This is a genomic window from Phytopseudomonas argentinensis, from assembly GCF_900113905.1.
GTDB lineage: Bacteria > Pseudomonadota > Gammaproteobacteria > Pseudomonadales > Pseudomonadaceae > Aquipseudomonas > Aquipseudomonas argentinensis.
This window is the reverse complement of record NZ_FORC01000007.1, coordinates 57,672-113,838: the sequence shown is the minus strand read 5'-3', so window position 1 is coordinate 113,838 and position 56,167 is coordinate 57,672. Positions and strand designations below refer to the sequence as shown.

Here is a 56,167-nt window from a genome sequence, read left to right as displayed (position 1 = left end):
ACTCGCTGGCCGTGGCGAAACCACTGTAGATGGCGCCGACCACCAGCACGAAGATCGCCAGCGGCGGTAGCAGGTCGGGAATGCTCGCCAGGCGTTCGGCCCAGGTGGCGTGTTGCCGGGTGCCGCCGAGCTTCGGCCAGATCATGCAGGTGACCACGATCATCGCCACAAACATCACGCACAGCAGCAGGCCGGGGATGGTCGCTGCCAGGTAGAGCTTGGGTACCGAGATGTTGGCGATCAGCGCGAACAGGATCATGTTGATCGACGGCGGAATCAGAATGCCCAGGGTGCCGCCCGCCGCGATCGAACCGAGGAACAGCGGCGCCGGATAGCCCTTGCGCACCTGCTCCGGCAGGGCGATGGTCGAGATGGTCGCCGCCGTGGCCACGCTGGAACCGCTGGTGGCGGAGAACAGCGCCGAGGCGCCGATATTGGAATTCATCAGGCCGCCCGGCAGCCACGACAGCCACTTGTCCGCCGCACTGTACATGCGCCCGGCCACGCCCGAGCAGACCAGCAGCTCGCCCATCAGCACATACAGCGGAATGGCCACCAGCAGGAACTCGGCGCCGGTGCTCCAGGCGATCTCGCCCATGGCGTTACTCAGCGGCAACGTCGAGAACAGCTCGGCCAGCGACATGCCCAGCAGGCCCACGCTGACTGCCGCGGCCACGCTGAGGCCGAGCAGGCCCAGCAATACGATCAGGGTGAATGCCAGCATCTCAGCGACCCTCCCGGGTGGTTGCACCACGGCTGGAGCGAGACTCTTCCTCAATCTCCTCCTCGACCGAGTTGATGCCGATCAGTGCGTTGGCTGCGGCCCAGCGTTGCTGACGCAGCTGCATCAGGCTGTTGTAGCCCAGTACCAGAATGGTCGAGGCGAAGAACAGGTAGCCGGCGAACCACAGCGACTGGGGAATCCACTGCGGCACCTGCAACGGCGTGGTGGAAATCGAACGATAGGCAATGGAATCCCACAGAACTCCGCCAACATGGAACAGCAGCGTGCCGACGAACAGCGCCATGCCGGCCAGGGCCAGCAGATCCAGGCCGACCCTGGGCTTGAGCGACAGGCGCGAGTAAAGGATATCCACACGCAAGTGGGAGCGCCTGAGCAGCGCGATGGGAAAGGCCCAGGCGCTGACAATGGCCAGCACGTAACCGGCGATCTCGTCGGCACCGCCCATGGAAAAGCCCAGCAGGCGGCGCAGCAGCAGGTCGATGCTGATCATCAGGGCCGAGCCCATCAGCGCGATGCCGCCCATCCAGGCGCTGGCCCGGGCGATGCGGTTGATGAGCCGGAGGCTCGGGGTGTCGTCAGGTTGCATGAGCAGGTTTCTCCGCGAACGGGTGGAGTTCAGCGCGGCAAGCGCCGCTTTGGGCGAGGCTTTCGCTGTGCCCAGAACCTGCTCACGATCCAGCGAGCTAGAGCCATACAAGGCAAAAACAAGTGAGGAAGCGGAGTTTACGAGCTGTAAATGAGCATTCCGAGCTTGTTTTTAACGCAGTAGGGCCGACGCGCAGCAGATCGTGAACAGGTTCTCAGGGATCTTTCAGGGCTACGCCAACCGCCTTGCCCGCCGTGGCATTCCACTTCTGCACGCAGTCGGCGCCACAACGTTCGCCCCAGTCATTGGCGATGCGCAGCACGACCTCGCGCAGCCTGGCGCGCTCGTCTTCGGTCGGCGCACTTGCCTGCATCGCGGCGGGGTGATGAATCTGGCAGTCGGAGACGCCGGTGTTGCAGGCCAGCGCATAGCGGTTCTCGCGAGCGGTTTCCGTCCACAGGGCGTCCTCCAGCACATGCGCCTGGGCCTGCAGCAGGCGCTGCATATCGGGGGAAAGCTGCTGCCAGCGTTGCAGGCCCATGGCGTAGAAGCCGATCGACCAGTCCACCGGCAGGTCGTAGACGTAGGCTGCCACGTCGTACCACTTGGCGGCATTGCCCGAACCCATGCCGGTTACCGCGCAGTCGATGACGCCGGTCTGCATGGCCGTGACCACCTCCGCGAAGGCCAGGGTGACCGGCGATGCGCCGAGGGCGCTGACCATGTCGGCCATGTTGCGACCGCGCACCCGCACCTTGCGGCCCTTGAGATCGTCCAGGCGATTCACGGCATCACGGCAGAAGAACACCTGGGCGGTATAGGGCACGGTGGCCAGCAGCTTGACGCCGTGGCGCTCGGCCATGCGTGCTTCGAGTACCGGTTTGTAGGCATCGGCGATCTGGCGTGAAGTGGCGATGTCGGCGGCCATGCCGGGCAGGTCGATACCCTCGAAGGCCGCATCGTCGCCGGCCACGAAGGCGAACACGCCCATGCCGATCTCGACGGCGCCCGCGCGTAGTAAGCGCACCATCTCCGGGCCCTTGAGACCACTTTCAGAGAGGCCCATCAGGCGAGCGGTGACAGATCCGCCCGAGTTGGCGGGCAGAGTTTCAGTCCAAAACGGGCGCTCGACGGCGCGAAAGGTATAGTTGTGGCTGCCGCCACCGACCACGTTGAAATGGACGGACGACGCATCGTCCGCAAGCGCGCTGGCGCCAATCGCGCAGCCCAGCGCAGCCAGGATCATCCTGGGTAGCGAATACAGTTTCATGGTAGTCCTGTTGTTTTTCTGGGGGAGCTACGGGGCAGAAACCTGATGAAATTTGCAGCGGGTCAGTATTGGAATTGTCATCGCGCCTGACCTTGCGCGGTGCGGGCGAGCTCAGCGTGCCCGGTCGATGGCCGCATTGATCAGCGGGCGTGAGCCCACCACGTCGGGAAACTTTTCGCCCTGGGCCAGGCGCGCCAGGGTGTGCTTCTCGTTCTCCTGGAACTCGATGGCGCGGCGCGCCAGTAGCAGTGCCTGGGCGACCGGCAGAATCACGATACCGTTCTCGTCGGCGATCACCGCATCACCGGGCCGAACGACGACCCCGCCGCACTGCACCGCGGTACAGAATTCGCCTTCCTCACCCTTCACCCGCGTGGTGATGGCGCTGGCGCCCCACGACCACACCGGCACGCCGTGCTGGCGCAGCTCGCCCAGGTCGGTGACGTAGCCGTCGATGATGATCCCGGCGATGCCCGCCTGCTTGGCGGCATAGGCCATGGCACCACCCATGGCCGCGGTCACGCTTTCGCCGCAACGGTCGACCACCAGAAAGTCGCCCGGCCTGGCGCAACCCATCGCGTAATGCAGGATGCCGCCGTCGGCGCCAGGCATCTTCACCGTCACCGCGGTGCCCACGGTGCGCACATTTTCGAAGTGCGCCCTGATTTGCGGGCTCAATATGCCGGTGGTGATGAAATGACCGATAGTGGCGGGCTCGGCGCGCAAAAGAACGGAAAGTTCTTCTGGATTAATCGCCTCGGGAAGTGCTTCGATAATATACATGCGCTGTTTAATTATTCGTTTTGGGCAAGAAGTGGGCCCGATCCTAACAAGCATGTTTTTGTGGCGATAATAAAAATCAGCGGACGTAAGAGGGGACGATTTTTATCATGCGAATTACCCTGATGCAGATCGAGGCCTTCTACTGGACTGCCCGATTGGGCGGTGTACACGCTGCATCTCGCCACCTTCACCTGACCCAACCGGCCATTTCCTCACGCATTCGCGAGATGGAGTCGCTGCTCAGCGTCAAGCTGTTCGACCGCAGCAAGCAGCGCATGACCCTCACCGCCGATGGCCATATCGCCCTGCGCCACGCCGAGCTAGCGCTCAACAACAGCGTGAAACTCGAGCAGTTCGCCGCCAAGCAGAAGCAGCACCGCCGGCTGCGCCTCGGCGCTGACGAATGCTCGGCGATGGTCGGGCTGACTGCGGTGATCGCCGAGATCAAGGCGCACTTTCCCGAGATCACCCTGGAGATCACCATCGACGTCGGCGCGGTGCTCAACCGCAAGCTAAACGACCACGAACTCGACCTGGCGCTGCTCACCAACCCGGCGACCCGCGAGGACGTCACCGATATCTTCATCGGCTGGATGACCTTTCAGTGGGTCGCCGCTCCGCAGCTGGCCATCGACGCCGACCCCTTCCTGCCCGAGCACGCCGCCGGCCATCCCATCGTCAGCCACTCGGCGCCTTCGACGCTGTACTCTGTGGTCGAGAACTGGCTCAAGGGCGGCAGCGCACCGTCGGAGGCCTTCCACTCCAGCAACTCGCTGAGCTTCATGGCCAAACTGGTCTCCGCCGGCCACGCCATCGGCATTCTGCCGGTACCGCTGATCCGCGAAATGCTCGCCCTCAACCTGCTGAAAACCCTGCCCTGCGACCCGCCCATCCCGCCAGCGCGCTTCTGCCTCTCCTACATGACGGAAATGCCCGACATGCAGATCGATGCCCTGGTGGCGATTACCCGGGAAACCCTGTTGCGGCAGAAGTTTCTGGTCGGGGCGGAGGTGATGGAAGGCGACTGACTGAGTGCCTGGAGCCTGGGTCAGTCGAAGACCGCCGCCGTGTCGATACGTCGCCAGATCGCTTCGGAAAAGCTATAGAGCGCGAAAGCGATCAGTCCTAAGCCAATCAACCCCAGCCAGAAGGCGCCAAAGGGCAATGACTGCAACGCATGCAGTGCGTCCTCGAGGCCTGGCGGCTTGGTCGGCTCGTAGCGTGCGCCACCACTGAAGAGCATGCCGGACACCACCAGGAACGAAACGCCTCGGGCAATTAAACCCACCTTCGAGATGGGCGTGACCCAGCGCATGACCTCATCCGAGGCAGAGAAGTACTTCTCGAACTTGGCTTTCCAGCCCTTGATGATGTGCGCGATGCCGACGCCCAGGGGCACCAGTGCGACCAGATAGACCAGGTAGTTGGAGTACTTCCAGCCCAGGATGCCGGAGAGGAAGTCGCCGTTGCCGCCCCCACCACCCGAAGAACTACCGAGCGAGCTACCCAGCAGGCCCAACGTGAACAGGGCCAGCAGGCTGTAGCTGATAGCCCCGCCAATCAGGCCTGCGCGCACGGCGAGTCCCTTGGCGTCGGAGCCGTGGCCTTCCGGGTCGGTGATCGCCTGAGTGACGCGCCAGGCCGCGTAGGCGACCAGCCCTGCGACCATGATCCACAGCAAGGTTGCGCCGAATGGTTGCTTCAGCAATTGCGAAATGGCGCCTTTGGTGCCGACCGTCTCTGCGCTGCCCCAGGCAGCCAGCAGCGCGAAGATACCAATGATCAGATACACCACGCCGCGGGCTGCGTAGCCAGTTCGAGCGAGCCAGACAATGCCTCGCGAGAGTTCGCCTTTGGCGTGAATGGCGGGGTTGTACATGGTGAGCATCCTGAGTGGCTGAAGTAGATAGCGATGCAGTTGACACCCAGCGATGGATCACGGTTTAGATTGATTGACCACAGGCTTTTAGGAGATGGCGCGCCTGGGCGCCAAGCGATTTGTCCCGAGCCTTGGTCATCACCAGCACTTGAACGCCGGCGTTGCACCGGCGTCATCCAACAAGGTGCCTATTCAGAAAGCCGCAAGTCGCGACATGGCTCAGAGGATTGCCCAGGTAGCAAGGTGAGGCTGTCCACGTCCCGTAAGGCCGCACTGGATGCCGTGGTGCAAGGCGGCCTATGCGTTGGGGCAGCGCCTCATCAAGGACTCAAGGTAAAAAACTGGCAAGCGCCAGAAACGACAAAGCCCGCACTAGGCGGGCTTTGGGTTTTGCTTCCGCGTCATCCCGGTGGGATGAGGGGAGCAGCGATATGGCGCACCAGGCGGGATTCGAACCCACGACCCCTGCCTTCGGAGGGCAGTACTCTATCCAGCTGAGCTACTGGTGCGTTGCGGGGCGCAATCATACGCATGTAGCTGGCGTGCGTCCATGCTGCTGGAGGGGCTCGTTTGGCAGCTGGGGAGGCGGGCGTCAGCTATAAAGAAGGGCCATGCGAATGCCGGTGATCGGTTGGCCTGTTAATTTTCTCGAACGGACTATTGCCCTTTGTTCGAGCTGATCTTAGGATCTGTTTGATATTTCAAACGATGGTATCGCCCAAGCTAACTAGCGGCGATACATTCGGCTCGAACGTCCAGGCAGCTGCTAGCCTGTCGCACCAACCCATGCCTGGGTTCGCCCAGCTTCTTTCGTCATCTCCTGGTGCCTTGGCGCCAGGATAGAGGAGACCGCCATGCAACTGAAAGACGCGCAACTGTTCCGCCAGCAGGCTTTCGTCAACGGCGCCTGGGCTGATGCCGATAGCGGCCAGACCATCAAGGTGACCAACCCGGCCACCGGTGAAGTGATCGGCACAGTGCCGAAGATGGGCGCCGCCGAAACCCGTCGTGCCATCGAAGCCGCCGACAAGGCGCTGCCGGCCTGGCGTGCACTGACCGCCAAGGAGCGTTCCGCCAAGCTGCGTCGCTGGTACGAGCTGATGCTCGAGAACCAGGAAGACCTGGCGCGCCTGATGACCATCGAGCAGGGCAAGCCGCTGGCCGAAGCCAAGGGCGAGATCGCCTACGCCGCCTCGTTCATCGAGTGGTTTGCCGAAGAAGCCAAGCGCGTGTATGGCGACACCATTCCGGGTCACCAGGCCGACAAGCGCCTGATCGTCATCAAGCAGCCGATCGGTGTGACCGCGGCCATCACCCCGTGGAACTTCCCGGCGGCGATGATCACCCGCAAGGCCGGCCCGGCGCTGGCTGCTGGGTGCACCATGGTGCTCAAGCCGGCTTCGCAGACGCCATACTCCGCCCTGGCCCTGGCCGAGCTGGCGACCCGTGCCGGCATCCCGGCTGGCGTGTTCAGCGTGGTGACCGGCAGCGCCGGTGAAGTGGGCGGCGAGCTGACCGGCAACCCGATCGTGCGCAAGCTGTCGTTCACCGGCTCCACCGAAATCGGCCGCCAGCTGATGGCCGAATGCGCCCAGGACATCAAGAAGGTGTCCCTGGAGCTGGGCGGTAACGCGCCCTTCATCGTGTTCGACGATGCCGACCTGGACAAGGCCATCGAAGGCGCGATCATCTCCAAGTACCGTAACAACGGTCAGACCTGCGTGTGCGCCAACCGCATCTACGTGCAGGACTGCGTCTACGATGCCTTCGCCGAGAAGCTCAAGGTCGCGGTCGAGAAGCTGAAGATCGGCAACGGCCTGGAAGACGGCACCACCACCGGCCCGCTGATCGACGAGAAGGCCGTGGCCAAGGTCAAGGAGCACATCGAGGACGCCGTTTCCAAAGGCGCCAAGATCCTCTCCGGTGGCAAGACCCACGCCCTGGGCGGCACCTTCTTCGAGCCGACCATTCTGGCCGACGTGCCGAAGAACGCGCTGGTCTCCAAGGACGAAACCTTCGGCCCGCTGGCGCCGCTGTTCCGTTTCAAGGACGAAGCCGAAGTGATCGCCATGGCCAACGATACCGAGTTCGGCCTGGCCTCCTACTTCTACGCCCGTGACCTCTCCCGCGTATTCCGCGTGGCCGAGGCCCTGGAATACGGTATGGTCGGCATCAACACCGGTCTGATCTCCAACGAAGTGGCGCCGTTCGGCGGCATCAAGGCCTCGGGCCTGGGCCGTGAAGGCTCCAAGTACGGCATCGAGGATTACTTGGAAATCAAGTACCTCTGCCTGAGCATTTAGGTAGTCGCTACTGCGCTTCGGTGATGCTGCGTTGGCGGGGCCGGAAAAAATGCTCATTGGCAACAGCCAACTCCGCTTTTTCCCGACCCCGCCGCCTTGCCTGACCTTCGCTCGCTACGCTCCGATAGTGCGTGAAAGCAAAAATAGTCCCTGTGATCGGGGCGAGTGTTGCAGTCGATCATCGTATGCTGCGACGGCGCTGACCCGGTCATTTCATCCTTGAACCACACCGACGATGAGCGGTGAATGAGGAAGCCATGAGCAAGACCAACGAATCCCTGCTGCAACGCCGCCAGGCCGCCGTACCGCGCGGTGTCGGCCAGATCCACCCGATCGTCGCCGAGCGCGCCGAGAACGCCACCGTGTGGGACGTCGAAGGCCGTGAGTACATCGACTTCGCCGGCGGCATCGCCGTACTGAACACCGGCCACCTGCACCCGAAAGTGGTTGCCGCCGTTCAGGAGCAGCTAACCAAGCTGACCCACACCTGCTTCCAGGTGCTGGCCTACGAGCCCTATATCGAGCTGTGCGAAGAAATCGCCAAGCGCGTACCGGGCGACTTCGGCAAGAAGACCCTGCTGGTCACCTCGGGCTCCGAAGCCGTCGAGAACGCCGTGAAGATCGCCCGTGCCGCTACCGGTCGTGCTGGCGTGATCGCCTTTACCGGCGCCTACCACGGCCGCACCATGATGACCCTGTCGCTGACCGGCAAGGTCGCGCCGTACTCCGCCGGTATGGGCCTGATGCCTGCTGGCGTGTACCGCGCCGTTGCGCCGTGCGAACTGCATGGCGTGAGCGAAGACGAATCCATCGCCAGCATCGAGCGCATCTTCAAGAACGATGCCCAGCCCCAGGACATCGCCGCGATCATCATCGAGCCGGTGCAGGGCGAAGGCGGTTTCTACGTCAACTCGCCAGCCTTCATGCAGCGCCTGCGCGCCCTGTGCGACCAGCACGGCATCCTGCTGATCGCCGACGAAGTGCAGACCGGCGCTGGCCGTACCGGCACCTTCTTCGCCACCGAGCAACTGGGCGTGGTACCGGACCTGACCACCTTCGCCAAATCCGTTGGCGGCGGCTTCCCGATCTCCGGCGTCAGCGGCAAGGCCGAGATCATGGACAAGATCGCCCCCGGCGGCCTGGGCGGCACCTATGCCGGCAGCCCGATCGCCTGCGCCGCGGCCCTGGCCGTGCTCAAGGTGTTCGACGAAGAGAAGCTGCTGGATCGCTCCAACGCCGTGGGCGAGAAGCTCAAAGCCGGCCTGCGTGACATCGCTGCCAAGCACAAGGTGATCGGTGACGTGCGCGGCCTGGGTTCGATGATCGCCATCGAGCTGTTCGAAGGCGGCGACCACAGCAAGCCGGCTGCCGAACTGACCGGCAAGATCGTCGCCAAGGCGCGCGAGAAGGGTCTGATCCTGCTGTCGTGCGGCACCTATTACAACGTGGTGCGCTTCCTGATGCCGGTTACCATCCCGGACGCCCAGCTGGAAAAAGGCATCGCCATCGTGGCCGAGTGCTTCGACGAACTGGCGTAAGCCATAGTCGTTGGAAAGGACCCGCTTCGGCGGGTCTTTTTTTGCCTGCGTTTTAAACCGCCGTACAGAGTCCGGGGGGTTAGGGCGCTGGGGAATAACCGCAGAAAAAATGTGTCGAAAACCCGCCCCGGGCGTCTCTTCACTTGCTCGAAACGGCCTGCTGCCGCCATGCTCCGACAACCCCGTCGGCGATGGGATCATTGCGCGGCCATTTCGGTCAAAGCTCGCGGTGCTCGCCCACAGGGGCAGCACGTCGCTCCCAGGTTCTCAAGGATATCGGTGTAGATGATTGACCACGATCTGTTGCTGGTAGGCGCAGGCCCGGCCCATCTCGGGGTTCTGCGGCGCTGGGCGCTGATCGAGCGGCCGGTGGGGCGCATTGCCCTGGTGGCAGGTGCCGAGCACACCTGGCACGCCGGCATGCTGCCCGGGTTGGTCGCCGGCCGCTATTCGCCCGAGGATTGCCAGATCGGCCTGAGTGCGTTGTGCCAGGCGGCCCAGGTCGAGCTGATCGTCGCCCCCGTTGCTGCGCTGGACGCCGCCACCCGCCAACTGACGTTGGCCGATGGCCGCGTGCTGCAGGGCAACTGGCTGTCGCTCAACGTCGGTGACCGGGTTGCCTGTCCGCCCCGCGAGGGTGAGGGGATGGACGTGCTGGCGGTGAAGCCGGTCGATCAGTTCATCAGCGGCTGGCAGGCCTGGCAGCGTGATCCGCAGCCGCTGGCCATTCTCGGCGGCGGCGTGGCGGGGGTGGAGATGGCTCTGGCGCTCGCCGACCAGGTGCCGCAGCTGGCGCTGTTCTGTGGTGAGCCGCTGCTGGCCGGTCACTGCGCCGGTTTACGCATGCGCGCCTGGGGCCACTTGCGCATGCGCCGCGTGCAGGTACGCGAGCACTGCCCGATCAGCCGTATCGACGGCAACTGCCTGATCAGCGGCGAGGCATCCGTATGGCACGGTAACCGCCTGCTGCTGGCCAGCGGTGCCCAGGCGCTGCCGTGGATCGCCGCCAGCGGGCTGAGCTGCGATGGCGATGGTTTCGTGCACACCGCGCCGACCTTGCAAAGTCATTCCCATCCGCAGGTTTTCGCCGTGGGTGACTGCGCCAGCCTGCCGGGTGTACGCAAGAGCGGTCTGTATTCGATGCGTCAGGTACCGGTGCTCGCTGCCAACCTGGCCGCGGCCTTGCGCGGCGGTGCGCTGCGTGACTGCAAGGCGCGCGGCCAGCTGCCCCTTTTGCTGGCCAGTGGCGATGGAGGTGCGCTGCTGGGTTGGCACCAGTGGAGCGCCGGCGGGCAGTTGTATGGGCGCTGCAAGGATTACTTCGACCGCTCGTTCGTCAAGCGCCACCGCCTCGAACGCTGATCGGCGTTTGCCCTCTGCGACCAAAGTGCCATAGCCTGACTCGCATGCGAGTGGTCAACTGATCCGCTTGGCCTTGCGGCTATAGATTTTGCCCGCACGGTCGATGAGCTAGGGATAGGCGCGGCACTCTGCCGAGCAGCCAGATGGCTGCCATCGCCACACCATAAGAACAACGAGGTGCGCCATGGATGCAGGGTTTACTCGTGATCGATTCGCTTTGGCCTTGCATGTGCTCGGCCTGCTCGCGCTGCTGGTGGTCTGGCAGCAGGTGCAGCTGCCTGGCTATGCCTTCGTCATCGCCTTGCTTGGATTGTCGCTGTGGCCGTGGCTCGGCCCGTGGCGCCGCCCGGCGGCGGTAGCGCCTGCGGCTGCCCCCGCCGCCTCGCTGGACCAGCTGAGCCAGCGCCTGTCGCAGCACACCTGCCACAACGCACTGTCCGCCGCCCAGGTGGCCTTCACCGTGCAGCAGCTGGCCGGCAGGTTGCAGTCGCAGCTGGCGGCGGTCGAGCAGATCAGCGAGGGCGCCCACGCCGTGACCCGCACCGAGCAGAGCAATGCCGAGCGCGCCGGGCAGACCCTTGGTGCCGCGCAAACCGTGCGTAGCAGAAGCGCCAGCGGCCAGGCCGAGTTGCAACAGGCCGTCGCCCGCATGCAGCAGCTCAGTGCCCAGGCGGCTGACAGCCGCGAGCTGATCGACGGTCTCGGCGCGCGTACCGAGCAGATCGAGCAGGTTACCCAGGTGATCCAGTCGATCGCCAGCCAGACCAACCTGCTGGCGCTCAATGCCGCCATCGAGGCCGCTCGCGCCGGTGAGCAGGGGCGTGGCTTCGCGGTGGTCGCCGACGAGGTGCGCAGCCTGGCCGGGCGTACTGCCACTGCTACCGACGAAGTCGGGCAGATGGTTGCCGATATTCGCCAGCAGAGCGCCGCGGTGGTCAGCCATATCCAGCGCCAGGCCGAGGAGCTGGAAGCGGCCGCCCGGCAGATCGAGTTCACCGGCGAGCAACTGCGTGGCATCGCCGACCTGGCCGCCGACGTGGATGCTCAGGTGGAGCAGATCAGCGCCGGTACGGCGAGCAACCACGAACACCTGGCCGAATTGCTGGTGGCCGTCGAGCAACTGCGTGGCGACGTGCGCAGTAGCGAAGACCAGACCCGCCAGCTGGGCAAGGCCGCCGAGCAACTGGTTGGCCAGGCGGAGAGCGTCAGCGAGCAGCTGGCCAGCGTCGGCCTCGACGACTATCACCAGCGCATCTACGACCTCGCGCTGGAAGGCGCAACGGCGATTGCCGCGCAATTCGAGGCCGACATCCAGGCCGGGCGCATCAGCCTGGCGGACCTGTTCGACCGCCAGTACCAGCCAATCCCGAACAGCTTCCCGGCCAAGTTCCGCACGCGCTTCGACAGCTACGCCGATGGCGTGCTGCCGGCCATCCAGGAGCCGCTGCTCAAGCGCCACGAAGGCCTGGTGTTTGCCATCGCCACCACGCCGGAAGGCTACGTGCCGACCCATAACCAGGCGTTCAACCATCCGCCCACCGGTGACCGCGCCGTGGACACCGTGAAGAGCCGCAGCAAGCGGATGTTCAACGACCGCACCGGCATCCGTTGCGGCAGCCACAAGCAGCGCGTGTTGCTGCAGACCTACATGCGCGATACCGGCGAGCTGATGCACGACCTGTCGGTGCCGATCCACGTGCAGGGCAAGCATTGGGGTGGCCTGCGGCTGGGTTACAAGCCTGAGCCGTGATCCCTATTGTTTAGCCGCGGGCTATCTGAAGATGCGCCAATAACGATTTAACCTGACTGTCGCGGCGTGCGAGCCTCGCTGGCATGTCTATTGCGCTCTGCAGCCTCGCCCATGCTCTTGCCCTGCCGGCCCTGCGCTCGCGGGGGCGGGCGCCCGAACCCACGGCGCTGCCGCAGATTCTTGCCTTCTGGGCGCTCTGGCATTGCCGCCATGCCCGCCCGCCGGATGCACTTCTCACCTGTTGATGCACGTGGCTGCCCTGCAGCCGTCTAGCCAATCCGGGTCGCCATAACGGCCGCCCGTGGCCTTGTGAGAAGCCGATACCATGCCATTCGCACCCCTGCAGGACGCCGAGGATTTCCTCGCGCGCCACCCCGATATCGAACTGATCGAGCTGTTCATCCTCGACGCCAACGGCGTGCCGCGCGGCAAGCTGCTGCACCGTGAGGAGCTGCTGGCGCTGTACCAGAGCGGCCGGCCGCTGCCGAGCACCCTGCTCGGCCTGTCCATTCAGGGCGAGGATGTCGAGGATACCGGACTGGTCTGGGAGGTTGGCGACATCGACTGCCGCGCCTACCCGCTGCCCGGCAGTCTGGTGCGTTTGCCCTGGCGACAGATTCCCACCGCAGCCGTGCAGGTGTCGATGCACCCCACCGAAGGCCTGCCGGCCACCCCGGCCGATCCGCGCCAGTTGCTGGTGCGGGTGATCGAGCAGCTCGAGGCGGACGGCTATCACCCGGTGATGGCCTGTGAGCTGGAGTTCTACCTGCTCGACCGGAAACGCGATGCCTACGGGCGCCCGCAGCCGGCCCTGGACGCCGATGGCAGTCGCCCGCGGCAGACCCAGGTGTATGGTCTGCGCGAGCTGGAGCAGATCGAACCGTTCCTCAAGGATCTCTACGCGGCCTGCAAGGCCCAGGGCATTCCGGTGCGCACGGCGATTTCCGAGTACGCCCCCGGCCAGGTGGAAATCACCCTGGAGCACGGCCCTGCGCTGGCGGCCATGGACCAGGCGGCGCGCTACAAGCGCCTGGTCAAGGGCGTGGCCCATGCCCACGGCATGCAGGCCTGCTTCATGGCCAAGCCCTTCGATCACCTGGCCGGCACTGGCATGCATATGCACGTGAGCCTGGCCGATGGGCAGGGCAGCAACCTGTTCGCCAGTGAAAACCCTGCAGGCACGCCATTGCTGCGCCAGGCAGTCGGCGGCATGCTCGCCAGCCTGCTCGATTCGCTGTTGCTGTTCTGCCCCAACGCCAACTCCTACCGGCGCTTTCAGGCCAACAGCTATGCACCGCTGGCGCCTACCTGGGGTGTGGACAACCGCACCGTCAGCCTGCGCGTGCCCGGAGGCCCGGCGGGCACCCGGCACGTCGAGCACCGCATCTGCGGTGCCGATGCCAACCCCTATCTCGCCGCGGCGGCGATGCTCGCTGGCATCCACCGGGGCATTCGCGAAGGCCTCGACCCCGGTGCGCCAATCGAGGGCAACGGCTATGCCCAGGCTACCGAGCCCCTGCCCACCCAATGGTCGGCAGCCATCCAGGCACTGGAGCATTCCGAGTGGGCCCGCGAGGCTTTCGGCGAGGCCTTTCTCAAGGTGTATCTGGCGATCAAGCACGCCGAACACCGCCAGTTCATGGGCGAGGTCGGCGAGCAGGACTGGCGCTGGTACCTGAGCAACGCCTGAGGGCCGCCATTTGAAAGGATCGCGGCTGAAGCCACTCCCACGGGTTCTGCATTCCATGTGGGAGCGGCTTCAGCCGCGATAACCGATTTCATCGGTGCGAACGCACGCTAAGGACATGCAATGAACGCAAGCAATCAACCCGTCAAACCCGCCGCCGTGCGCGCGCCGTCCTACTACGCGGCCTCGCTCAACTTCGAGAGCGACTACCCGACGCTGCAGGGCAGCGTGAGCGTGGACGTGGCCATCATCGGCGGTGGCTTCACCGGCATCGCCACGGCGGTGGAACTGGCCGAGCGCGGCCTCAAGGTCGCCGTGGTGGAAACCCACAAGGTCGGCTGGGGCGCCAGCGGGCGCAACGGTGGCCAGGTCACCGGCAGCCTGTCCGGCGACGAGGCCATGGGCAAGCAGATGCGCAACACCCTGGGCGAGGAGGTGGACGACTTCATCTGGCACCTGCGCTGGCGCGGCCATGAAATCATCAAGCGCCGCGTGGCCAGGTACGGCATCGCCTGCGACCTCAAGCACGGCCACCTGCATACGGCGATGAAAGCCAGCCATATGCACGAGCTCCAGGCGACCTACGACGAAGCGCTGCGCCGTGGCATGGGTGATGACGTGACGCTGCTCGACGCCGCCGGCGTGCGGGCGCAACTGGGCAGCGACCTGTACTGCGGGGCGCTGAAGAACACCCGCAACATGCACCTGCACCCGCTCAACCTGTGCCTCGGCGAGGCCAGGGCGGCCGAGCACCTGGGGGCGCTGATCTTCGAACATTCCGAGGTGCTGGAGATCGTCCACGGCCCGCGCCCGGCCGTGGTCACCACCGGCGGGCGCATCGAAGCCAAACAGGTGTTGCTGGCCGGCGACGTCTACCACAAGCTGGAGCGTCGCCAGCTCAAGGGCCTGATCTTCCCGGCCATGGGTGGCATCGTCACCACCGCGCCGCTGGGCGAGCTGGCCGGCGAGATCAACCCGCAGGACCTGGCGGTGTACGACTGCCGCTTCGTGCTCGACTATTACCGCCTCACCGGCGATGGCCGCCTGCTGTTCGGCGGCGGCGCCAACTACTCCGGGCGCGATTCACGGGATATCGCCGGCGAGCTGCGCCCCTGCATCGAGCGAACCTTCCCGCAACTCAAGGGCGTGCCGATCGACTACCAGTGGAGCTGCGCCATGGGCATCGTGATGAACCGCATCCCGCAGCTGGGCAAGCTGTCGGGCAACGTCTGGTATTGCCAGGGCTACTCCGGCCACGGCGTGGCCACCAGCCACATCATGGGCGAGATCATGGCCAAGGCGATCACCGGCGACCTGGAGCAGTTCGACACCTTTGCCGCCTGCAAGCACATCAAGGTGCCGCTGGGCGACCAGCTCGGCAACCCGATGCTGGCCGCCGGCATGTGGTACTACCAGATGCTGGAAAAACTGCGCTAGGCGATCTTGCCCGGACAACCGGCGATGTCCCAGGCGGGCCGTTACTGGGTAACCTCAGGGAACGCGCCTAGGCGTGGTCGTGCTGCGCGTCCGGTTCATCGCGGTCGTCGATGAACTCGGTGCGCGCCGAGCCGTCGGCATTGAGCTGGAACACCCGGCTGGGCTGGCCCCTGGCGTTGAACAGCACCTGGCCGAGGCCGGCGGAGTTCCACAGCCGTTCGCCCGATTTGCTGTGTTCGGGAATGTGCGGGAAGACCTGCATGCGGCGGCGTTTGGTCAGCCAGTTGAGGGGCGACCAGGGCGCGTACAGCCAGCGGTTGAGGCGGTCGAACACGTCCAGCAGGCGGCGTGGAAATTCGTTCTTCACGCCGCTGCTGGTGATCTGCCAGATGGTCGGGCCGCGCCGCCGGTGACGGACCTTGATCTCGTAGAAGAACGAGTAGTGGACGTCGCCGGAGAGCACCACGTAGTCACGTGGCGTGCGCGAGTGGCGGAAGATGTTCATCATCACGCTGGCAGCGCCGCGATGGGCCATCCAGTTCTCGGCATCGACCATCAGCGGGTGACCGGCCCAGCTGAACACGCGCTGCACCGCCTCGATCAGCTTGACCCCGAACATCGGCGCTGGCGATACGATGATGGCGCTGGGGTGATCGAGCAGGTTCTGCTGCAGTTCGCTGAGCGCCTCCCAGTCGAGCAGGCCCGAGGGGCGCTTGAGGTTGCGCTCGCTGCGCCAGCGGCGGGTGCGGGTGTCGAGTACCAGCAGCGCCGGGGTGCTGGGTAGCACGTAGTGCCAGTGCTGGAAACCGAGCAGTCTGTCGATCAGGCGATCCTGCGCCGGGCTTTCCAGGCCCGCTTCTGCGGCCCGTTCGCAGAGCGCGCGCGCTTCGGCCAGCGGCTCGGCGAAGGCATCGGGGTCGTTGCCCCAGCCCTGGCACAGCAGGTAGCCGATCAGCGCGTTGCCGATGATGCGTTTGGAGAAGGGGTGACCATAGGCGGTTTCTTCCCACTGCGCCGACAGGTTCCAGTCATCGGTGATGTCGTGGTCGTCGAAGATCATCAGGTTCGGCAGGTGTGCCAGTACCCGGGCCACGCCACCCAGGTTTTCGACGAAGTGGGCGATGCAGGCGCGCTCGCGGTCGTAGCGCTGCGTATCCTCGGCGCTCAGGGTGGGCGCCTGGTTGTCGAGCAGGCGCCACGGCGTGGGCGACCATACCAGCAGGTACATGGCCAGCACTTCGGCCAGGCTGACCAGGTGGTTGTCGGCATTGCTGCTGGTGAAGATGGGTTTTTCGGTACCGCCGAAGAAACGCTCGCGCAGGGTTTCGTTGCTCTTCAGCGCCGGCAGCAGGTCAGCACGATGGTAGTAGCTGGCCGGGTGCACGTAGAGATCCGCACTGTCTGCGACCACCGCGCCGTCGAGTTTCTCGTGATACAGGCCCAGGCGTTCGATCAGCTGGTGGATGGCGCACAGCATCGGGCCGGCGACGTCGTCGACGTACACCTGGTCGCCGCTGTGCATCAGCAGCGCCGGCCGCTCCTCGGGCGCATGGGCGGCGGCGAGCAGACGGTCGGCGCACAACAGACCATCGCTGGCCGAGTGATGGGGCTTGCGGCAGGAGCCGTGGAGCAGGTGGTCGATGCGCGCGCGCAGCACGAAGTTGGGGCAGCTCGCGCCAGCGTACAGCAGATGCGCGGCCCAGCTGGCGATGCCGTGCTGGTGGTCGATCAGCAGGTCGTAGTCGATCCGGGTGTCCTGGGGCAGCGGGGTGTCCAGATGCAGGTCGATCAGGTGGATGACCGCGTGCTCACCGACGGCAAGGCGCTGGCAGGCGTCGTCGTCCAGGGGGTAGTCGCGGGCGGCCTGCTCGCCCGGTGCCAGGCGCAGGGTCAGCTGCAGCGCGCGGCTGGCGACCAGCCATAACACCAGGCGGCCGGGTTCCAGTCGGCGCAGCAGCGGGCCGGCGAGTACGCTGGGTAGATCGGTAAGGTGAGCGGAGTCTGACAACGGCATCCCGGATCGCGTGCGACCGCTGGTTGCGCCAGCTGGCCTGTGGTTCAGAGAATCAATAGGGACATGGCGCCTGGCCATTGGTTCGCTCGTCACAAAAGCTTCATGTTTTAGCGGGCCGCCGTGCGCAGCGCCGCGAGGTCGAGAATCTCGATCTCGCCGTAGGTGAGCCTGACGATTCCCCGCGTCTGCAGATCCTTGAGTACGCCGTTGGCGGTCTGCCGGGAGATCGCCAGCATCGCCGCCAACTGCTCCTGGGACAGGTGGATGATGCGCCGCAGGCCCTGGGTTTCGCCATAGTCTTCGGCGATCAGCAGCAGGCGTCTGGCCAGGCGCTGCGCCGCAGGCAGCAGGCTGATCTCCTCCAGTGCGATAAAGGCCAGGCGCACCTTGTGGGCCATCAGCAGGGCAAGGTCGCGCCAGTAGGCGGGCTGTGCATCGAGCAGGTTCAGCAGGCCGGCCTGGGGGACGTGCAGCAGGCTGCTGGCGCCCTCGGCGAGGGCGTCGTGGGTGCGCGGCTGGCCATCGAACAGGGCGATCTCGCCAAACCAGTGGGGCGCCTCGACCAGCACCAGCAACGCCTCCTTGCCTTCGGCATCCACACTGCCGATGCGCATGGCGCCGCTGAGCACGGCGTACAGCCCGCTGGGCAGATCGCCGCGGCTGAACAGGCGTTGCCCAGCTTCCAGATGCAGCAACCGGCCCTGCGCCAGCAGCGACTGTTGCAGGGCTGGCGGCAACGCGGCGAACCATTGGCCTTGCAGCAAGGTGGCATGCAGATCGGTCATGGGTAGTCCAGTTTGTCGGCTAGCTGACAGTGCTGGTGAAGTGGCCGCGCCATTATGCGGCGACATGCACCCGAGAGGACAACAACAATGAAAACCCTGGTGGATCACCTTGCCCAGTACGCCGCCTATCACCGTGACCGGCGCAATATCATCAGCCACTTCATCGGCATCCCGATGATCGTGCTGGCGGTCACCGTGCTGCTGTCGCGCCCGGGCATCCCGCTTGCTGGCCTGTGGCTGTCTCCCGCGGCATTGGCGGCCTTGCTGAGCACGCTGTTCTATTTGCGTCTGGATGTTCGCTTCGGCCTGCTGATGGGGGGCTTGCTGGGGCTGTGCCTGTGGTTCAGCGCCGGGCTGGCGATGGGCAGCACGGCCCTGTGGCTGAGCACGGGACTGGGGCTGTTCGTGGTCGGTTGGATCATCCAGTTCATCGGCCATTTCTACGAAGGCCGCAAGCCGGCGTTCGTCGATGACCTCACGGGGCTGATCATCGGGCCGCTATTCGTGGCTGCCGAAGCGGCCTTTCTGCTCGGTCTGCGCCGGGAGGTCGAGGACGAAGTGGTGCAGCGCGCCGGGCCGACCTGCATTCGCCAGCGCAAGGTAATTTGAGGGGGCGGACAGTGAGCAGAGCTTTTGTGGGAGAGTCTTTAGCCTCGATTTTGCTTGGCTAGGGTAAAGAACTCGCGGCTAAAGCCCCTCCCAGGAAATCGCGAACTGCTGGCATCGCCACATTCCTGCCCCTAGAACCCACCACGCAATGCCAGGTCGGCGCCGAGCAGCAACAGGCCGATAAAGAACCAGCGCTTGAAGCGTTCCGGGCTGATCCGGCGGCGCAGCCATTGGCCGGCGGCCATGCCCAGCAGGGCTGGCAAGAGTGCCAGGGCGGATACGCCGAGCACCGCGGGCTGCAACAGCTCGCCGCTGTGGCCAAGGCTCAGGGCCAGCGCCAGGGTGGAGACGCTGAAGGAAATCCCCAGGGCCTGCACCAGGTCGTCCTTTTCCAGGCCGATGGCCTGCAGGTAGGGCACCGCGGGAATCACGAACACCCCGGTCACCGCGGTGATCGCCCCGGTGACGGCGCCGATGATCGGGCCCAGCCAGCTTTCCCGGGTCGCCCTTACCGTGAAGCGCACCGAGGCCAGCCCCAGCAGCGCATAGACAATCAGGGCCAGGCCCAGCCAGCGCGTGGCGTTGGGCAGCTGCGCACCCTGCAGGTACAGGCTGATCGTCAGGGTGCCGACCACGATGCCCAGCAACAGCGGCCACAGCCGGCGCAGCATCGGCAGCGGGCTGCGGCCATCGCAGAGCTGCCAGATATTGGTGACCATCGAGGGGATGATCAGCAGCGCCGCCGCCTGCATCGGCAGCATCACCAGGCCCAGCAGGCCGACCGCGATGGTCGGCAGGCCAAGGCCGACCACGCCCTTGACCATGCCGGCGAGCAGGAAGGTGGCGAGGATCAGGGGCAGGTGTTCGGTCATCGTGACAGTCCTTGTACATGGGCACAGCGGCTGTTGGCTGGCGGTTCGTGCATGCCATCGTCGCGCAGCCCTTGGGCAGCGCGCCGGCGATAGTTGGCGAGTATCTGCTGGCGGCCCGCCGCCTGAACCTGGCGGTGTTCGTCTACCTGCCAGCGTTCGGCGCAGGTAGAACCTGATTGCTGCTCGAGACGCGCCTTGAACCTGGCAGCGAGTGGCAGGTAAGCCGCTTGCCGGCTCGGCAGCAACTCGATTTGAAGAATCATGGCCAGCATGGGCGGTTCCTTGTGTAGCGCAGTGTGCTTCCAGCTGCCAGTATCGCCAGCAATCACACGCCATGTTTCGTCATGAGGTGAATTATGCAATACACGCCAGGCTTCAGCTCCATCGCCGCACTGTTCGCCGACCCGGGCCGGGCAGCCATGATATGGGCGCTGATGGATGGGAGCGCGCGGTCGGCTGGCGAGCTGGCATTGCTCGCCGGCCTGTCGGCTTCGTCGACCAGCGCGCACCTGAGCAAGCTGGTCGAGGGCGGGTTGCTGGTGCAGCAGCGCCATGGCCGTAATCGCTTCTACCGCCTGGCCGGCCCGGAAGTGGGGCAGCTGGTGGAGGCACTGGCCAGCGCCGCGCTGGCCACGCAGCCGCGAGCGCTGCGCAAGCTGCCGCTGTCACGCGGCACACCGCAGGCACTGCGCGAGGCGCGTACCTGCTATGACCACCTGGCTGGCGAGCTGGCGGTAGGTGTATTTGCGCGGATGACCGCGGCCGGCTGGCTGCAGCACGAGGGCACGACTGTCTTGATCAGCGATACGGGCCATGCGGGGCTGGCCGCGTTGGGCATCGATATGGCGGGCCTGGGGCAGCACAGGCGGCAGCTGGTGTGTGCCTGCCCGGACTGGAGCGAACGCAAACCGCATCTGGGCGGTGCGCTGGGGGCGGCGTTGTTGCAGTTATGCGAACAATCGGGCTGGGTGCGGCGCAGCAAGGATTCACGCGCGTTGCACGTGTCGCCGGCCGGCAGGAAGGCAATCGAGGCAATCCCAGGGAGCTGATGTCAGCGCCCTGGGACGAGACGATCAGCTCGCCGGGTTGACGACCGGCTTGCCGCCCTTGGGCTTGAAGTACAGGGTGGTGCCGCGGGCGAGGTTGTCGAGGCTGAGATGATCCTTGGCCACTTCGGCTTCGATCAGCTCGTCCTGACCGTCGACCTTCAGGGTGATGCGGGTGATGGCGCCAAGCAGGCGGATATCGCGTACTTCGCCGGCCTGATGGCCCTCCAGCGCCGCGGTGGACAGGCTCACTTCGTGGGGGCGGAACAGCACGTGGTGATCGTCGCCGACATACAGGCGGTTGGCGTCACCGAGGAAGTGGTAGACGAAGTCGCTGGCCGGCTTCTCGTACACCTCGGCCGGCGAGCCGATCTGCTCGACCACGCCCTTGTTCATCACCACGATGCGATCGGCCACTTCCATGGCTTCTTCCTGGTCGTGGGTGACGAACACGCTGGTCAGGTGCACTTCCTCGTGCAGGCGCGCCAGCCAGCGGCGCAGTTCCTTGCGCACCTTGGCATCCAGCGCCCCGAAGGGTTCGTCGAGCAACAGCACCTTGGGCTCGACCGCCAGGGCGCGGGCCAGGGCGATGCGCTGGCGCTGGCCACCGGAGAGCTGCTCCGGGTAGCGGTCGGCCAGCCAGTCGAGCTGCACCAGGTCGAGCAGGTCGTGAACCTTCTTCTTGATCACGTTCTCGTTGGGGCGCTCGCCCTTGGGCTTCATGCGCAGGCCGAAGGCGACGTTGTCGAACACCGTCATGTGGCGGAACAGGGCGTAGTGCTGAAACACGAAGCCGACCTTGCGATCGCGCACGTCGTGCTCGGAAACGTCTTCGCCGTGGAACACGATGTTGCCGCTGTCCGGGGTTTCCAGGCCGGCGATGATGCGCAGCAGGGTGGTCTTGCCGCAGCCGGACGGGCCGAGCAGGGCGACCAGCTCGCCGCTCTGGATGTTCAGGTTGATGTCGTTGAGCGCCTTGAACTGGCCAAAGTGCTTGTTGATGCCGCTGACTTCGATACTCATGGTGTCTACCTGTTTCTGTCTGGTCGGTTCGCGAGAGGGCGCGGCGCCGGTGAAAAGGGTTTAGTCGTCCTGGCCCTTGAGCTGTCGGCTCAGGCGCGCTTCGCTCCACTGGCGAAGCAGCAACACCACCAGGGCCATGACCAGCAACAGGATGGCCACGCTGAACGCGGCGACGATGTTGTATTCGTTGTAGAGAATCTCGATATGCAGCGGCAGCGTGTTGGTGTAACCGCGGATATGCCCGGAAACCACAGACACCGCTCCAAACTCGCCCATCGCCCGCGCGGTACACAGCACCACACCGTAGACCAGCGCCCATTTTACGTTAGGCAGCGTGACATGCCAGAACATCTGCCAGCCGTTGGCACCGAGCAGGCGCGCGGCCTCCTCTTCGGTGGTGCCCTGTTCTTCCATCAATGGAATCAGCTCGCGGGCCACGAAGGGAAAGGTCACGAAGATGGTCGCCAGCACGATACCCGGCACCGCGTAGATGATCTGCAGGTTGTGGTCCTGCAGGTACGGCGCCAGCTTGCTCTGGGCACCGAATAGCAGCACGTAGATCAGGCCGGCGACCACCGGCGACACCGAGAACGGCATGTCGATCAGGGTGACCAGGATGCTCTTGCCGCGGAACTCGAACTTGGTCACCGCCCAGGCGGCGGCCACACCGAACACCAGGTTGAGCGGCACCGAGATGGCCGTGGCCAGCAGGGTAAGCTTGAGCGCGGAAATGGCGTCCGGCTCGCGGATCGCCTCCCAGAAGAATGCCAGGCCGCGGCTCAGGCCCTGGGTCAGTACGATGTACAGCGGCAGCAGCAGGATCACCGCGAATACCGCCCAGGCCACGACGATCAGGGCGATGGCACCAGGGGAGCGGCTCGCCGGGCGGGCCGCGTTCTTGCCAAGGGTTGCAAGGCTCATGACGGGCTCCTCAGAGTTGTGGCTGGATGCGGCGCTGCAGGATGTTGATCAGCAGCAGCAGGACGAACGACACGATCAGCATGATCACGCCAATGGCAGTGGCCGCCGGGTAGTCGTACTGGTCCAGCTTGGAGACGATCAACAGCGGCAGGATCTCGGTCTTCAACGGAATGTTGCCGGCGATGAATACCACCGAGCCGTACTCGCCGACGCCACGGGCGAAGGCCAGGGCGAAGCCGGTCAGCCAGGCCGGCAGCAAGCTGGGTAGCAGTACATGGCGAAAAACCTGAAGCGGCTTGGCGCCCAGGCAGGCAGCGGCTTCTTCGACTTCCTTGGGAATGTCGGCGAGCACCGGCTGCAGGGTGCGCACCACGAAAGGCAGGGTCACGAACACCAGCGCCAGGGTGATGCCCAGCGGTGTGTAGGCGATCTTGAACGGGAACAGCGAGCCGATCAGGCCGTTGGGCGCGTACAGCGCGGTCAGCGCGATGCCGGCCACGGCGGTGGGCAGGGCGAACGGCATGTCGACCATGGCATCGATGATGCGCCGTCCCGGAAAGGTGTAGCGCACCAGCACCCAGGCGATGATGGTGCCGAGAATGCCGTTGAGCAGGGCAGCCGCCAGCGCGGTGCCAAAGGAAAGCTTCAGGGAAAACTGCAGCTGACGGTTGCTGAGCAGCGCCCACCACTGGTCAGCGGAGAGCTGCAGGGAGAACAGCAACATCGCCCCCAGCGGGATCAGCACGATCAACGCCAGGTAGGTGAGGGTGAAGCCCAGAGTCAGCCCGAAGCCGGGTATGACCGAGGAAGTCCGACGAGACATGGGGAGTCCTTGTGATCAGGTCCACAACAAAGCCCGCCATCGAGTTGCGCAATGGCGGGCCAGATCGATCAGCTGAACGTACAGGCCGTTGAAAAACGTAGGCGAGGCAGCCAGTGCAAGGCAAAAACAGGCGAAAAAGCGGAGTGTACGAGTGGTACATGAGCATTTTGAGTCTGTTTTTAACGCTGCGATGGCAACGCAGCTAGTTTTTCAACTGCCTGTTACTGGTTGATCTTCTGGAAAATCTTGTCGAACACGCCGCCGTCATCGAAGTACTTCGGCTGAGCCTTGGCCCAACCGCCGAAGTCCTTGTCGATGGTGACCAGCTCCAGTTCCTTGAACTGGTCCTTGAATTCGGCCGCCACCTTGGCATCACGCGGGCGGTAGAAGTTCTTCGCAGCGATGCGCTGGCCTTCCTCGCTGTACAGGTACTGCAGGTAGGCTTCGGCGGCCTTGCGGGTGCCCTTGCGGTCGACGTTCCTGTCGACCACGGCCACCGGCGGTTCGGCGAGGATCGACAGCGACGGGGTGACGATTTCCAACTGGTCGCCGCCTTCTTCGGCCAGCGACAGGTAGGCTTCGTTTTCCCAGGCCAGCAACACGTCGCCCAGGCCACGCTGCACGAAGCTGATGGTCGCGCCACGGGCACCGGTGTCGAGCACCGGCGCGTGACGGTACAGCTCGGTCACGTATTCCAGGGCCTTCTCGTCGCTGCCGTATTTCTTCTTGGCGTAGGCCCAGGCGGCGAGGAAGTTCCAGCGCGCACCGCCGGAGGTTTTCGGGTTCGGGGTGATGATTTCCACGCCATCCTTGACCAGGTCATCCCAATCCTTGATGCCTTTCGGGTTGCCCTTGCGCACCAGGAACACGATGGTCGAGGTGTATGGCGTGCTGTTGTCGGCCAGGCGCTTCTGCCAGTCCTTGTCGATCAGCGGCTGGTTGAGGTTGATCGCGTCGATGTCGCCGGACAGCGCCAGAGTCACCACGTCGGCCTGCAGGCCATCGATCACCGCACGGGCTTGCTTGCCCGAACCACCATGGGACTGCTGGATGGTCAGCGGCTCGTTGCCCTGTTCCTGCCAGTGCTTGTTGAAGGCCTTGTTGAATTCCACGTACAGCTCGCGGGTCGGGTCGTAGGACACGTTGAGCAGCGTCTGGGCCGCGACCGGGCCGGCAACCAGGGCGCTGGCGATTGCAGCGAGTGCGAAACGGCGAATGGACATGGTGAAGCTCCTGAATACTGAAAGTCGGTGCTGGGCGTGTCTGGCGGGGCGATGTCTGCTCTCTAGGCCGGCATTCGCGGGTTACATCGGCAGTACTGGTAGCGATTCATGGCTGGCTGCCCGTGGTCGGGTTGGCGAAAGGCGCTCAGGCGTTCTTGCTACCGGGCTGCTGGAGGCGGAATTTTTCCTTGCGCTCGATCTGTACTACCTGGCCGTTATGCACGGTGATTTCCACCGAGCCGAACTTCAGGCCGTTCAAGGCACTTTGGATTTCGCGCAGGATGGTGGCGTCATCCTGGCCTTCCAGATTGCGAAGCGTGGCGGTCATGGTTGTGGCTCCTTGCCCTCGAATCGTGGTGCGACGGCTGTCGGTGGCGGGGCGTGGAGCGGATACTAAGCAGCCTGAAATATTCTTAAAAATACTGTTTAAGAACATTTATATGCATTTTAGATATATGAGGTGGCTACGCTTAATGTCATTCGAAAACTCACTCCAGGAATAAGTAAATAATTTCTTATTCTTTTTGGATCATATGAAGCGCTCCTACACTGCAGCTCATGCAGATATGGAGGGCGTCATGATGCGCAGTGAAACGGTTCGCTACCTGATCGTGCCGGGTTGGCAGGGCTCGGGCGATGACCATTGGCAGAGCCATTGGCAACGCAGCCTGCCCAACAGCACGCGGGTCGAGCAGCGCGACTGGCTGGCGCCGCGCCGTGAGGAGTGGGTTGCAGCGCTGGAGCAGCAGATCGCTGCCGACCCGCGTCCGGCCATCCTGATTGCCCATAGCCTGGGCTGCGTCACCGTCGCTCATTGGTCGGCCCAGGCCTCACCTGCCGCGCTAAGCCGGGTACGCGGTGCGTTGCTGGTCGCGCCTGCCGATGTACAGCGCCCCAACTGCCCAGAGGCGTTGCGCAATTTCGCGCCCATGCCCCGCCAGCTTCTGTCATTTCCCAGCCAGCTGGTGGGCTCCGACAACGACTCGGCTGCCAGCGCGGCACGTGCCATCGAGCTGGCCCGCGACTGGGGCAGCGAGGTCGCCATTCTCAGCGGTGCCGGACATATCAACGTGAAATCCGGGCACCAGCGCTGGGACCAGGGCTTTGCCTACCTGTTTCGCCTGCAGAGCCGCATCGAGCAACAGCTGCGCCTGCGCGCCTGAAGCCGCTGCCGTTTGATCCGGCGCGCGCCGCCCGAGTGCCATGGGAGAGTGAATCTATGAGCTTGCCACCGGTGGGAGATCCGTCACTGCTGATCTTTCCTGAGGCGGACAAAAGCCCGCTGAGCATTCGTGCCAAGGCACTGGTGTTCATCGACCCGCGTACCCGGCAGCTGCGCCAGGAGGTCGAGCGCCTCGCCAGCCTGCCAGTGCCGATTCTGATCCAGGGCGAAACCGGTACCGGCAAGGAGTTACTGGCCCGGCATATTCACCGCTCCAGTGAACGCCCAGGTCTGTTCGTAGCGCTCAATTGCAGCGGCCTGAGCCCTAATCACGGCGAAGCCGAGCTGTTCGGTTACGCCGCTGGCGCACACCAGGGCGCACCGAGCAGCCGCGCTGGTTGGCTCGGCTCGGCCAATGGCGGCACCTTGTACCTCGACGAGATCGCCGACCTGCCGCTGGCCCTACAGGCGCAACTGCTCAGCGTGCTGGAGACCGGGGAAGCCTGGCGCGTTGGCGCTACCCAGCCGATTCCCGTGGATGTGCGCCTGGTGGCGGCCTCCAGCGTGGATCTCTGGCAGGTAGTGAAGGCCGGCAAATTCGACGAGCGTCTGGCTCAGTACCTGAGCGATGGCCGCCTGCAGTTGCCACCCTTACGCGAGCGGATCGGTGATGTGCTGCCATTGGCCGAATACTTTCTCGGTATCTACGCCCAGCGCCTGCGCTTGCCGCTGCCGGGCATCAGCCTGGCGGCCCAGTCGCTGCTCGAACGGCATGACTGGCCCGGCAATACCCGCGAGCTGGAGAATGTGGTGCACTTTGCACTGCTGGTCTGCGACGGCGACGAGATCGAGGCACACCACCTCAACCTGCCGGCCGCGCCGCGGTTGAAACGTATCGAGCAGGCAGTTACGCAACTGCTCGAGGTTGGCGACTTGGATCAACTGGCAGCGTTGTGCGAGTTGCTGCGACGGGCCGAGCAGCGGCTTGCAGGGTGATGCCCGGTGGGTTACGCGGCGCGCTGGGATCGTGGTTATCGTCAATTCTTGGTTTGGCGCCGCTTCACCCACCCTACGGAGCGGGGTGTGTGTTATGCCATGGGCGCCGGACATGGATTGTGGCTAGGACGCTAGAGCGTAGGGTGGGTGGAGGCGCTTGAGGCGTTGGCGGGCATGGCTCTGGTTTTGCCGCGCCGTAACCCACCATCGGTGCAACGCGCTTCACGACGCCAGCAGCGACACCGACTTGACCTGCGCCCACAACGGCTGCCCGACCTGAATGCCGAGCTGGTCGAAGGAGTAGCGGGTGATGCGCGCGATGATGCGCTGATCGCCCAGTTGCAGTTCCACCAGGCGGTGCGCTGGATTGGGCAGCTCGAACCAGCGCTCGACCGTCACCGGCAGCAGGTTGAGCACACTGCTGTCGCGGGCCTGTTCGAGGCTCAGGCTGACGTCCCGAGCCTTGATCTTGATGCGCACCGAACGCCCCGCCGGCATTGGCGCGTGTGCCAATCGCAGGCTGGCCGTGCTGCCGGCCAGGCCGATGCTCAGCAGGTCGTAGTGCGGGTCATGAGCTGCGACATCGCCGTCGATCACCGCTTCGGCGTCGTCCTCGAAAAGCAGCGGCAGGTCGCTGCGAATCAGGGTTTCCTTGAGCGGCCCGCTGGCTGTCACCCGGCCTTCGTCGAGCACCACCAGGTGATCGGCCAGGCGCGCCACCTCGTCCGGCGCATGGCTGACGTAGAGAATCGGAATGTCGAGTTCGTCATGCAGGCGTTCCAGATACGGCAGTACTTCGCCCTTGCGCTTGAGGTCCAGCGCCGCCAGGGGCTCGTCCATCAGCAACAGGCGTGGGCTGGTGAGCAGGGCGCGGGCCATGCCGACGCGCTGGCGCTCACCGCCGGACAGCCGGTCCGGCAGGCGCTCGAGCAGATGCTCGATGCCGAGCAGCTCGACCGCTTGCTCGAAGGGTACGCGACGCTCGGCCCTGGCGATGCGCTTGAAGCCGAACTCGAGGTTGCGCCGCACCGAAAGGTGGGGAAACAGGTTGGCATCCTGGAACACGTAACCGACCGGTCGCTGGTGGGCCGGCAGCCAAATGCCATTGGCGCTGTCCTGCCAGGTGTCGCCGTTGACCTGCAGATAGCCGCTGGCGGCTCGCTCCAGGCCAGCGACGCAACGCAGCACCGTGGTCTTGCCGGAGCCGGAGTGGCCAAACAGTGCGCTGACCCCGCGGCCGGGCACCTGCAGGTCGACGTCCAAGGTGAAGCCGGGATGCGTGAGGGTGAAGCGGGCGTGGATCTGCTGTTCGCTCATATCCACGCCTTCTGGCCGCGCCGGTTGCTGGAGTAGAGCGCCAGCAGCACCAGGAAGGAGAACGCCACCATGCCGCCGGCCAGCCAGTGGGCCTGGGTGTACTCCATGGTTTCCACGTGGTTGTAGATCTGCACCGAGGCCACCTGGGTCTTGCCCGGGATATTGCCGCCGATCATCAGCACCACGCCGAACTCGCCGACGGTATGGGCGAAACCGAGGATCGCCGCAGTGAGAAAGCCTGGTCTGGCCAGCGGCAACACTACGCTGAAGAAGGTATCCCAGGGCCCGGCGCGCAAGGTGGCGGCGGCTTCCAGTGGCTCACGGCCCATGGCTTCGAAGGTGTTCTGCAGCGGCTGCACCACGAACGGCAGGGAATAGAACACCGAGCCTATCAACAGGCCTGTGAAGGTGAAGGTCAGGGTACCCAGGCCGAGGGCCTGGGTCAGTTGGCCGAAGAAGCCATTGGGCCCCATGCTGATCAGCAGGTAGAAGCCGATCACCGTCGGCGGCAGCACCAGCGGCAGGGCGACGATGGCGCCAATCGGCCGCTTCAGCCAGGAGTCGGTGCGCGCCAGCCACAGGGCGATGGGCGTGCCGAGCAGCAGCAACAGCACGGTGGTCAAGGTGGCCAGCTCCAGGGTAAGGAGAATGGCGGCGAAGTCATTGGAGCCCAGGGGCATTCAGTGGCCTTTCAGCTGTGGTGGAGGGGAGAAGCGTCGCAGCCGGCTCCTGATCTTCCGACTTGAGTGCCGGCATTTCAAATCGATAGCTGCAAAGGGGCGAAAGCGGCCGTTCGCGATCACGTGGGAGGGGCTTTAGCCCCGAGCTCTTTACGCCTAGCCGGGCACAATCGAGGCTAAAGCCTCTCCCACAAAAGCTCCACCCACAGTCTGCTTTTGCCTTGTAACGGCTAGCTGCCGCCTACCCCCTAGCCTCATCCGCGCGCAAGTTCGTTAACAGGCCATTCAAAGCTTGTAGCCGTAGGCCTTGATGATTTCCGCGGCCTTGGGCCCTTTCAGGTACTCGACCAGCGCCTTGGCCGCGGGATTGGCTTCGCCCTTCTTGAGAATCAGCGCATCCTGGCGGATCGGCTGGTACATCGTCTCGGGCACCACCCAGGCCGAACCGCTGCTGATCTGCCCATCCTTGTAGACCTGGGACAGGGCCACGAAGCCCAGCTCGGCGTTGCCGGTAGAAACGAACTGCAGCGCCTGGGTGATGTTCTGGCCCTCGACGATCTTGCCCTTGAGCCTGTCGCTCAGACCCAGCTTGTCGAGTGTCTGGGTGGCGGCCAGGCCATAGGGTGCGGCTTTCGGGTTGGCAATGGACAGGTGCTTGAACTCACCGTTGTGCAGCACCGCACCCTGGTCATCGACGAAGCCTTGTTTCGGCGACCACAGCACCAGGGTGCCGATGGCGTATGTGAAGCGCGAGCCCTTTACGCTCTGGCCTTCCTGCTCGAGCTTGGCGGGCGTGCTGTCGTCAGCGGAAAGGAACACCTCGAAGGGGGCACCATGGCTGATCTGCGCGTAGAACTGCCCGGTGGCGCCGTAGGACGCCTGCACGCTGTGCCCGGTGTCCTGCTCGAAGGCGCTGGCGATGGCCTGCATCGGCGCGGTGAAGTTGGCCGCCACTGCGACCTGAATCTGATCTGCGAAGGCGCTGCCCGCCATGGCGAAGCTGGCGCAAAGGGTGAGAAGCGGACGAGCGAGGCGGTGGTGCATGGGGGCTCCTGAGCGAAGGGCCACGAACGGCGGCCACTGGCGATACCGCTATATACAAAAATATATGACGGTAGGGAAGTGAAACCCTCAGATCAGGTACTCGCGGATGTCCGCTTGCGAGCTGGCGTGCCCGGCAATGGCTTTTCCCGCGCCCATGAAAAATGCCAGTCAGGGCGCCTGACTGGCATTTTCGGGGTGCTGCGTTAGCGCGTGGTCAGCTTACTTCAGCCACTCGGCCACGCGATCCGGGTTCTTGGCGATCCACTGCTTGGCCGCTTCGTCCGGCTTCACGCCGTCGCGGATGGACAGCATCACCGCGCCCACTTCTTCGGCGCTCCAGGAGATCTTCTTGAGGAAGGCAACTGCCTCCGGCGCCTTGGCCTCGAGGCCCGGATTGGCCACGGTGTCGACATGCTCGGCTTCACCAAAGACGTTCTTCGGGTCTTCCAGGAAGCGCAGCTTCCATTGCGCGAACATCCAGTGCGGGATCCAGCCCGTCACCACGATCGGTTTCTGGGATCGTTCTGCGCGGGTCAGGGCGGTGGTCATGGCCGGGCCCGAGCTTGGCATCAGCTTGATGCTCTTGAGGTCGTATTCCTTGATCGCCTCTTCGGTGCGGCGCATCACGCCGGCACCGGCGTCGATCCCGGTGATCTTGCCATCGAAGTCCTTGGCGTATTTTTCCAGGTCGGCGATGGTCTTGGCTTCCACGTATTCAGGCACGATCAGGCCGATCTTGGCGCCGTCGTAGTTGGTGCCCAGGACGGTGACCTTGTCCTTGAGCTTCTCGAAGTATTCGCCGTGGGTGGCTGGCAGCCAGGCGGACAGGGTGGCGTCGAGGTCGCCGCGTGCGATGCCCTGCCACATGATCGCCGGTTCTACCGGCTGCAGGGTCACGTCGTAACCGAGCTTGGTCTTGAGGATTTCACCGGCGACATGGGTGACCGCGACGCTGTCGTCCCAGCCATTCACGTAACCGATCTTGAGGGCCGGCTTGTCGGCCGCCATGGCACCGGACATGCCCAGGGCCAGGGCAGCGGCACCGAGGCTCTGCAGGCAGAGGCGTTTGAAATTGTGCATAGGTCTTGCTCCGTCAGTGAGTGGCAGTTCAGGTGGTTTACTGGCTCGTTCTGATCGCGGGCCTTGCGGCACCAGCTGTGCAGAGCAGGGCATCGCCCTGTTGGCACCGGCGCTGGGGGTTCGAGCCCCCGGCTGACAGGCGATGCTTGCAGCATCGCCTGTTGTACCTGACCCGCCCAGGCGCAGGCGGGTCGCGGTGAGTGCGGGCTCAGAGCCCGACGAATTTTTTCACGGCGGCCGCACCGTCCTGGCCGTCGAAGGTGGTAACGCCCTGCAGCCAGGCGTCGAGAACCTGCGGGTTAGCCTTGATCCACGCCTTGGCGACATCGGCCGGATCCTGCTTGTCGAGCACCTTCTCCATCAGCTGGCTTTCCATCTCGACGTTGAACTGCAGGTTGTTCAGCAGCTTGCCGACGTTGGCGCAACGCGCTTCGTAGTCGGTCGGCACCACGGTGTAGACCTTGGCAGCGCCATAATCCGGGCCGAACACCTCATCGCCGCCGGACAGGTAGGTCATGTCGTACTGGGTATTCATCGGGTGCGGCGCCCAGCCGAGGAACACCACCGGCTCCTTCTTGCGGATTGCGCGTTGCACCTGAACGAGCATGCCGGCTTCGCTGGACTCGACCATCTTGAAGTCGCCCAGGTCGAACTTGTTGCCCTTGATCATGCCATCGATCAGCAGGTTGCCGTCGTTGCCCGGCTCGATGCCGTAGATCTTGCCGCCCAACTGGTCCTTGAACTTGGCGATGTCCTGGAAGCTTTTCAGGCCCGCTTCGGCGGCGTAGGTCGGCACCGCCAGGGTGTACTTGGCGCCTTCCAGGTTGGCCTTGGGCAGCACCTTGACGCTGTTGTCCTTGGTGAACGGTTCGATCACCGAGTCCATCGACGGCGCCCAGTAGCCGAGGAACACGTCGATCTGCTTGTTCTTCACGCCGGTGAAGGCGATCGGCACCGAGGCCATGGTCTTGCGCGGCGTGTAGCCCAGGCCTTCGGTCAGGGTCATGGCCACCCCGGTGGTGGCGGCGATATCGGCCCAACCGATTTCCGCGAAACGTACCTGCTTGCAGCTCGCCGGCTCCTGGGCCCAGGCGCCCTGGGCCAGGGCGCAGGACAGCAGGCCGACACCCGCTGCTTTGTGGAATATGTTCATCCGCGAATCCTTGTGTGATTGAAAGGACGCTGAGTATGGCCTTTTACTGGCGCTGCAGTCGCGCGCTCAGCCAGCTCAGCCAACCCACCCGGTTCGCGGCGGTCTGCGGAGTACCGAAACTCTCGGTGATGCGGTCGAGGATGATCGCCAGCAGCACCACGGCCATGCCACTTTCGAAGCCGAGGCCGATGTCCAGACGCTGGATACTGGCCAGCACGTCGTTACCCAGGCCGCCGGCACCGACCATCGAGGCGATGATCACCATCGACAGGGCCATCATGATGGTCTGGTTGACGCCTGCCATGATCGACGGCATGGCGTTGGGCAGCTGCACCTTGAACAGCAACTGGCGGCTGTTGCAGCCGAACGACTGGCCGGCCTCGACGATTTCCTTGTTGACCTGGCGAATGCCCAGGCTGGTCAGGCGCACGGCCGGCGGCATGGCGAAGATCACCGTGGCGATGATGCCGGGCACCCGGCCCAGTCCGAACAGCATGGCCGCCGGAATCAGGTAGACGAACGCCGGCATGGTCTGCATGAAGTCGAGGATCGGCCGGATGATGGTCGACACGCGCTCGCTCTTGGCGGCCCAGATACCCAGCGGGATGCCGATCAGCAGGCTGATCAGGGTGGCCGAGAAGGTCAGCCCGAGGGTCACCACCGTCTGCTCCCAGAAGCCGGTCATCACGATCAGTACGAAGGCCACCGTGGTGAACAGCGCGAAGCGAAAGCCGATGCGCCACAGGCCGAGGGCCACGAAGATGGCGATCAGCAGCCACGCCGGCGGCAGCATCAGCACGCTTTCGATCGCTTCGGAGAAGCCGCTGACCACGCTGCCCATGCTGTCGAAGACGCCGCTGTAGTTGTCCAGCATGTGCTGAACCGCGTCGTTCACCCAGCTGCCCAGATCCAGTTTCTCGCTCATGTCATTCTCCCTGCAGTCGGGTCAGGAGGCGGCCCTTGCTGATGGCGCCGCTGTAATGGCCATGCTGGTCGACCACCGGAATCGGACCCTCGTTATCCACCAGGCGGTTGATCACCTGATCCAGCGGCAGGTCTTCGGGCACCGGGCTGATGGCCTTGAGCACGTCAGCATCCAGTGCGGGGGAGCCGCCGCCCTCGACCAGCAGGGCGATCTTCTCCAGGCTGATGGAGCCGCAGAAATTGTTCTGTTCGTCGACCACGAAGGCGTAGTGCTTGTCCTGTGCCTGCAGTTCACGGCATACGGTTTGGGCATCCGGCGCCTTGCCGTTGTGCACGTAGATCGGCACGCTGTTGGACTTGAGTTGGCCCGCGGTCAGATAGCGGCTGGTATCGACGGTATCGAAGAAGTTGCGCACATATTCATTGGCAGGGTTGTCGATCAGCTCCTGCGGGGTGCCGACCTGAATCAGCTTGCCGCCTTCCATGATGCCGATACGGTTGCCGATGCGCATGGCTTCCTCGATATCGTGGGACACGAAGATGATGGTGCGGCGATGGGTCTTTTGCAGCTCCAGCAGCACGTCCTGCATCTCACGGCGCTTGAGCGGGTCGAGGGCCGAAAACGCCTCGTCCATGATGATCATCGAGGGGTCAACGGCGAGGGCGCGGGCCAGGCCGACCCGTTGCTGCATACCGCCGGAAAGCTCGTGGGGGAATTTGCTGGCGAAGGTGTCCAGGCCAACCTGCTTGAGTACCTGCATGGCGCGCTCTTCGCGCTCCTTGCGGCCCTTGCCGGCGACTTCCAGGCCGAAGGCGGCGTTATCCAGAACGGTGCGTGAGGGCATCAGGGCGAAGGACTGGAAGACCATGCTCATGTCGCGCCGGCGCAGATCGATGAGTTGATCCTTGGGTAGCTTGGCGACGTTCTGGCCGTCGATATAGACATTGCCGGCGGTGGGTTCGACCAGCCGGTTGATAAGGCGGATCAGGGTGGATTTACCCGAGCCGGAGAGGCCCATCAAGACGAAGATTTCACCTTCTTCGACGCTGAATGACACATCGCTTACGCCGATTACGGCACCTTTCTCAGCGAGAATTCTGTCCTTGCTCCAGCCCTGCTTGAGCAGGTCGATGGCTTCTTGCGGCTTGTCGCCGAATACCTTGTAGAGGTTTTCGACGACGATTTTTCCAGACTGCATGGGATGGTTCCCCTTCAGTAGACATCAGAACAGCCACACGCAACTTGCCGTGCGCCCACCGGGCGCCCGTCATGCGATGCAGACAGTTCTTGCTTGTGGGTATATACACGGTTCCTGGGTTTGGACAGCGTTCTGTCTCATGGCGTTCTGCAGGCACCCGGACGCGCTCCACAGCCGCTGCGAGGGCGCATTGCCCAGGCATCGCTGGTGAACCTGTCGAATGAAGTGGTGCATTGCCGTGCTGCAAACTGCTTTCCAAACCCTCTGGCAGTGTTACGAAGCCCAATCCTTTGGGTTTTCACATCTCATCCAAGATGCGCGTACATCCGAAATTTCTTGTTGGGCTGGCGCCCTGTTGCGGTAGCCAGCACTTATCTGTTCTTCGGTCTGGAGCGGAGGGCTCCAGTCTGCTGCTCTGGTCAAGAGCGGCAGCGACGAAATCGGCTGACTCAACGATATAGTCTTGCGGTCGCGGCAATTATCGAATTGCGACCCTGACGTGTTGGGCGACGACACGAAGCCGCTGCCTAAAAAAACCATAACAGATTCCTTCCACCCTTGGCCAAGGCTGGAGGCCGCGTATGGCGCGGTTCTCAGCCGTGAGATAGGGCGCAGCCTAGGTTCCATGGGGGCTACAGCATATTTCAGAAAACCGTATGTAAAGCTGTTGGTCAGGGTGCAAAAAAGTCCCATTGATTGATTTTCGAGGCTTTTGTACAGCTTGCGACCTGACGCCCCGGCGCGACGCGGGGGCCAATTCTCCGTTAGCCGCGCGCTTTTCGCCAGGCTCCGCGGGAACCTTTGTGCATAACTGTGCGGCCGTGCCATCCCGGTAGTTTCGTATCAGCCGGTAACGACTGGGCAGGCGATGAAAGTGAACGTTTTTTGCCCAGCCCGGAATGCCTTCGCCAGCTTTTGGTGCACCGGGCAATGGCCGAATCGTCGCCTTCGTGACCGCTCAGTCACTCGCGATACGCCACCCTGGGTTACCGATTGGCAAATTGCGGAAACAAGGTTACCGCCAAGATTGCTACCAAAATGCTCAAGCCCTTGGGGCATGGCACATTGCGCCAGCTTCAGGTTCGCCGATAAGGGTCAGCGAGTCCCCCGCCAACAGGCTCTTTCAGACGCCCTGGTGGGTTTATTGAACGCCCGTTCAAGGTCGGCATGGCCTTTGCGTTATGTAGGACATCTGCTTCACTGGCCTTGAGCCGTAAATACAAGAAAACAGAGCCTCGTGATGAAGGCTCACAACCGGTTAGCGTGAGGGTTCATTGATGTCCCAGTTCAATCAGGGAGCGCCGCTCCAGAGTCGCGTTCCCCAGTCCATCGGTTTTCTCCTGCTGGACAACTTCACCCTGATCTCCCTGGCCTCGGCGGTGGAACCCCTGCGCATGGCCAACCAGCTCTCCGGCAAGGAGCTGTACCGCTGGCACACCCTGACCCTCGACGGCCAGCCGGTGTGCGCCAGCGACGGCTTGAAGATCACCCCGGATGCCAGCACGGCCACTGCACCGGCGCTCAGTGCGGTGATCGTCTGTGGCGGTGTGGATATCCAGCGCAGCGTCACCCGCGACCACGTGCAGTGGTTGCAGGCCCAGGCGCGCCAGGGCCGGCAAATGGGCGCCGTGTGTACCGGCAGTTGGGCGCTGGCCAAGGCCGGGCTGCTCGACGGTTACGATTGCAGCGTGCACTGGGAATTTCTCGCCGCCATGCAGGAGGCTTTCCCCCGTGCGGCCATCACCACACGGCTGTTCTCCATCGACCGCAACCGCAATACCTCGTCCGGCGGCACCGCGCCCATGGACATGATGCTGCACCTGATTGGTCGCGAACACGGCCGCGAACTGGCGGCGGCGATCTCCGAGATGTTCATCTACGAGCGTATTCGCAACGAGCAGGATCACCAGCGCGTGCCGCTCAAGCACATGCTCGGCACCAACCAGCCGAAGCTGCAGGAAATCGTCGCGCTCATGGAAGCGAACCTGGAAGAGCCGATCGACCTCGACCAACTGGCGCTCTATGTGGATGTGTCACGCCGGCAGCTGGAACGGCTGTTCCAGAAATATCTGCACTGCTCGCCTTCGCGCTACTACCTGAAGCTGCGGCTGATTCGCGCGCGCCAGTTGCTCAAGCAGACGTCGATGTCGATCATCGAAGTGGCCTCGGTCTGCGGCTTCGTATCCACACCGCATTTTTCCAAGTGCTACCGCGAGTACTTCGGCATTCCACCGCGCGACGAGCGCGCCGGCAGCAGTTCCAACGTGGTGGCACTGGTTCCCGTGCACGAGCAGATGCTCCACGAATCATCTTCCGCCATGGCGGCATTGAGCCGCGCCCAGGGCGAATCGACCTTCGCCAGCGTCCGGGTCATCTGAGCCTAGCGATGGGCGCTGGGAGAAGCCTCGGCGCTCATTGCACAAAAAACAACCAGTCGGCCGAAACTGCCGGAAACCGCGGTGTCCGGGCAGGCTTGCACAGATTATCCACAGTTATGCACAGAGTATTTGTGCGCAAAATAACAGCGAGCAGAATGCTCAAGGGCTAACTGTCGAGGTGTACTGAGAACGCCGCGAGCCGTGGTCTGTGGCAGCGGTGCCGATCAGGCCCTGGGCAAAACCAGCTCAACCTGGCAGGTCGCCCGGGAGCGGCGGGGTGACGAGGTTATCCAGTAGTTTATCCACAGGCTTGCCCACAGTATTGGTGAGCGATGCGCCACGCGGGTCCCATGACTCGCGTGGCGCGTGCTCATGGACGTGGCACGAGGGCAGGAAGCAAGGTGCGGGAGATGGCTTCGCGCACGGCTGGCAGCACGGTGGCGCTGCCGGCGAGGATGTCTTCGACCATGCGCCGCAAGGCCAGTGCACGTTCCGGGCACAGGCCGGTAACCGCGTATTCGCAGGCCTGCTCGGCAGTGGCGCCGCTGGGAACGCTGAAGCCGAGGGCAACCAGGCGTTCGCGCAGGTCTTCCTGGTCGATCAGTTCGGTATGCATCATCGTGGCTGTCCTCGTGGCAAGTTCGAATTCGGCGTACCGTCAGCGCAGCACGCCCTCATCCAGCAGTAGCTTGAAGATAGCTTCTGCGCCTTCCTGTGGCGAGACACCATTGAGTACCTGGCCGCCGCCACCGGCTGCTTTCGCGGTCGCTGCCTTCATGCGCTCGGCGCCGGTCTTGGCCTTGATCACCTTCAGGCGCTTGGGGCGCGGGCGGGCCGGCTGCCACTGGGCGTCGGCGTAGAGCGGGTCGTCGATCAGCTCCACCGCTTCACGCTCCAGGGCGCCACGCCTGGCCGGGCCAAAGGCGCTCTGGCGGGCGGCCGGTGCGGCGCTGTCGACGCTGGCGACGAACGGCAAGCGGACCTTGAGCCGTCGCCGCTGGCCGCGGGGCAGGGCCTGCAGCACCTGAGCGCTGCCACCTTCGACGCTTTCCACCTCTGCCAGGCCGACGATCAGCGGCCAGCCCAGGCGTTCGGCCAGCAGGTAGGGCAGCATGCCCGAACCTTCGCCGGTTTCCGCCTGGGTGCCGGTCAGTACCAGCTGCGCCTTGACCAGTTGCAGGTGCTCGGTGAGAACCGGCAGCGCATCGGCCTCGCGGGGCTGTTCGAGCACGGTCAAGCCAGGCAGGCCCATGCCCAGATAGGCGCGCAGGGTCTCTTCCTGGGGATCGCCGGCATGCAGCACGTTGAGCTGTTCACCGGCAAGCTGGAGGCCCAACTCGACGGCGCGTGCATCCTGTTCGGCGCGCCGCGGCCTTCCCGAGGCGGGGTGCGAGCCGATGGAAATCAGCGTGACGACGTTCAGATCAGCCATGTTGCGACCCCCTGTATTGTTTTTTCGCGGGCATGGCCCGCTCCCACGAGTTCGCGGGTGTGGGAGCGGGCCATGCCCGCGACAAGGACTTCAGGCCGCATCACGTTTGGCTCCCTGACGATGAGCTTCCACGCGCTCGATCAGTGCCTGGAGGATGGCTGCGGCGTCACCGACCACCGCCAGGTCGGCCCGCTTGATCATGTCGCAACCGGGGTCCTGGTTGATGGCCACCACCTTGTCGCAGGCACCGATACCCTGCAGGTGCTGGATGGCCCCGGAAATGCCCACCGCCACGTAAACCCGCGCGGTCACCCAGGTACCGGTGGCGCCGACCTGCCGGGCCCGTGGCATATGCCCGTCGTCCACGGCCACCCGCGAGGCGCCTTCGGTGGCGCCCAGGGTAGTGGCTGCGCGGTGGAACAGGTCCCAGTCCTTCACGCCATTGCCGCCGGAAAGGATGAATTCGGACTCGGCCATGGGGATCTGTGCCGGGTCGACGGCGACCGAGCCCAGATCCTCGATACGTGGCAGGTTGCGTGCCACCTGCGCGCTCAACGTCAGCACGCGCGCCTCGTGGCGGGTTTCGCTGACCGGCTCGGCGCACTCGGCGGCGGCGAGGATCAGGCGTGGCGCCGGTTGCGCGATATCCTCACGACCGGCACCGGCGCGGCCGGTGCTCTGCCCGTCCTTGACCTGCCAGACACGGGTGGCCGGGCGTTCGCCCAGGCTGGAGGCCAACCGGCGGCCCAGCTCGCCACCGCCGGTGCGGCTGTCCGGGAGCAGCCAGTGGCGCGGATTGAACTGGTTCTCGACGGCGCGCAGGGCCAGCACCCGTTGCTCGGGCGAGTAGCCATCGTATTCGTCGCCTTCCAGCTGAAGCAGGCGATCCACTCCGGCGCTGTCGAAGGCCGACTCCTTGTGTTCCCCGAATACCACGGCCAGCACCGCGCCGTCCTTGCCGGCCAGCTGATGGGCGAGGCCCAGCAGATCCTTGTCGTGGCTGCTCAGGCGGCCGCCAACCATGTCCGGTACCACGGCGATGATGAGCGCCGGCTGTTCGACGACGTGCAGTGGCAGTTGCACCGCCACGTTGCTGCTCTGGCGTTTGCCGCTGCCGCCCTGCTGGGCGCCGCTGCGGTCGATGCGCTTGATGCCGGCAGGGCCGATGAAACCGGCCGCTGCCGCATGGGGATTCTTGCGGATGATGCCGTTGGGGCCCATCCACTGCGTCTGTTGGGTCTGCAGGGCCGCATGCAGCGGGTGCAGGCGGTTACGGGCGATCCACTCGGCACGCGGATCGCGGCGGATGATGTCACTCATGGCGGGCTCCCGTCGGGCGGCTCGGTTCTGATGGGTTGGCACCCATCCTACGGGTCGCGCTTTGTAGGATGGGTGATAACCCATCGACCATCACCAGGTTGTCACGCACGTCGATATTCATGCGACCTCCACTGCAGTGGGTTGCGTGACGAGTTTCTTCTGTGGTGCTTCGGCTTCGATCAATACCTCGGCGACCAGCTCGGCGATGTCCTTGATCTGCGGGCGCGGTTCGACCACGCCTTCGAGCATCACGGTGCACTGTGGGCAGCCGACGGCGACCAGTTCGGCGCCAGTCTCCTTGATGTCTTCCATGCGCATGTCGGGAATCCGCTGCTTGCCGGGGATGTCGGTGATCGGCGCGCCGCCACCACCGCCGCAGCAGCGTGAGCGGAACCCGGAGCGGGCCATCTCCTTGACCTCGATGCCGATGGCCTTGAGCACCGCGCGGGGCGCTTGGTACTCGCCGTTGTAACGGCCCAGGTAGCACGGGTCGTGATAGGTGACGGAGCCGCCCTTGTGCTGCCCGAGGTTCAGCGCGCCGCGCTGCATCAGGGTTTCGATGAAGGTGCTGTGGTGCAAGACCTGGTAGTGGCCACCGAGGGCGCCGTACTCGTTCTTCAACACGTGGAAGCTGTGCGGGTCGCAGGACACGATGGTCTTGAACTGGTACTGGTTCAGGGTGGCGATATTGCGTTTGGCCAGTTGCTGGAAGGTCGCTTCGTCACCGAGACGACGGGCCACGTCACCGCTGTCGCGCTCTTCCAGGCCGAGCACGGCGAAGTCCACACCGGAGGCCTTGAGGATCTTCACGAAGGCGCGCAGAGTGCGCTGGTTGCGCATGTCGAAGGCACCGTCACCGACCCAGAACAGCACCTCGGCGCTGCCCTTGTCGGCCATCAGCGGCAGGTTCAGGTCGGCCGCCCAGTTCAGCCGGCCGCCGGGTGCGAAGCCGCCCGGGTTGTCGGTGGCGATGAGGTTTTCCAGCACCTCGGCGCCCTTGTTCGGGGTCGAGCCCTTTTCCAGGGTCAGATGACGGCGCATGTCGACGATGGCATCGACGTGCTCGATCATCATCGGGCACTCCTCGACGCAGGCGCGGCAGGTGGTGCACGACCACAGGGTGTCGGCATCCACCAGCGCCTTGCCCTGCAGCGAGACGATCGGCTGGTGCGGGCCGCCGCCGTGTTCGCCGAGTGGCTTACCGGGGTAGGGCGAGCCGGCGAACTTGGCGTCGTTGCCACCGGCCAGGCCGATGACCATGTCCTGAATCAGCTTCTTGGGGTTCAGCGGCTGGCCGGCGGCAAAGGCCGGGCACATGGCTTCGCATTTGCCGCACTGCACGCAGGCGTCGAAACCGAGCAGCTGGTTCCAGGTGAAGTCGGTGGGTTTTTCCACGCCCAGTGGGGCTTTCGGGTTGTCGAGATCCAGTGCTTTCAGGCCGGTGGAGCGACCGCCGCCGAAGCGCTCGGGGCGGCGGTGCCAGGCCAGGTGCAGGGCGCCGGCGAAGGCGTGCTTCATCGGCCCGCCCCAGGTCATGCCGAAGAACAGCTCGGACACGCCCCAGGCCACGCCGACGGCGAGGATCGCCGCCAGCACCCAGCCGCCGCTGCTCTGCCATGAAAAGCCAGCGGGCAGAACCCCGGCCACCGGCAGGGTGGCGACAAAGAAGCTGGCGGCGAACATCAGCAGGCTCTTCGGCAGGCGCATCCAAGGCCCTTTCGACAGCCGCGCCGGCGGGTTCAGGCGACGCCTGGCGACGAACAGGGCACCGCAGAACATCACCAGGGTGGCAGCCAGCAGGGCGAAGCCGAGGATGCGGTTGTGCAGGCCGAAACCATGCACGACGATGGCCAGCACGGCCGCCAGCGCGAAGCCGCCGGCGGTGGCCACGTGGGTCCTGGACATGTACTTGTCGCGCTCGACCACATGGTGCAGGTCCACCAGGTAGCGGCGCGGCATCTTCAGCAGCCCGCCGAGCCAGTCGACCTGGGCCGGGCGGCCGCGACGCCACATGAAGAAGCGCCTGGCCGCGCCAAGCACCGCGAGGGCCAGGGCGGCGAACAGCAGGATGGGGAGAATGGTGTTCAGCATCGATCTGTCCTCACCGGACGAGGTTTTGTAGGAGCGGGCCGAGCCCTCGATGGGCGCAGCCTTGGCGCGAGTCGATCGCGGGCCAGGCCCGCTCCCACAGGGCGTCGTTTAGATCAGAAGTCCTTGCACAGGCGCAGCGCGTCGTAGATCGCCGCGTGCACGTTGCGCTGGGCCACGCAGTCACCGATACGGAACAGCAGGTAGCCAGCGCCGGTTTCGGCCAGGCAGGGCTGCGGCTTGATCGCGAACAGCGCGTCGACGTCGATCTGACCCTTGTTGCGCGAGCCGTCCTTGAGTGCGTAGTACAGGCTCTCGTCCGGGCGTACGCCGTTCTCGATCACCACCTGATCGACCACCCGCTCTTCGCGGGCGCCGGTGTATTCGTTCTCCAGTACCGCGATCTTCTTGTCGCCTTCGGCGTAGACCTTTTCCAGCATCATGTCGCCGGTCATGACCACTTCCTTGGGGTACATGCTGCGGTAGTAGGTCGGGAAGGTGGTGCCGCCCATGGCCACGCCGGGCTTGATGTCGTCGGTGACGATCTCCACCTGGCAGCCCTTGTCGGCCAGGTAGTCGGCCGCCGACATGCCGGTGAATTCGCAGATGGTGTCGTACACCAGCACGTTCTTGCCGGGCTCCACCTTGCCGCTGAGGATGTCCCAGGCGCTGACCACCAGGCCTTCGGCCGCGCCCCAGTGCTCGTTCTGCTCGAGGAAGGCATGGCCGCCATTGGCCAGCACCACGATGTCCGGGCGCAGGTCGAGAATGGTCGCCTCGTCGGCGGCCGTGCCCAGGCGCAGGTCGACCCCCAGGCGGGCGATTTCCAGCTGATACCAGCGGGTGATGCCGGCGATCTGGTCGCGCTGCGGGGCGCGGGCGGCGATGCTGATCTGCCCGCCGAGGCTGTCCTGCTTCTCGAACAGAGTCACCTCGTGGCCGCGTTCGGCGGCCACGCGGGCCGCTTCCATGCCGGCAGGGCCGCCGCCGACGATCACCACCTTGCGCTTGGCGCCGGTGGTCTTCTCGATGATGTGCGGCACGCCCATGTACTCGCGGCTGGTGGCCGCGTTCTGGATGCACAGCACGTCCAGGCCCTGATACTGGCGGTCGATGCAGTAGTTGGCGCCGACGCACTGCTTGATCTGGTCGATCTGGCCCATCTTGATCTTGGCGATCAGGTGCGGGTCGGCCATGTGCGCGCGGGTCATGCCGACCATGTCCACGTAACCGCCTTCGAGAATGCGCGTGGCCTGGTTGGGGTCCTTGATGTTCTGTGCGTGCAGCACCGGAACCTTGACCACTTCCTTGATGCCGGCGGCCAGGTGCAGGAACGGCTCCGGCGGGAAGCTCATGTTCGGAATGACGTTGGCCAGGGTGTTGTGGGTGTCGCAGCCCGAGCCGACGACACCGATGAAATCGAGCATGCCGGTGGCGTCGTAGTAGGCGGCGATCTGCTTCATATCCTCGTGGGACAGGCCGTCCGGGTGGAACTCGTCACCGGTGATGCGCATGCCCACGCAGAAGTCGTCACCAACCTCGGCGCGCACGGCCTTGAGCACTTCCATGCCGAACTTCATGCGACCTTCGAAGGTGCCGCCCCATTCATCGGTGCGCTTGTTCACCCGCGGCGACCAGAACTGGTCGATCAGGTGCTGGTGCACGGCGGACAGCTCGACGCCATCCAGGCCGCCTTCCTTGGCCCGGCGTGCGGCCTGGGCGTAGTTGCCGATGATGCGCCAGATTTCCTCGACCTCGATGGTCTTGCAGGTGGCGCGGTGCACCGGCTCGCGGATCCCGGAGGGCGACATCAGGGTCGGCCAGTGGTAGCCGTCCCAGCGCGAGCGGCGGCCCATGTGGGTAATCTGGATCATGATCTTGGCGCCGTGCTTGTGCATGGCGTCAGCGAGATTCTGGAAGTGCGGGATGATGCGGTCGGTGGACAGGTTCACCGAGCTCCACCATTGCTGCGGGCTGTCGATGGCCACCACCGACGAGCCGCCGCAGATCGCCAGGCCGATGCCGCCCTTGGCCTTCTCTTCGTAGTACTTGACGTAGCGCTCGGTGGTCATGCCGCCATCGGTGGCGTACACCTCGGCATGCGCGGTGCTGAGCACGCGGTTACGGATGGTCAGTTTGCCGATCTGGATCGGCTGGAACATTGCTTCGAAGGCCATGACCTTCTCCTCGATTCGGCGATTGCGTGCTCACGGTCGTGTGCTGTTTTTATTAAGTCCGTCTACCTGCAGCGATCAGCGCTTGGCGGGCATGCCCGCTTCTCCATCTGGAGGGCGCTACAGGGGGCGGGTGACGAACAGGCCATCGTCGTGGCCTTCTTCCGAGCCGCCGTATTCCTGCACGGTGACTGTGCGCAGGCTGCTGCCCTTGGCCGACAGGATCTGGTCGATGGCTCCGGAGAACCAGCCGGTGAACATGTAGTCCACCTTGCGACCGACCTTGCCGTACACGTACACAAAGGCCGAGTGCTTGAGCTTGACCTCCGCGTAGCCGGCGTCGATGTCCAGCTTCTGGATCTCGAACAGCCCCCAGCCACGTTGCGACAGGCGCTTCATGTAGTGCTCGAATACCGCCGCACCTTGCAGGCCGTGGCATTCGGCTTCCTTCTCGCACCAGTGCCAGGCGGACTTGTAGCCGGCCTTGTAGAGGATCTCGGCGTACTTGTCGGCGCCGAGCACTTCCTCGATGCCGCGGTGGTTGTTGACGAAGAAATGCCGTGGCACGTACAGCATCGGCAGGGCGTCGGTGGTCCATACGCCGGTTTCGTCGTCGACCTGGATGGGCATTTCGGGGGCGTGGGTGGCCATGTGTTCAATCTCCAGAATTCGGTTGTCTTGCATTCTTAAAGGTGCGAATGAATGCCTGTGGAGCCGTAGCGAGCACGCCGAGAGCAAGGAGACCCGCAGCGACAAGCGAGAGCAGTACGCATGTACGGCGAGCTTGTCGTGAGGACGCGACGCAGCTATCGGTGGGCGCAGTAGGCTGCGCAGGTATTCATCATTCGCCCCAGACGTCGGCGAGTACCCGTACCCAGTTCTCGCCCATGATCTTGCGCACCACGCGCTCGGAATGGCCGCGTTTGAGCAGGGTTTCGGTGAGGTTGGGGAACTCGCCGACGGTACGGATACCCAGCGGGTTGATGATCTTGCCGAAGTTGGTCAGACGGCGGGCATAGCCCTTGTCGTGGGTCAGGTACTCGAAGAAGTCCTGGCCATGGCCCTGGGTGAAATCGGTACCGATGCCGATGGCGTCTTCACCGACGATGTTCATCACGTACTCGATGGCTTCGGCGTAGTCGTCGATGGTCGAGTCGATACCCTTGGCCAGGAACGGCGCGAACATGGTCACGCCTACGAAACCGCCATGGTCGGCAATGAACTTCAGCTCGGCGTCGGACTTGTTGCGCGGGTGTTCCTTGAGGCCCGAAGGCAGGCAGTGCGAGTAGGTCACCGGCTTCTTCGATTCGAGGATGACCTCCTCGCTGGTCTTGCTGCCAACGTGGGACAGGTCGCACATGATGCCGACGCGGTTCATTTCGGCGACGATCTCGCGACCGAAGCCGGACAGGCCGCCGTCGCGCTCGTAGCAGCCGGTGCCCACCAGGTTCTGGGTGTTGTAGCACATCTGCACGATGCCCACGCCGAGCTGCTTGAACACCTCGACATAGCCGAGCTGATCCTCGAACGCATGGGCATTCTGGAAGCCATAGATGATGCCGGTCTTGCCCAGCTCCTTGGCGCGGCGGATGTCGGCGGTGGTGCGTACCGGCATCACCAGGTCGCTGTTCTCGCGGATCAGCTTGCTGCTGGCGGCGATGCTGTTGACGGTGGCCTGGAAACCCTCCCACACCGATACGGTGCAGTTGGCGGCGGTAAGGCCGCCCTTGCGCATGTCCTCGAAGAGTTCACGGTTCCATTTGGCGATGATCAGACCGTCGATGACGATACTGTCGGCGTGCAATTCGGCTGGGCTCATCAGGCGGCTCCCCTAGATTGGTTGCACCAGATTCGCTGCTGGCGCTTTGTGGGCAGCATATGCCTCGACGCCCAGGCGACCCGATGCAAAAACGACGGGGGGATTGCCGAAAGCGTCAAGCCGCGGTCGTGATCGGATAAGGCCCCGTGCGCCCATGGCAGCGCAGGCCCAGGCCTGCCGGGCGACGGCCTGGTGCAATGTACCGCCAGGTGCACCCAGGCTCGGGCCGTCGGCAACAGGTCGTTAACCGACCCTCAACAAGCTTTAACAACCTTTAACAACATCGCCTGACGATCGCTCTCTAGTCTTCGAGTCGTTGCAGGAAAGCCCGCTCCGCGAGATGGCTTTCCTGAAACCGGCAATCACCGTTGGTGATGCCGCTAACTACCCCCTTAGTTACTTTCGGAGATATCCCATGGCTGAGACTCCTAGCGTAAACCCAGGCAACTCTGACGCCGCTATCGAAAAAATGTCCGCGGTGTTCGATATGGCGATCGAGAAGTCCGCCAAGATCACCGAGATCACCACGGCCAAGAAAGCCGAGCTCGACGCTACCAAACAGCGTCCGCAGAACTGACTCGGGCTGCAGGCGGCGCCTGGCGTCGCCTGCAACCTGTGTCTGCGCCGTTTATCGGCACCTTTTCCCTCGAGTGCGTTGCCGCGCCGTTCTGGCCGGCTACGTCGCTCGATAGCGTGATCCCTGAGCCAGGTGAGTCATATGACTGCAACAGCCTCGAGTTCCGCCCTGCCGAACAGCGGCGACCTGCCTCGGCTGGAGGTGACCGCTGGCGTGCACCGCGGTGTATCCCTGACCCTGGATGAAGCGGTCTACTGCATTGGCAGTGGCGAGGCAGCCAATCTGATGCTGCGCGACGCCGGGGTGGCGCAGCGCCACCTGACCCTGCGGCTGGCGGCCCGCCATATCGACGTGGAAGCCACCGGCGGCGACGTCCGGGTGATCCGCGGCGGGCGCGAAACCCTGATCGCGCGCGGGCACGGCTACCGCGGCCGGCTGCCCGTGGAGCTGCGTATCGGTACGGCGACCCTGCGCCTTGCCAGGCCGCAGACCGGTGGCCCGGCAGCCAACCCCGTGTGGTACGGCAAGGCGCAATGGGCGATTGCCGCGCTGTTCATGTTCCTCTGCGCCGGCGCCCTGGCGGTACTGCGTGACGCGCCGATCTACAGCGCCGCGCCTGAGTCGCTGCAGCGCCTGAGCATTGCCGAGCAAGACCAGCCGGCAGCGGCGCCCCGGGCGGCGTCGCTGCAACTGGCTCGCGCCGATCTAGCCAGCCAGGCCAAGGCTGCCGGGCTGAACAATCTCAAGCTCGATGCCAGCGCCGGGCAATTGCGTGTCAGCGGTACCCTTGAGCCGGGTCAGGAACAGGACTGGCTGGCCCTGCAGCAATATTTCGACGGCCGCTACGGGCGCCAGTACGTATTGCGTGGCGATGTCAGCGTGCGCGAAAGCGCCGCTCGGCCGCGAGTCAATTTCCAGGCCGTGTGGTTCGGCGACAACCCCTATGTGATCAATGGCTCGGGCGCGCGCCTGTATCCCGGGGCACCCCTGGAAGGTGGCTGGAAGCTCGAGCGCATCGAAGACGGGCAAGTGGTGCTGGCGCTTGGTGACGAGCGCTTCGCGCTGACTCTTGGGCCTTCGCCAGTGCCTGAGGGTTAGCATGAAGATCGATTCACGCGCCTCGCTGGTACCTGTCGATTCGGCTTCGCCAACTGCTAACCAGCCGGTCGACCTGCATCCCACCTCGATAAAACCCTTATCGGCGCCTCATGAGCACAGCCTGCCCCGTACGCCGCCGCTACCGTCGGTGCAGGATGACCTGCAGGCGCTGGAACTGGCCGCTGGCGTAGAGCCTGGGTTGTTCGCCGGCTCGCGGCCGGCGCAAATCCTCGAGGACATTCTCGAGCGCATCCTGCCGACACTGCCGCTCGACGGCGAAACCAGAACGCTGGCCATGGCCCTCGTCCGTGAAGAGCTCGACATCCGTCAGGCGCTCGACCGGCAGCGGCTCGAAACCGAGACGGGGGAATGATGCAGCGCGACGATCATGATGCCGCCAAGCTGCTCCAGGGCCTGGGCGATCTCTACCTGAGGGTCGGCCAGGGACCGCGCGCCCTGGTGCTGCTGTTGCTGGCCGTGCAGCTCAATCCTGATGACCCGGTACTGCTGGCGCGCCTGGCGGCGGCCTTCACCGCCAATGGCGATGGGCAACGGGCCTTGCACACCCTGGATCGCCTACATGTGCTGCAGGGTGAGTCACCAACCTGGCTGCTGCTGCGCAGCCGTGCCCTGTGGAGCGCCGGCCAGCATGTCGAGGCCCGCGCCTGTTTCGCCCGCTACCGGCAGGCGCGCCAGGAGCGTGCAACATGATGGCGCGCCTCAGTGCCCTGGCGGGCATGGCCGCACAGCGTACCGAGGTGGTGATCGTCGCGTTCATGATGATGGCCATCGTGATGATGATCATCCCGCTGCCGACCTACCTGGTCGATACCCTGATCGGCATCAGCATCGCCTTGAGCATCCTGGTGCTGATCGTCGCCTTCTACATTCGCAAGCCGCTGGAGCTGTCCGCGTTGCCGGTGCTGATCCTGCTCAGCACGCTGTTCCGCCTGGCCCTGTCGATCAGTACCACGCGGCTGATCCTGCTGCACGGCGATGCAGGGCATATCATCGAAGCGTTCGGCAAGTTCGTCATCGCCGGCGAAGTGGTGGTCGGTCTGGTGATCTTTCTGATCATCACCGTGGCGCAGTTCGTGGTGATCACCAAGGGTGCCGAGCGGGTCGCCGAGGTGGCGGCGCGTTTCAGCCTGGACGCCATGCCCGGCAAGCAGATGAGCATCGACAACGACCTGCGCAATGGCGATATCGACGCCGGTGAAGCGCGCCGCAGGCGTTCCGATCTGCAGCGCGAGAGCCAACTGTTCGGAGCCATGGATGGCTCGATGAAGTTCGTCAAGGGCGACGCCATCGCCGGTCTGGTGATTCTTTTCGTCAACCTGATCGGCGGCCTGCTGATCGGCATGCTGTCGCGCGGCATGTCCTTCGCTGAAGCCGGCCACACTTACTCGCTGCTCACCGTGGGTGACGGCCTGATCGCGCAGATCCCGGCGCTGCTGATCGCCGTGGCGGCCGGCACCGTGGTCACCCGGGTCAACAACGAAGCCGAGCAGGCCGACCTGGGCACCGAGATCATCCGCCAGATGGGCAACAGCCAGCGCGCCCTGACCTTGACCGCGCTTATCCTGGCGGCTGTCGCCTTCATCCCTGGCTTCCCGGCGCCGGTGTTTCTCGGCCTGTCGGCGGTGCTGGGGCTGTGCGCCTGGATGCTGATGCGCCGCCAGCGCCGTGAGCAGCAAGCCACAGCCGCGGCGGCCGAGGCTAGCGAAGAGACGGCCGTGGAAGCCGAATCGCCAGGCGAGGCTACTGCCGAGGCAGCTCCGGCGCCGGTGGACTCACGGGTGCTGCTGTCGATTGGTCCCGGGCTGGCCGAAGCGGTACCCCTGCAGCCATTCAGGCAGCGCCTCGAAGTGCTCTGCCACGATCTGCACAACGAACTGGGTATCGAATTCCCGATGCCGGCGGTGGTGGTCGACATGGCCGGCAGCAGCGGCAGCTATCGCGTCGAACTCGAAGGCGTGCCGGTGGACCAGGGCGAACTGGACTCCAGCCGATTGCTGCTGCAGGACGATCCCGTACACCTGCAATTGCTGGAGATCCAGGGTGAAGAGCGCGCCTCGCCGCTGAGCAGCCGGCCCGGGCTGTGGATCGCCGGCGAGCACCAGGCCGACCTGAGCGATGCGGGCATCGCCTACCTGCGTGCGGACGAAATCCTCCGTGAGGTGCTGGCGCGTACCCTGCGCCGCTATGCCGGAGATTTTCTCGGCATCCAGGAAACCCGCCAGCTGCTCGCCCACCTCGAGGAGAGCCATGGCGAGCTGGTCAAGGAAGCGCTGCGCGCCGTGCCTTTGCAGCGTATCGCCGATGCCCTGCGGCGCCTGGTGTCCGAAGGGGTGTCGATCCGCAATCGCCGGGCGCTGCTCGAAGCAATGGTCGAGTGGGGCGGTCGCGAGGGCGACGTGGGACGTTTCAGTGATCACCTGCGCACCGCGCTGGCGCGCCAGATCAGCCATCAGCATGCCGATGAGAAACGGGTGATCGCCGCCTTCGTGCTGGGCTCGGCGCTGGAGGCGCAGCTGCTGGAAGCCGCCCGTCAGCAAGACACCGGACGCGGGGAGATCCGCGCCCGCGAAGCCACCCGCGGCTTGCTCAAGGCGCTGCGTCAGCAGTGCGCGCAACTGCCCGAATCGATCAAACCGACCCTGGTGGTGCACCCGGAGCTACGCCGCCGGATCTTGCGCCTGTGCATTCGTGACGAACTGGAGATGGCCGTATTGTCCTTCACTGAACTGGCCCCCGAATACAGCCTGCAGGCGATCAAGGTAATCGGCACGCCGAGTACCGCGCGGGCCGAGAAAAGCGAGCCGGCGCCCGCCGCTCTGGCAGGTGCCTCATGATGCGTGGGCTATTGCTGATGCTCTGCTGCCTGCCCCTGCTGGCCATGGCACAGGCGCCGCTGGGCGGTGACATCCAGCTGGCCACTGGTGAGGGGCGCATCATGCGCTTCGCCGAGCCGGTGGACGCGGTGATGGTCGCCGAGCCGGGCATCGCCGACCTACAGGTGGTTTCGCCCGGCGTCATCTACCTGTTCGGCAAGCGGGCTGGGCATACCACCCTGGTGGCCCTGGGCAGCGACGAGCGGGAGATCGCCTCGCTGCAGATCAACGTCGGCAGCAATGGCCGGCCGATCAGCAGTGCGTTGCGCAACCGCCACCCGCAGAGCGGCGCCGAGGTTCAGGGCGTCGGTAATCGCCTGGCGGCCAGTGGCCAGGTCAGCAGCGTCGGCGAGGCGCTGGACCTCAACGCCATGCTCGACCCCGCCGGGCAGGACTGGCAGGGCGCGGTGAACACCGCGACCTATCCGGGTTCGGCGCAGGTCAACATTCGCGTGCGTTTCGCCGAAGTGTCCCGCGAGGAGTTGCTGCGCTACGGGGTGAGCTGGAATGCGTTGTTCAACAACGGCACCTTTTCGTTCGGCCTGCTCACCGGCGGCAATCTGGCCGCCGAAGCGGCTGCCGGCGCCTCCAACCTGATCGGCGTGGGCCTGGACAGCGGCAACTTCAATATCGATACCGTGCTCGAGGCGCTGCAGAGCAATGGCGTGCTGGAGATTCTCGCCGAGCCCAACATCACCGCCATGACCGGTGAAACGGCGAGCTTCCTGGCCGGTGGCGAAGTGCCGGTGCCGGTGCCGGTGAACAGCGACCTGGTCGGTATCGAATACAAGTCCTACGGGGTGTCGCTGTTGTTCAGCCCGACCCTGTTGCCGGGGGACCGCATCGGCCTGCAGGTGCGCCCGGAAGTCAGCAGCCTGATGGGCGGCAGCACCCTGGAGGTGTCCGGTTTCCGCGTGCCGTCGTTCCGCGTGCGCCGCGCCGATACCCGGGTCGAGGTGGGCAGCGGGCAGACCTTCGCGATCGCCGGTCTGTTCCAGCGCGAGAACGCCCAGGATCTTGAGAAAGTCCCGCTGCTCGGCGACATGCCGATTCTCGGCAACCTGTTTCGCTCCAAGCGCTTCCAGCAGAACGAAACCGAGCTGGTGATCCTCATCACGCCCTATCTGGTCGAGCCGGTGCAGACCCAGGCGATGCTCACGCCCCTGGATCGTACCCTGGGCGCGCGTGCCGATGCACCGGCACGCAGCAGTTCCTTCGGGTTCCACGTGCAATGAACGGGAGTTGCGCGATGACGCGTCTGAGCGTGCTGTCCACCTGCCTGCTGCTCGGCGCCTGCCAGACGCAGCTGCAGGCGCCGAGCTATTCCCCTGGCTACCAGACCGTCATCGACGGCAATGGCCAGGCCCTGCTGGTGCCGGATGCCTGCCGTCGCGTCAGCGAGCAGGGTCAGCCGGTCGACGAAGGCGAGTTGTTGCCGCTACCGCCCGGCTGCGCCAACAACGCCAATCTGCTGCAGATGGTCGAGCGCCGGGGTGACCTGCTGCGTGGCCGGCAGACCGGCCCGACCCTGGCCGCACCGGTGGGCCGGGCGGCGCAGTCGTACCTGGAAGGTTTCGAAACCGACGAGAAACGCCGCCGCCGGCAGGAGCAGGCGGCGCAGAGCGATACCGGAGGCGGTCGATGAACCATTCCATGGCGTGCCGGCTGGGCCTACTGGCCGGCGCTCAAGCCCAGGGCGCGTGCCCGTTCGGCGGGGTCGTGAATGGCCGCGATGCGCTGCGCCTCGGCGATCAGGGCCTGGCGTTGGGCGGTGCTGGTGTCGTCGAGCTGCACGCTGGCCGGTTTGCCCTGGGCGCCGGCCAGCACCTGAACCAGCAGCGCATTGCGCTGGTGGCGCCGCTGCGCCGTGGGCGCGCGGTCAATACCCTGGATTTCGCGCAGCGCATTGGCGCTGTCGCCATTGAGGGCGTAGGCCAGCGCCAGGTTGCTGCGCGCATCGAGATCGCCAGGCGCCAGCTGGCGGGCGGTGGCGAAGGCACGCTGCATGGCGGCGATATTGCCCAGTTGCGCTTCGGCGGCGCCCAGGCGGGCAAAGGCCTGGGCATCGCCGGGCAGCCCCTCGGCCGCGCTGGCCAGCAACGGCTGGGCACGTTCCGGGTAACCCAGGCGCAACTGTGCAGTGCCCAGGCCGAGCAGAGCCGCAGGGTTGTCCGGCTCCAGCGCGACGGCTTTCTGGTAGGCCTGCTCGGCGCCGCGGGCATTACCGCTGTCCAGCCGCGCGCGGCCCAGCCGTTGCCAGGCTTCGAAGCCGGCACCGGGCTGCTCGACGGCACGTTGATACAGGGTCGCGGCAGTACCGCGGTCACCGCGTGCCTCGACATCGCCGGCCAGTTTCATCAGCCGCTGGTAGGCGTCATCACCCGCTGGGGCGGACGCATTGCTGGGCGCGTTGCTGCCACAGGCGCCGAGCAGAACGAAGCTGGCGAGCAGCAGGGTATGGCGGGAGAAAATCGACGGCAAGGGCGGTGCTCCTGGGTTGATCCGGGACGTGCCGGGCATTCTATAGAGCCATCGGCAATGGCATCTGTGAAGCGGCTGCGAAATCTTGTGATTGTTGCCGGGCGGCGGTTGTTTCATCGACCTGCCTGCGCCGATAGTGGCAGCGTCAGGCGGGGCCTGGCGTTGGCCCTGCTGTTGCTGGCGGGCAGTGCGGGGCTGGCGCGGGCCGATGCGACGCCGCTCTGGTTCGATCAACCCTATGCCTACGTGGTGATCAACCAGGACCTGCGTGGTGCGCTGGAAGCCTTCGGGCGCAACCTTGGCCTGCCGATGGCGATTTCCAACCGGGTCAAGGGGCGCGCCCAGAGCAATCTGCGGGCGGCCAGCGCCGGCGAGTTTCTCGAGGCGCTATGTGGCAACAGCGGCCTGACCTGGTTTTTCGACGGCAACATGCTGCATGTGAACAGCGAGGAAGAGATCGAGATTCGCCAGTTCGAACCCAGTGGTTTCCAGCTCGACGAGCTGCAGGCCTCCCTGGACGAGCTGGGCGTAGCGGGCAAGCACCTGTCGCTGCGCAGCAGTTTTCACGGCGACGGCATGCTGATTTCCGGGCCGCCGCCCTACATGGCACTGGTTCAGCAACGCATCGATCAGTTGCAGGGTCCGGTGGTCGCGGCAGAGCCCGATGTGGTTCGCGAACGGGGCGTGCGGGTGTTTCGCGGCAGTGCCGGCATTCAGGTGGTCAAGAGTGCGGACGAGTAAACCTCAAGACGAGAAAGGAGAGATCCCATGGCAGTCACCCAGGTTGATGGTAATACCAGTACCCAGAACACCCCCGAAGCCGAATTCGACCAGGCATTGGAAAATGCCCAGGCCGAGGATCAGCTCACCGACGACATGATCACCCAGGCGATCATCCTCGGCGGTCAGTTCATCGTCATGCCGCGGGCCCAGGAGATCCTCAAGGAAGCCACCGCGGACGACGAAGAATAACCACGGGGATCGGCCATGACAGTCAGCGCAGCAGTTGCCACGGCGGCCCCCTCGGCCGCCGGCCAGGATGTCGCCCAGGTCTCGCAGAACCTCTTCGAGCACATGGCCAGCCAGGCCAAGGGCATGCCCCAGGGCGCCAGCCCCAACCAGATCGGCGAGAACCTGATGGAGCGCCTCAATGGCTTTATCGACCGCTCACGGGGGTTTTCCGAGGGCGCTGCGGTGGAGCGCTCGCCCTATGCCAGCAACGCGACAGTGGACAAGGGCGCCGGCGTCGAGCCGGGCAAGGTCAATGAGCAGCAGGTCGACCGCCTGGTCGGCTCCCTCAGCCGGGTCTTCGATTACTCCATCGAGACCCAGATGGTGGTGCGCGGCGCCACGCAGATTTCCGGTTCCGCCAACACCCTGCTAAGGGGCCAGTGAGCATGAGCGGGCATCCTCTGCGACTGTTCGCATTATTGCTGCTGACCTTGCTGCTGCAGGCCTGTGACGGCATGGTGCTGTACAGCAACCTCGGCGAGCGTGAAGCCAACAGCATGGTTGCCGCCTTGCTGCGCGAGGGCATCGCGGCCCAGCGCCAGGTCCAGGAGGATGGCCGCATCACCATCAGCGTGCCCCAGGAGCGGCTCTCCGACGCGGTGGCGTTGCTCGAAGAGGCCGGCCTGCCGCAGCAGCAGTTTTCCAACATGGGCGAAGTGTTCAAGAACAACGGCCTGGTGTCCTCGCCGGTGCAGGAGCGGGCGCAGATGGTTTACGCCCTCAGCGAGGAACTGTCGCACACCGTTTCGCAGATCGATGGCGTGCTGTCGGCGCGGGTGCACGTGGTGCTGCCCGACAATGACCTGCTCAAGCGGGTGATCTCGCCTTCCTCGGCGTCGGTGCTGATCCGTTATGAGCCCGATACCGATGTCGACCAGTTGATCCCGCAGATCAAGACCCTGGTGGCCAACAGCATTTCCGGACTGAACTACGACGGTGTTTCGGTCACCGCGATCAAGGCGGCGATGCGCAACCTGCGTGACGACGCGCGGCCGCCGCTGAGCTCCTTCCTGGGTATCTGGATGCTCGATGAAAGCGTCTCGCGGGCACGCACCCTGTTCTTTGGCCTGCTGCTGGTACTGGTCGGCGTGGCCGGCGCCTTCGCCTGGTATCTGTGGCGCGAACGCCAGGGCCAGAGTACCTATGTGCTGAGGGAAAACGAATGAGCCAGGCATTGCGCGACGCCTGGCGCGCGCTGCTGGCCGAGCCTCTGCAGTTCGTCAGCGAAGACTGCCTGGAAGCCGCACTGCTTGGCGCGGTGCGGCGTGCGCAGGCGATCGAGCTGGCCCGCCAGCCGCGCTTTGCGGGGCGCATTGGCGGCCTGCTGGCGTCCTACTACGGGCTGCAGCCGCTGGCCAGCGCCGGCAAGATCGCCGATGACGACCTGCCGGTGGTGCTGCTGCCCCGGCAGCGTTTTGCCATGCTCGCCCTGGCCTGTGGCGCCTGCCAGCATGCCGCTTCCGTGGCGCGGGAGATCCGTGGTGCGCTGGTGCAGCGGCTGCGCAGCCACCTTGGCGATGAGGTCTATGACCTGGCCGTGAGCAGGCGCGAGGCGCCTGTCGGCAAGCAGGCGATCATCATGGGCGATGCCCTGATCGAGGCTATCGACGCTGACGGCCAGCGTTGCCTGGAGGCCTGGCTGGGTGCCCAGCCGGCACCGCTGCAGGCCTGGCTGCGCCTGCGCTTTGCCCTGCCAGCGCCGCTGTCGAGCGGCAGCGCCGAAGACATCCAACGCGTACGTCAGCTGGCCACCGCGCTGGCCCCCCGGGAACAGCGGGGCGCGGCATGAGTGGCCTACCGAGCAAACCGGGCCAGCGTATCCTGCGCGGCGAGCAGGCCGCGCAATGGGTCGACGGCTATGCCTTTCTGCGGGCCGCCCGCGAAGCGGCGGAAAGCACCCACGCCGAGCTGCAGCGCGTGCGCGACCAGGCGCGGGAAGAAGGCCTGGCGGCCGCGCGAGCGCAGGGGCAGCGCGAAGCTGCCGAATTGCTGGCACGCACCGCGCAGCAGGTCGATGACTACCTGGCCGGCCTCGAGGCGCAGCTGACCGACCTGGCCCTGGGCATCGCCCGGCAGGTGATCGGCGAGCTGGATGACGCTACGCGCCTGGGGCTGTGTACGCGTCGGGCCCTGTCGGCCTTTCGCGCCGAGCAGCGGCTGCGCCTGCAGGTTCGTCCGGAGCAGCTCGATGCGGTGCGCGCACAGCTGGCCGATCTCGGCGAGCGCCTGGACGTGGAGGCCGATGACAGTCTTTCCGTAGGTCATGCGCGCTTGACCAGCCCCCAGGCCAGCGTCGAGCTGGACCTGCCTACCCAGCTGCAGGGGTTGCGCCAGGCGCTGCTGCCCGGTGTGCTCGAGAGCGGGGCATGAAGGCATCCCTGAACGGCCTTTTACCAACGCTCAGCGCGCGCCTGGACGGTGCGCAACCGCGACCGTTGCGCGGGCGCATCCGCAGTATCCGCGGCACCCTGATCCAGGCCAGCGTACCGGACGTCGGCATCGGCGAGCTGTGTCGTCTCAGCGATCCGGCCAGTGGCCGGGTGCTGAGCGCCGAAGTGGTCGGGTTCGAGGGCGACGAGGCGATCCTCTCGCCGGTCGGATCCCTGGAAGGGCTGTCGACCCGCACCGAAATCGTCGCCACCGGCGAGAATCAGAGCGTACTGGTCGGCGATGCCCTGCTCGGC

The 56,167-nt window shown here is 64.9% G+C and carries 55 protein-coding genes and 1 tRNA gene (2 of these 56 only partly in view); 26 read left to right on the top strand and 30 right to left on the bottom strand.

Annotated elements, in window-relative coordinates; all coding sequences use genetic code 11:
* From BM154_RS22820 to BM154_RS22805, 4 genes are all read right to left on the bottom strand, one after another.
* A protein-coding gene (locus BM154_RS22820; RefSeq protein WP_074889986.1) for a TRAP transporter large permease crosses the window boundary here: on the bottom strand, positions 1-724 show its 5' portion. Its footprint begins 557 nt before the window's first position; only the first 724 of its 1,281 coding nucleotides appear in the window; it begins with the start codon at positions 722-724; its stop codon lies beyond the left edge, outside the window.
* Between the two features lies 1 nt (position 725).
* Positions 726-1,331, bottom strand: a complete 606-nt coding sequence (locus tag BM154_RS22815) for a TRAP transporter small permease subunit (RefSeq protein ID WP_074889983.1) — start codon at positions 1,329-1,331, stop codon at positions 726-728.
* Between the two features lie 214 nt (positions 1,332-1,545).
* The gene (locus BM154_RS22810; protein ID WP_074889981.1) at positions 1,546-2,601 is read right to left on the bottom strand and encodes a TRAP transporter substrate-binding protein; all 1,056 of its coding nucleotides are present in this window, start codon (positions 2,599-2,601) and stop codon (positions 1,546-1,548) included.
* 111 nt (positions 2,602-2,712) lie between these two features.
* On the bottom strand, positions 2,713-3,384 hold the full coding sequence (locus tag BM154_RS22805; protein ID WP_074889978.1) for an RraA family protein: 672 nt from the start codon (positions 3,382-3,384) through the stop codon (positions 2,713-2,715).
* A 107-nt stretch (positions 3,385-3,491) separates the two neighbouring features.
* Here BM154_RS22805 and BM154_RS22800 point away from each other — a divergent pair, with 107 nt between their 5' ends.
* Entirely contained in the window at positions 3,492-4,412 is a 921-nt protein-coding gene (locus tag BM154_RS22800) for a LysR family transcriptional regulator (protein WP_074889977.1), read from the top strand.
* Between the two features lie 20 nt (positions 4,413-4,432).
* Here BM154_RS22800 and BM154_RS22795 read toward each other — a convergent pair whose 3' ends face one another.
* Complete coding sequence (locus BM154_RS22795; RefSeq protein WP_074889974.1) at positions 4,433-5,263, bottom strand: DUF1206 domain-containing protein; 831 nt, start codon at positions 5,261-5,263, stop codon at positions 4,433-4,435.
* 432 nt (positions 5,264-5,695) lie between these two features.
* Positions 5,696-5,772: transfer RNA gene (locus BM154_RS22790), tRNA-Arg, on the bottom strand.
* Between the two features lie 345 nt (positions 5,773-6,117).
* Here BM154_RS22790 and gabD point away from each other — a divergent pair.
* The 6 genes from gabD to BM154_RS22760 all read left to right on the top strand — a co-directional run bounded on the left by gabD (position 6,118) and on the right by BM154_RS22760 (position 15,340).
* Entirely contained in the window at positions 6,118-7,566 is a 1,449-nt protein-coding gene (gabD, locus tag BM154_RS22785) for an NADP-dependent succinate-semialdehyde dehydrogenase (protein ID WP_074889971.1), read from the top strand.
* A gap of 257 nt (positions 7,567-7,823) precedes the next feature.
* Positions 7,824-9,104 (top strand): 4-aminobutyrate--2-oxoglutarate transaminase, encoded by a 1,281-nt coding sequence (gabT, locus tag BM154_RS22780; RefSeq protein WP_074889968.1) that lies wholly within the window; start codon positions 7,824-7,826, stop codon positions 9,102-9,104.
* A gap of 285 nt (positions 9,105-9,389) precedes the next feature.
* Positions 9,390-10,466, top strand: coding sequence for an FAD-dependent oxidoreductase (locus BM154_RS22775; protein ID WP_074889965.1), 1,077 nt, complete (start codon positions 9,390-9,392; stop codon positions 10,464-10,466).
* A gap of 184 nt (positions 10,467-10,650) precedes the next feature.
* On the top strand, positions 10,651-12,216 hold the full coding sequence (locus BM154_RS22770) for a methyl-accepting chemotaxis protein (protein ID WP_074889962.1): 1,566 nt from the start codon (positions 10,651-10,653) through the stop codon (positions 12,214-12,216).
* Positions 12,217-12,541: 325 nt separating this feature from the next.
* The gene (locus BM154_RS22765) at positions 12,542-13,906 is read left to right on the top strand and encodes a glutamine synthetase family protein (RefSeq protein WP_074889959.1); all 1,365 of its coding nucleotides are present in this window, start codon (positions 12,542-12,544) and stop codon (positions 13,904-13,906) included.
* 120 nt (positions 13,907-14,026) lie between these two features.
* On the top strand, positions 14,027-15,340 hold the full coding sequence (locus BM154_RS22760) for an NAD(P)/FAD-dependent oxidoreductase (RefSeq protein WP_074889956.1): 1,314 nt from the start codon (positions 14,027-14,029) through the stop codon (positions 15,338-15,340).
* Between the two features lie 67 nt (positions 15,341-15,407).
* Here BM154_RS22760 and BM154_RS22755 read toward each other — a convergent pair whose 3' ends face one another.
* On the bottom strand, positions 15,408-17,354 hold the full coding sequence (locus tag BM154_RS22755; RefSeq protein WP_074889953.1) for a metallophosphoesterase family protein: 1,947 nt from the start codon (positions 17,352-17,354) through the stop codon (positions 15,408-15,410).
* A 107-nt stretch (positions 17,355-17,461) separates the two neighbouring features.
* Complete coding sequence (locus BM154_RS22750; protein ID WP_074889951.1) at positions 17,462-18,139, bottom strand: Crp/Fnr family transcriptional regulator; 678 nt, start codon at positions 18,137-18,139, stop codon at positions 17,462-17,464.
* An 87-nt stretch (positions 18,140-18,226) separates the two neighbouring features.
* Here BM154_RS22750 and BM154_RS22745 point away from each other — a divergent pair, with 87 nt between their 5' ends.
* Complete coding sequence (locus tag BM154_RS22745) at positions 18,227-18,748, top strand: Mpo1 family 2-hydroxy fatty acid dioxygenase (RefSeq protein ID WP_074889948.1); 522 nt, start codon at positions 18,227-18,229, stop codon at positions 18,746-18,748.
* A gap of 131 nt (positions 18,749-18,879) precedes the next feature.
* On the opposite strand, the gene BM154_RS22740 is transcribed toward BM154_RS22745, so the two are convergent.
* Positions 18,880-19,620, bottom strand: a complete 741-nt coding sequence (locus BM154_RS22740; protein WP_074889945.1) for a sulfite exporter TauE/SafE family protein — start codon at positions 19,618-19,620, stop codon at positions 18,880-18,882.
* Positions 19,617-19,892, bottom strand: coding sequence for a hypothetical protein (locus BM154_RS22735; protein ID WP_074889943.1), 276 nt, complete (start codon positions 19,890-19,892; stop codon positions 19,617-19,619). The genes BM154_RS22740 and BM154_RS22735 overlap by 4 nt, the downstream gene beginning before the upstream one ends.
* An 84-nt stretch (positions 19,893-19,976) precedes the next feature.
* Between BM154_RS22735 and BM154_RS22730 the strand changes: the two genes are divergently transcribed.
* Complete coding sequence (locus BM154_RS22730; protein ID WP_074889940.1) at positions 19,977-20,669, top strand: ArsR/SmtB family transcription factor; 693 nt, start codon at positions 19,977-19,979, stop codon at positions 20,667-20,669.
* 24 nt (positions 20,670-20,693) lie between these two features.
* Here BM154_RS22730 and BM154_RS22725 read toward each other — a convergent pair whose 3' ends face one another.
* From BM154_RS22725 to oscA, 5 genes are all read right to left on the bottom strand, one after another.
* Positions 20,694-21,689, bottom strand: a complete 996-nt coding sequence (locus BM154_RS22725) for a sulfate/molybdate ABC transporter ATP-binding protein (RefSeq protein WP_074889938.1) — start codon at positions 21,687-21,689, stop codon at positions 20,694-20,696.
* Between the two features lie 60 nt (positions 21,690-21,749).
* On the bottom strand, positions 21,750-22,610 hold the full coding sequence (gene cysW, locus BM154_RS22720; protein ID WP_074889935.1) for a sulfate ABC transporter permease subunit CysW: 861 nt from the start codon (positions 22,608-22,610) through the stop codon (positions 21,750-21,752).
* A 10-nt stretch (positions 22,611-22,620) separates the two neighbouring features.
* Positions 22,621-23,433, bottom strand: coding sequence for a sulfate ABC transporter permease subunit CysT (gene cysT / locus BM154_RS22715; protein WP_074889933.1), 813 nt, complete (start codon positions 23,431-23,433; stop codon positions 22,621-22,623).
* Positions 23,434-23,654: 221 nt separating this feature from the next.
* Positions 23,655-24,656, bottom strand: a complete 1,002-nt coding sequence (locus BM154_RS22710) for a sulfate ABC transporter substrate-binding protein (protein ID WP_074889930.1) — start codon at positions 24,654-24,656, stop codon at positions 23,655-23,657.
* Between the two features lie 145 nt (positions 24,657-24,801).
* Positions 24,802-24,984, bottom strand: a complete 183-nt coding sequence (gene oscA, locus BM154_RS22705) for a sulfur starvation response protein OscA (RefSeq protein ID WP_013793331.1) — start codon at positions 24,982-24,984, stop codon at positions 24,802-24,804.
* Positions 24,985-25,237: 253 nt separating this feature from the next.
* On the opposite strand from oscA, the gene BM154_RS22700 reads away from it, so the two are divergent.
* Both BM154_RS22700 and BM154_RS22695 read left to right on the top strand, forming a co-directional pair.
* Positions 25,238-25,819: an alpha/beta hydrolase gene (locus tag BM154_RS22700; RefSeq protein ID WP_074890012.1), complete on the top strand. Its 582-nt coding sequence runs from the start codon at positions 25,238-25,240 to the stop codon at positions 25,817-25,819.
* Positions 25,820-25,875: 56 nt separating this feature from the next.
* Complete coding sequence (locus BM154_RS22695; protein WP_074889927.1) at positions 25,876-26,814, top strand: sigma 54-interacting transcriptional regulator; 939 nt, start codon at positions 25,876-25,878, stop codon at positions 26,812-26,814.
* 222 nt (positions 26,815-27,036) lie between these two features.
* Here the strand turns inward: BM154_RS22695 and modC are convergent, their stop codons facing one another.
* The 7 genes from modC to BM154_RS22660 form a co-directional block, all read right to left on the bottom strand.
* Complete coding sequence (modC, locus tag BM154_RS22690) at positions 27,037-28,131, bottom strand: molybdenum ABC transporter ATP-binding protein (RefSeq protein ID WP_074889923.1); 1,095 nt, start codon at positions 28,129-28,131, stop codon at positions 27,037-27,039.
* The gene (gene modB / locus BM154_RS22685; protein ID WP_074889920.1) at positions 28,128-28,811 is read right to left on the bottom strand and encodes a molybdate ABC transporter permease subunit; all 684 of its coding nucleotides are present in this window, start codon (positions 28,809-28,811) and stop codon (positions 28,128-28,130) included. The genes modC and modB overlap by 4 nt, the downstream gene beginning before the upstream one ends.
* A 285-nt stretch (positions 28,812-29,096) precedes the next feature.
* Positions 29,097-29,855 carry a molybdate ABC transporter substrate-binding protein gene (modA, locus tag BM154_RS22680; RefSeq protein WP_074889918.1) on the bottom strand — a complete coding sequence of 253 codons (759 nt, stop codon included), beginning with the start codon at positions 29,853-29,855 and terminating at the stop codon, positions 29,097-29,099.
* A gap of 219 nt (positions 29,856-30,074) precedes the next feature.
* On the bottom strand, positions 30,075-30,935 hold the full coding sequence (locus BM154_RS22675; protein WP_074889915.1) for a glycine betaine ABC transporter substrate-binding protein: 861 nt from the start codon (positions 30,933-30,935) through the stop codon (positions 30,075-30,077).
* Between the two features lie 208 nt (positions 30,936-31,143).
* Complete coding sequence (locus BM154_RS22670; RefSeq protein WP_074889912.1) at positions 31,144-32,088, bottom strand: choline ABC transporter substrate-binding protein; 945 nt, start codon at positions 32,086-32,088, stop codon at positions 31,144-31,146.
* A gap of 43 nt (positions 32,089-32,131) precedes the next feature.
* Entirely contained in the window at positions 32,132-33,013 is an 882-nt protein-coding gene (locus BM154_RS22665; protein ID WP_074889910.1) for an ABC transporter permease, read from the bottom strand.
* Between the two features lies 1 nt (position 33,014).
* Positions 33,015-34,211 (bottom strand): quaternary amine ABC transporter ATP-binding protein, encoded by a 1,197-nt coding sequence (locus BM154_RS22660; protein ID WP_074889907.1) that lies wholly within the window; start codon positions 34,209-34,211, stop codon positions 33,015-33,017.
* A 1,277-nt stretch (positions 34,212-35,488) separates the two neighbouring features.
* On the opposite strand from BM154_RS22660, the gene gbdR reads away from it, so the two are divergent.
* Entirely contained in the window at positions 35,489-36,589 is a 1,101-nt protein-coding gene (gene gbdR / locus BM154_RS22655; protein WP_074889903.1) for a choline metabolism transcriptional regulator GbdR, read from the top strand.
* 370 nt (positions 36,590-36,959) lie between these two features.
* Here the strand turns inward: gbdR and BM154_RS22650 are convergent, their stop codons facing one another.
* From BM154_RS22650 to BM154_RS22620, 7 genes are all read right to left on the bottom strand, one after another.
* A complete protein-coding gene (locus tag BM154_RS22650; RefSeq protein WP_074889900.1) occupies positions 36,960-37,208 on the bottom strand; it encodes a hypothetical protein in 249 nt (82 codons plus the stop codon).
* 39 nt (positions 37,209-37,247) lie between these two features.
* The gene (etfB, locus tag BM154_RS22645) at positions 37,248-38,021 is read right to left on the bottom strand and encodes an electron transfer flavoprotein subunit beta (protein WP_074889896.1); all 774 of its coding nucleotides are present in this window, start codon (positions 38,019-38,021) and stop codon (positions 37,248-37,250) included.
* A 90-nt stretch (positions 38,022-38,111) separates the two neighbouring features.
* A complete protein-coding gene (gene etfA / locus BM154_RS22640) occupies positions 38,112-39,341 on the bottom strand; it encodes an electron transfer flavoprotein subunit alpha (protein ID WP_074889893.1) in 1,230 nt (409 codons plus the stop codon).
* Between the two features lie 117 nt (positions 39,342-39,458).
* Positions 39,459-41,432: a dimethylglycine demethylation protein DgcB gene (dgcB, locus tag BM154_RS22635; RefSeq protein WP_074889890.1), complete on the bottom strand. Its 1,974-nt coding sequence runs from the start codon at positions 41,430-41,432 to the stop codon at positions 39,459-39,461.
* 113 nt (positions 41,433-41,545) lie between these two features.
* Complete coding sequence (dgcA, locus tag BM154_RS22630) at positions 41,546-43,606, bottom strand: dimethylglycine demethylation protein DgcA (RefSeq protein WP_074889887.1); 2,061 nt, start codon at positions 43,604-43,606, stop codon at positions 41,546-41,548.
* A gap of 117 nt (positions 43,607-43,723) precedes the next feature.
* Positions 43,724-44,254: a DUF5943 domain-containing protein gene (locus tag BM154_RS22625; protein WP_074889884.1), complete on the bottom strand. Its 531-nt coding sequence runs from the start codon at positions 44,252-44,254 to the stop codon at positions 43,724-43,726.
* Positions 44,255-44,444: 190 nt separating this feature from the next.
* Positions 44,445-45,422 carry a dipeptidase gene (locus BM154_RS22620; protein WP_074889881.1) on the bottom strand — a complete coding sequence of 326 codons (978 nt, stop codon included), beginning with the start codon at positions 45,420-45,422 and terminating at the stop codon, positions 44,445-44,447.
* Positions 45,423-45,837: 415 nt separating this feature from the next.
* Between BM154_RS22620 and BM154_RS24250 the strand changes: the two genes are divergently transcribed.
* The 7 genes from BM154_RS24250 (at position 45,838) to BM154_RS22585 (ending at position 51,636) form a co-directional block, all read left to right on the top strand.
* On the top strand, positions 45,838-45,999 hold the full coding sequence (locus BM154_RS24250; protein WP_167364722.1) for a hypothetical protein: 162 nt from the start codon (positions 45,838-45,840) through the stop codon (positions 45,997-45,999).
* Positions 46,000-46,140: 141 nt separating this feature from the next.
* A complete protein-coding gene (locus BM154_RS22610; protein WP_074889875.1) occupies positions 46,141-47,097 on the top strand; it encodes a SctD/MshK family protein in 957 nt (318 codons plus the stop codon).
* A 1-nt stretch (position 47,098) separates the two neighbouring features.
* Positions 47,099-47,470, top strand: a complete 372-nt coding sequence (locus tag BM154_RS22605) for a hypothetical protein (RefSeq protein WP_074889872.1) — start codon at positions 47,099-47,101, stop codon at positions 47,468-47,470.
* Positions 47,467-47,808 carry a tetratricopeptide repeat protein gene (locus BM154_RS22600; protein ID WP_074889869.1) on the top strand — a complete coding sequence of 114 codons (342 nt, stop codon included), beginning with the start codon at positions 47,467-47,469 and terminating at the stop codon, positions 47,806-47,808. The genes BM154_RS22605 and BM154_RS22600 overlap by 4 nt, the downstream gene beginning before the upstream one ends.
* Positions 47,805-49,952, top strand: coding sequence for a type III secretion system export apparatus subunit SctV (sctV, locus tag BM154_RS22595; RefSeq protein ID WP_074889867.1), 2,148 nt, complete (start codon positions 47,805-47,807; stop codon positions 49,950-49,952). Before BM154_RS22600 ends, sctV begins: the two co-directional genes overlap by 4 nt.
* A 17-nt stretch (positions 49,953-49,969) precedes the next feature.
* Positions 49,970-51,226 carry a type II and III secretion system protein family protein gene (locus tag BM154_RS22590; RefSeq protein WP_074890010.1) on the top strand — a complete coding sequence of 419 codons (1,257 nt, stop codon included), beginning with the start codon at positions 49,970-49,972 and terminating at the stop codon, positions 51,224-51,226.
* 14 nt (positions 51,227-51,240) lie between these two features.
* Complete coding sequence (locus BM154_RS22585) at positions 51,241-51,636, top strand: hypothetical protein (RefSeq protein ID WP_244157259.1); 396 nt, start codon at positions 51,241-51,243, stop codon at positions 51,634-51,636.
* 26 nt (positions 51,637-51,662) lie between these two features.
* On the opposite strand, the gene BM154_RS22580 is transcribed toward BM154_RS22585, so the two are convergent.
* Positions 51,663-52,472 carry a tetratricopeptide repeat protein gene (locus BM154_RS22580; protein ID WP_425272843.1) on the bottom strand — a complete coding sequence of 270 codons (810 nt, stop codon included), beginning with the start codon at positions 52,470-52,472 and terminating at the stop codon, positions 51,663-51,665.
* 156 nt (positions 52,473-52,628) lie between these two features.
* Between BM154_RS22580 and BM154_RS22575 the strand changes: the two genes are divergently transcribed.
* The 7 genes from BM154_RS22575 to BM154_RS22545 all read left to right on the top strand — a co-directional run.
* Entirely contained in the window at positions 52,629-53,213 is a 585-nt protein-coding gene (locus BM154_RS22575; RefSeq protein ID WP_074890005.1) for a type III secretion protein, read from the top strand.
* Between the two features lie 27 nt (positions 53,214-53,240).
* The gene (locus BM154_RS22570; protein WP_074889861.1) at positions 53,241-53,444 is read left to right on the top strand and encodes a hypothetical protein; all 204 of its coding nucleotides are present in this window, start codon (positions 53,241-53,243) and stop codon (positions 53,442-53,444) included.
* 102 nt (positions 53,445-53,546) lie between these two features.
* Positions 53,547-53,867 (top strand): hypothetical protein, encoded by a 321-nt coding sequence (locus BM154_RS22565; RefSeq protein ID WP_425272845.1) that lies wholly within the window; start codon positions 53,547-53,549, stop codon positions 53,865-53,867.
* A gap of 2 nt (positions 53,868-53,869) precedes the next feature.
* Positions 53,870-54,649, top strand: a complete 780-nt coding sequence (sctJ, locus tag BM154_RS22560; protein WP_074889856.1) for a type III secretion system inner membrane ring lipoprotein SctJ — start codon at positions 53,870-53,872, stop codon at positions 54,647-54,649.
* Complete coding sequence (locus BM154_RS22555) at positions 54,646-55,272, top strand: hypothetical protein (protein WP_074889853.1); 627 nt, start codon at positions 54,646-54,648, stop codon at positions 55,270-55,272. Before sctJ ends, BM154_RS22555 begins: the two co-directional genes overlap by 4 nt.
* On the top strand, positions 55,269-55,853 hold the full coding sequence (locus tag BM154_RS22550) for a FliH/SctL family protein (RefSeq protein WP_074889850.1): 585 nt from the start codon (positions 55,269-55,271) through the stop codon (positions 55,851-55,853). Before BM154_RS22555 ends, BM154_RS22550 begins: the two co-directional genes overlap by 4 nt.
* Positions 55,850-56,167 carry the beginning of a FliI/YscN family ATPase gene (locus BM154_RS22545; protein ID WP_074889847.1) on the top strand. Its footprint extends 1,005 nt past the window's final position, so the window shows 318 of its 1,323 coding nt (coding positions 1-318); the start codon lies at positions 55,850-55,852; the stop codon falls past the right edge of the window. The genes BM154_RS22550 and BM154_RS22545 overlap by 4 nt, the downstream gene beginning before the upstream one ends.

Coding starts and splice junctions, on each gene's coding strand:
- BM154_RS22815 (WP_074889983.1), bottom strand. CDS start 1,331: ATGCAACCTGACGACACCCCGAGCCTCCGGCTCATCAACCGCATCGCC.
- BM154_RS22810 (WP_074889981.1), bottom strand. CDS start 2,601: ATGAAACTGTATTCGCTACCCAGGATGATCCTGGCTGCGCTGGGCTGC.
- BM154_RS22805 (WP_074889978.1), bottom strand. CDS start 3,384: ATGTATATTATCGAAGCACTTCCCGAGGCGATTAATCCAGAAGAACTT.
- BM154_RS22800 (WP_074889977.1), top strand. CDS start 3,492: ATGCGAATTACCCTGATGCAGATCGAGGCCTTCTACTGGACTGCCCGA.
- BM154_RS22795 (WP_074889974.1), bottom strand. CDS start 5,263: ATGTACAACCCCGCCATTCACGCCAAAGGCGAACTCTCGCGAGGCATT.
- gabD (WP_074889971.1), top strand. CDS start 6,118: ATGCAACTGAAAGACGCGCAACTGTTCCGCCAGCAGGCTTTCGTCAAC.
- gabT (WP_074889968.1), top strand. CDS start 7,824: ATGAGCAAGACCAACGAATCCCTGCTGCAACGCCGCCAGGCCGCCGTA.
- BM154_RS22775 (WP_074889965.1), top strand. CDS start 9,390: ATGATTGACCACGATCTGTTGCTGGTAGGCGCAGGCCCGGCCCATCTC.
- BM154_RS22770 (WP_074889962.1), top strand. CDS start 10,651: ATGGATGCAGGGTTTACTCGTGATCGATTCGCTTTGGCCTTGCATGTG.
- BM154_RS22765 (WP_074889959.1), top strand. CDS start 12,542: ATGCCATTCGCACCCCTGCAGGACGCCGAGGATTTCCTCGCGCGCCAC.
- BM154_RS22760 (WP_074889956.1), top strand. CDS start 14,027: ATGAACGCAAGCAATCAACCCGTCAAACCCGCCGCCGTGCGCGCGCCG.
- BM154_RS22755 (WP_074889953.1), bottom strand. CDS start 17,354: ATGCCGTTGTCAGACTCCGCTCACCTTACCGATCTACCCAGCGTACTC.
- BM154_RS22750 (WP_074889951.1), bottom strand. CDS start 18,139: ATGACCGATCTGCATGCCACCTTGCTGCAAGGCCAATGGTTCGCCGCG.
- BM154_RS22745 (WP_074889948.1), top strand. CDS start 18,227: ATGAAAACCCTGGTGGATCACCTTGCCCAGTACGCCGCCTATCACCGT.
- BM154_RS22740 (WP_074889945.1), bottom strand. CDS start 19,620: ATGACCGAACACCTGCCCCTGATCCTCGCCACCTTCCTGCTCGCCGGC.
- BM154_RS22735 (WP_074889943.1), bottom strand. CDS start 19,892: ATGCTGGCCATGATTCTTCAAATCGAGTTGCTGCCGAGCCGGCAAGCG.
- BM154_RS22730 (WP_074889940.1), top strand. CDS start 19,977: ATGCAATACACGCCAGGCTTCAGCTCCATCGCCGCACTGTTCGCCGAC.
- BM154_RS22725 (WP_074889938.1), bottom strand. CDS start 21,689: ATGAGTATCGAAGTCAGCGGCATCAACAAGCACTTTGGCCAGTTCAAG.
- cysW (WP_074889935.1), bottom strand. CDS start 22,610: ATGAGCCTTGCAACCCTTGGCAAGAACGCGGCCCGCCCGGCGAGCCGC.
- cysT (WP_074889933.1), bottom strand. CDS start 23,433: ATGTCTCGTCGGACTTCCTCGGTCATACCCGGCTTCGGGCTGACTCTG.
- BM154_RS22710 (WP_074889930.1), bottom strand. CDS start 24,656: ATGTCCATTCGCCGTTTCGCACTCGCTGCAATCGCCAGCGCCCTGGTT.
- oscA (WP_013793331.1), bottom strand. CDS start 24,984: ATGACCGCCACGCTTCGCAATCTGGAAGGCCAGGATGACGCCACCATC.
- BM154_RS22700 (WP_074890012.1), top strand. CDS start 25,238: ATGCGCAGTGAAACGGTTCGCTACCTGATCGTGCCGGGTTGGCAGGGC.
- BM154_RS22695 (WP_074889927.1), top strand. CDS start 25,876: ATGAGCTTGCCACCGGTGGGAGATCCGTCACTGCTGATCTTTCCTGAG.
- modC (WP_074889923.1), bottom strand. CDS start 28,131: ATGAGCGAACAGCAGATCCACGCCCGCTTCACCCTCACGCATCCCGGC.
- modB (WP_074889920.1), bottom strand. CDS start 28,811: ATGCCCCTGGGCTCCAATGACTTCGCCGCCATTCTCCTTACCCTGGAG.
- modA (WP_074889918.1), bottom strand. CDS start 29,855: ATGCACCACCGCCTCGCTCGTCCGCTTCTCACCCTTTGCGCCAGCTTC.
- BM154_RS22675 (WP_074889915.1), bottom strand. CDS start 30,935: ATGCACAATTTCAAACGCCTCTGCCTGCAGAGCCTCGGTGCCGCTGCC.
- BM154_RS22670 (WP_074889912.1), bottom strand. CDS start 32,088: ATGAACATATTCCACAAAGCAGCGGGTGTCGGCCTGCTGTCCTGCGCC.
- BM154_RS22665 (WP_074889910.1), bottom strand. CDS start 33,013: ATGAGCGAGAAACTGGATCTGGGCAGCTGGGTGAACGACGCGGTTCAG.
- BM154_RS22660 (WP_074889907.1), bottom strand. CDS start 34,211: ATGCAGTCTGGAAAAATCGTCGTCGAAAACCTCTACAAGGTATTCGGC.
- gbdR (WP_074889903.1), top strand. CDS start 35,489: ATGTCCCAGTTCAATCAGGGAGCGCCGCTCCAGAGTCGCGTTCCCCAG.
- BM154_RS22650 (WP_074889900.1), bottom strand. CDS start 37,208: ATGATGCATACCGAACTGATCGACCAGGAAGACCTGCGCGAACGCCTG.
- etfB (WP_074889896.1), bottom strand. CDS start 38,021: ATGGCTGATCTGAACGTCGTCACGCTGATTTCCATCGGCTCGCACCCC.
- etfA (WP_074889893.1), bottom strand. CDS start 39,341: ATGAGTGACATCATCCGCCGCGATCCGCGTGCCGAGTGGATCGCCCGT.
- dgcB (WP_074889890.1), bottom strand. CDS start 41,432: ATGCTGAACACCATTCTCCCCATCCTGCTGTTCGCCGCCCTGGCCCTC.
- dgcA (WP_074889887.1), bottom strand. CDS start 43,606: ATGGCCTTCGAAGCAATGTTCCAGCCGATCCAGATCGGCAAACTGACC.
- BM154_RS22625 (WP_074889884.1), bottom strand. CDS start 44,254: ATGGCCACCCACGCCCCCGAAATGCCCATCCAGGTCGACGACGAAACC.
- BM154_RS22620 (WP_074889881.1), bottom strand. CDS start 45,422: ATGAGCCCAGCCGAATTGCACGCCGACAGTATCGTCATCGACGGTCTG.
- BM154_RS24250 (WP_167364722.1), top strand. CDS start 45,838: ATGGCTGAGACTCCTAGCGTAAACCCAGGCAACTCTGACGCCGCTATC.
- BM154_RS22610 (WP_074889875.1), top strand. CDS start 46,141: ATGACTGCAACAGCCTCGAGTTCCGCCCTGCCGAACAGCGGCGACCTG.
- BM154_RS22605 (WP_074889872.1), top strand. CDS start 47,099: ATGAAGATCGATTCACGCGCCTCGCTGGTACCTGTCGATTCGGCTTCG.
- BM154_RS22600 (WP_074889869.1), top strand. CDS start 47,467: ATGATGCAGCGCGACGATCATGATGCCGCCAAGCTGCTCCAGGGCCTG.
- sctV (WP_074889867.1), top strand. CDS start 47,805: ATGATGGCGCGCCTCAGTGCCCTGGCGGGCATGGCCGCACAGCGTACC.
- BM154_RS22590 (WP_074890010.1), top strand. CDS start 49,970: ATGCTCTGCTGCCTGCCCCTGCTGGCCATGGCACAGGCGCCGCTGGGC.
- BM154_RS22585 (WP_244157259.1), top strand. CDS start 51,241: ATGACGCGTCTGAGCGTGCTGTCCACCTGCCTGCTGCTCGGCGCCTGC.
- BM154_RS22570 (WP_074889861.1), top strand. CDS start 53,241: ATGGCAGTCACCCAGGTTGATGGTAATACCAGTACCCAGAACACCCCC.
- BM154_RS22565 (WP_425272845.1), top strand. CDS start 53,547: ATGGCCAGCCAGGCCAAGGGCATGCCCCAGGGCGCCAGCCCCAACCAG.
- sctJ (WP_074889856.1), top strand. CDS start 53,870: ATGAGCGGGCATCCTCTGCGACTGTTCGCATTATTGCTGCTGACCTTG.
- BM154_RS22555 (WP_074889853.1), top strand. CDS start 54,646: ATGAGCCAGGCATTGCGCGACGCCTGGCGCGCGCTGCTGGCCGAGCCT.
- BM154_RS22550 (WP_074889850.1), top strand. CDS start 55,269: ATGAGTGGCCTACCGAGCAAACCGGGCCAGCGTATCCTGCGCGGCGAG.